53 protein-coding genes (2 of these 53 running past the window's edge) are annotated in these 57,671 nt (G+C 40.6%); 50 read left to right on the top strand and 3 right to left on the bottom strand.

What is annotated here, in order from left to right; translation table 11 throughout:
• The 34 genes from pnp to KSU66_RS00605 form a co-directional block, all read left to right on the top strand.
• Positions 1-529 carry the end of a polyribonucleotide nucleotidyltransferase gene (gene pnp, locus KSU66_RS00770; protein ID WP_269049500.1) on the top strand. The gene continues 1,595 nt to the left of window position 1, outside the view, so only the last 529 of its 2,124 coding nucleotides appear in the window; the start codon falls outside the window, past its left edge; it ends in the stop codon at positions 527-529.
• Between the two features lie 67 nt (positions 530-596).
• Positions 597-1,847 (top strand): M16 family metallopeptidase, encoded by a 1,251-nt coding sequence (locus KSU66_RS00765; RefSeq protein ID WP_269049499.1) that lies wholly within the window; start codon positions 597-599, stop codon positions 1,845-1,847.
• 57 nt (positions 1,848-1,904) lie between these two features.
• Positions 1,905-2,177: a YlmC/YmxH family sporulation protein gene (locus tag KSU66_RS00760; protein ID WP_269049498.1), complete on the top strand. Its 273-nt coding sequence runs from the start codon at positions 1,905-1,907 to the stop codon at positions 2,175-2,177.
• Positions 2,170-2,943, top strand: coding sequence for a dipicolinate synthase (locus KSU66_RS00755; protein ID WP_269049497.1), 774 nt, complete (start codon positions 2,170-2,172; stop codon positions 2,941-2,943). The genes KSU66_RS00760 and KSU66_RS00755 overlap by 8 nt, the downstream gene beginning before the upstream one ends.
• 12 nt (positions 2,944-2,955) lie before the next feature.
• Positions 2,956-3,546 carry a dipicolinate synthase subunit B gene (locus KSU66_RS00750; protein WP_269049496.1) on the top strand — a complete coding sequence of 197 codons (591 nt, stop codon included), beginning with the start codon at positions 2,956-2,958 and terminating at the stop codon, positions 3,544-3,546.
• Positions 3,547-3,624: 78 nt separating this feature from the next.
• Positions 3,625-4,662: an aspartate-semialdehyde dehydrogenase gene (locus tag KSU66_RS00745; protein WP_269049495.1), complete on the top strand. Its 1,038-nt coding sequence runs from the start codon at positions 3,625-3,627 to the stop codon at positions 4,660-4,662.
• Between the two features lie 20 nt (positions 4,663-4,682).
• Positions 4,683-5,573 (top strand): 4-hydroxy-tetrahydrodipicolinate synthase, encoded by an 891-nt coding sequence (gene dapA / locus KSU66_RS00740; RefSeq protein ID WP_269049494.1) that lies wholly within the window; start codon positions 4,683-4,685, stop codon positions 5,571-5,573.
• A 343-nt stretch (positions 5,574-5,916) separates the two neighbouring features.
• The gene (locus KSU66_RS00735) at positions 5,917-7,584 is read left to right on the top strand and encodes a ribonuclease J (protein WP_269049493.1); all 1,668 of its coding nucleotides are present in this window, start codon (positions 5,917-5,919) and stop codon (positions 7,582-7,584) included.
• A gap of 172 nt (positions 7,585-7,756) precedes the next feature.
• Positions 7,757-10,087 (top strand): DNA translocase FtsK, encoded by a 2,331-nt coding sequence (locus KSU66_RS00730; protein WP_269049492.1) that lies wholly within the window; start codon positions 7,757-7,759, stop codon positions 10,085-10,087.
• Between the two features lie 158 nt (positions 10,088-10,245).
• Entirely contained in the window at positions 10,246-10,971 is a 726-nt protein-coding gene (locus KSU66_RS00725; protein WP_269049491.1) for a GntR family transcriptional regulator, read from the top strand.
• Between the two features lie 53 nt (positions 10,972-11,024).
• On the top strand, positions 11,025-12,104 hold the full coding sequence (locus KSU66_RS00720; protein ID WP_269049752.1) for a BMP family lipoprotein: 1,080 nt from the start codon (positions 11,025-11,027) through the stop codon (positions 12,102-12,104).
• Between the two features lie 153 nt (positions 12,105-12,257).
• Entirely contained in the window at positions 12,258-13,829 is a 1,572-nt protein-coding gene (locus KSU66_RS00715) for an ABC transporter ATP-binding protein (RefSeq protein WP_269049490.1), read from the top strand.
• Positions 13,819-14,865 carry an ABC transporter permease gene (locus KSU66_RS00710; protein WP_269049489.1) on the top strand — a complete coding sequence of 349 codons (1,047 nt, stop codon included), beginning with the start codon at positions 13,819-13,821 and terminating at the stop codon, positions 14,863-14,865. The genes KSU66_RS00715 and KSU66_RS00710 overlap by 11 nt, the downstream gene beginning before the upstream one ends.
• A gap of 1 nt (position 14,866) precedes the next feature.
• Entirely contained in the window at positions 14,867-15,826 is a 960-nt protein-coding gene (locus KSU66_RS00705; protein WP_269049488.1) for an ABC transporter permease, read from the top strand.
• Positions 15,827-16,110: 284 nt separating this feature from the next.
• Positions 16,111-17,394 carry an EF-P 5-aminopentanol modification-associated protein YfmF gene (gene yfmF / locus KSU66_RS00700; RefSeq protein WP_269049487.1) on the top strand — a complete coding sequence of 428 codons (1,284 nt, stop codon included), beginning with the start codon at positions 16,111-16,113 and terminating at the stop codon, positions 17,392-17,394.
• Complete coding sequence (yfmH, locus tag KSU66_RS00695; RefSeq protein ID WP_269049486.1) at positions 17,387-18,688, top strand: EF-P 5-aminopentanol modification-associated protein YfmH; 1,302 nt, start codon at positions 17,387-17,389, stop codon at positions 18,686-18,688. Before yfmF ends, yfmH begins: the two co-directional genes overlap by 8 nt.
• Positions 18,678-19,415 carry an elongation factor P 5-aminopentanone reductase gene (gene ymfI / locus KSU66_RS00690; RefSeq protein WP_269049485.1) on the top strand — a complete coding sequence of 246 codons (738 nt, stop codon included), beginning with the start codon at positions 18,678-18,680 and terminating at the stop codon, positions 19,413-19,415. The genes yfmH and ymfI overlap by 11 nt, the downstream gene beginning before the upstream one ends.
• Positions 19,416-19,546: 131 nt before the next feature.
• Entirely contained in the window at positions 19,547-20,368 is an 822-nt protein-coding gene (locus tag KSU66_RS00685) for a DUF3388 domain-containing protein (RefSeq protein ID WP_269049484.1), read from the top strand.
• A gap of 16 nt (positions 20,369-20,384) precedes the next feature.
• Positions 20,385-21,254: a helix-turn-helix domain-containing protein gene (locus tag KSU66_RS00680; protein WP_269049483.1), complete on the top strand. Its 870-nt coding sequence runs from the start codon at positions 20,385-20,387 to the stop codon at positions 21,252-21,254.
• A 142-nt stretch (positions 21,255-21,396) separates the two neighbouring features.
• Positions 21,397-21,975 (top strand): CDP-diacylglycerol--glycerol-3-phosphate 3-phosphatidyltransferase, encoded by a 579-nt coding sequence (gene pgsA, locus KSU66_RS00675; RefSeq protein WP_269049482.1) that lies wholly within the window; start codon positions 21,397-21,399, stop codon positions 21,973-21,975.
• Between the two features lie 14 nt (positions 21,976-21,989).
• Positions 21,990-23,228, top strand: a complete 1,239-nt coding sequence (locus tag KSU66_RS00670) for a competence/damage-inducible protein A (protein WP_269049481.1) — start codon at positions 21,990-21,992, stop codon at positions 23,226-23,228.
• A 189-nt stretch (positions 23,229-23,417) separates the two neighbouring features.
• Positions 23,418-24,485, top strand: coding sequence for a recombinase RecA (gene recA / locus KSU66_RS00665; RefSeq protein WP_269049480.1), 1,068 nt, complete (start codon positions 23,418-23,420; stop codon positions 24,483-24,485).
• Between the two features lie 223 nt (positions 24,486-24,708).
• Complete coding sequence (rny, locus tag KSU66_RS00660; protein WP_269049479.1) at positions 24,709-26,268, top strand: ribonuclease Y; 1,560 nt, start codon at positions 24,709-24,711, stop codon at positions 26,266-26,268.
• 387 nt (positions 26,269-26,655) lie between these two features.
• A complete protein-coding gene (locus KSU66_RS00655) occupies positions 26,656-27,453 on the top strand; it encodes a TIGR00282 family metallophosphoesterase (RefSeq protein ID WP_269049478.1) in 798 nt (265 codons plus the stop codon).
• Positions 27,454-27,539: 86 nt separating this feature from the next.
• Complete coding sequence (locus KSU66_RS00650; protein ID WP_269049477.1) at positions 27,540-27,830, top strand: stage V sporulation protein S; 291 nt, start codon at positions 27,540-27,542, stop codon at positions 27,828-27,830.
• Positions 27,831-28,090: 260 nt separating this feature from the next.
• Complete coding sequence (gene miaB, locus KSU66_RS00645; protein WP_269049476.1) at positions 28,091-29,641, top strand: tRNA (N6-isopentenyl adenosine(37)-C2)-methylthiotransferase MiaB; 1,551 nt, start codon at positions 28,091-28,093, stop codon at positions 29,639-29,641.
• Positions 29,641-30,072, top strand: coding sequence for a RicAFT regulatory complex protein RicA family protein (locus KSU66_RS00640; protein ID WP_269049475.1), 432 nt, complete (start codon positions 29,641-29,643; stop codon positions 30,070-30,072). The genes miaB and KSU66_RS00640 overlap by 1 nt, the downstream gene beginning before the upstream one ends.
• A gap of 98 nt (positions 30,073-30,170) precedes the next feature.
• Positions 30,171-30,746, top strand: coding sequence for an outer spore coat protein CotE (cotE, locus tag KSU66_RS00635; protein ID WP_269049751.1), 576 nt, complete (start codon positions 30,171-30,173; stop codon positions 30,744-30,746).
• 218 nt (positions 30,747-30,964) lie between these two features.
• Positions 30,965-33,523: a DNA mismatch repair protein MutS gene (mutS, locus tag KSU66_RS00630; protein ID WP_269049474.1), complete on the top strand. Its 2,559-nt coding sequence runs from the start codon at positions 30,965-30,967 to the stop codon at positions 33,521-33,523.
• 5 nt (positions 33,524-33,528) lie between these two features.
• On the top strand, positions 33,529-35,328 hold the full coding sequence (gene mutL, locus KSU66_RS00625; RefSeq protein WP_269049473.1) for a DNA mismatch repair endonuclease MutL: 1,800 nt from the start codon (positions 33,529-33,531) through the stop codon (positions 35,326-35,328).
• Between the two features lie 86 nt (positions 35,329-35,414).
• Complete coding sequence (locus KSU66_RS00620) at positions 35,415-36,329, top strand: alpha/beta fold hydrolase (RefSeq protein ID WP_269049472.1); 915 nt, start codon at positions 35,415-35,417, stop codon at positions 36,327-36,329.
• Positions 36,326-37,270: a tRNA (adenosine(37)-N6)-dimethylallyltransferase MiaA gene (miaA, locus tag KSU66_RS00615; protein WP_269049471.1), complete on the top strand. Its 945-nt coding sequence runs from the start codon at positions 36,326-36,328 to the stop codon at positions 37,268-37,270. Before KSU66_RS00620 ends, miaA begins: the two co-directional genes overlap by 4 nt.
• Positions 37,271-37,317: 47 nt before the next feature.
• Entirely contained in the window at positions 37,318-37,542 is a 225-nt protein-coding gene (gene hfq, locus KSU66_RS00610) for an RNA chaperone Hfq (protein WP_269049470.1), read from the top strand.
• A gap of 320 nt (positions 37,543-37,862) precedes the next feature.
• Positions 37,863-39,128: a methionine gamma-lyase family protein gene (locus KSU66_RS00605; RefSeq protein ID WP_269049469.1), complete on the top strand. Its 1,266-nt coding sequence runs from the start codon at positions 37,863-37,865 to the stop codon at positions 39,126-39,128.
• 54 nt (positions 39,129-39,182) lie between these two features.
• On the opposite strand, the gene lexA is transcribed toward KSU66_RS00605, so the two are convergent.
• Positions 39,183-39,803, bottom strand: a complete 621-nt coding sequence (gene lexA, locus KSU66_RS00600; RefSeq protein WP_269049468.1) for a transcriptional repressor LexA — start codon at positions 39,801-39,803, stop codon at positions 39,183-39,185.
• 201 nt (positions 39,804-40,004) lie between these two features.
• On the opposite strand from lexA, the gene yneA reads away from it, so the two are divergent.
• From yneA to KSU66_RS00570, 6 genes are all read left to right on the top strand, one after another.
• Positions 40,005-40,319 carry a cell division suppressor protein YneA gene (yneA, locus tag KSU66_RS00595; RefSeq protein WP_269049467.1) on the top strand — a complete coding sequence of 105 codons (315 nt, stop codon included), beginning with the start codon at positions 40,005-40,007 and terminating at the stop codon, positions 40,317-40,319.
• Entirely contained in the window at positions 40,316-40,978 is a 663-nt protein-coding gene (locus tag KSU66_RS00590; protein ID WP_269049466.1) for a YneB family resolvase-like protein, read from the top strand. The genes yneA and KSU66_RS00590 overlap by 4 nt, the downstream gene beginning before the upstream one ends.
• A 304-nt stretch (positions 40,979-41,282) precedes the next feature.
• Positions 41,283-41,516 carry a DUF896 domain-containing protein gene (locus KSU66_RS00585; RefSeq protein WP_269049465.1) on the top strand — a complete coding sequence of 78 codons (234 nt, stop codon included), beginning with the start codon at positions 41,283-41,285 and terminating at the stop codon, positions 41,514-41,516.
• Positions 41,517-41,626: 110 nt separating this feature from the next.
• Positions 41,627-43,630, top strand: a complete 2,004-nt coding sequence (gene tkt, locus KSU66_RS00580; RefSeq protein WP_269049464.1) for a transketolase — start codon at positions 41,627-41,629, stop codon at positions 43,628-43,630.
• A gap of 232 nt (positions 43,631-43,862) precedes the next feature.
• Complete coding sequence (gene sirA, locus KSU66_RS00575) at positions 43,863-44,312, top strand: sporulation inhibitor of replication protein SirA (RefSeq protein ID WP_269049463.1); 450 nt, start codon at positions 43,863-43,865, stop codon at positions 44,310-44,312.
• Positions 44,313-44,396: 84 nt separating this feature from the next.
• The gene (locus tag KSU66_RS00570; protein WP_443028917.1) at positions 44,397-44,648 is read left to right on the top strand and encodes a YneF family protein; all 252 of its coding nucleotides are present in this window, start codon (positions 44,397-44,399) and stop codon (positions 44,646-44,648) included.
• 417 nt (positions 44,649-45,065) lie between these two features.
• Here KSU66_RS00570 and KSU66_RS00565 read toward each other — a convergent pair whose 3' ends face one another.
• Both KSU66_RS00565 and KSU66_RS00560 read right to left on the bottom strand, forming a co-directional pair.
• The gene (locus KSU66_RS00565) at positions 45,066-46,001 is read right to left on the bottom strand and encodes an alpha/beta hydrolase (RefSeq protein WP_269049462.1); all 936 of its coding nucleotides are present in this window, start codon (positions 45,999-46,001) and stop codon (positions 45,066-45,068) included.
• Between the two features lie 16 nt (positions 46,002-46,017).
• A complete protein-coding gene (locus KSU66_RS00560) occupies positions 46,018-46,920 on the bottom strand; it encodes a hydroxymethylglutaryl-CoA lyase (RefSeq protein ID WP_269049461.1) in 903 nt (300 codons plus the stop codon).
• A 98-nt stretch (positions 46,921-47,018) separates the two neighbouring features.
• On the opposite strand from KSU66_RS00560, the gene KSU66_RS00555 reads away from it, so the two are divergent.
• The 10 genes from KSU66_RS00555 to KSU66_RS00510 all read left to right on the top strand — a co-directional run.
• Entirely contained in the window at positions 47,019-48,203 is a 1,185-nt protein-coding gene (locus tag KSU66_RS00555) for an acetyl-CoA C-acetyltransferase (RefSeq protein ID WP_269049460.1), read from the top strand.
• Positions 48,204-48,223: 20 nt separating this feature from the next.
• Positions 48,224-48,478, top strand: a complete 255-nt coding sequence (locus tag KSU66_RS00550; RefSeq protein ID WP_269049459.1) for a YqkE family protein — start codon at positions 48,224-48,226, stop codon at positions 48,476-48,478.
• Between the two features lie 122 nt (positions 48,479-48,600).
• The gene (locus tag KSU66_RS00545; protein ID WP_269049458.1) at positions 48,601-49,590 is read left to right on the top strand and encodes a M23 family metallopeptidase; all 990 of its coding nucleotides are present in this window, start codon (positions 48,601-48,603) and stop codon (positions 49,588-49,590) included.
• Between the two features lie 261 nt (positions 49,591-49,851).
• Positions 49,852-50,841 (top strand): ABC transporter ATP-binding protein, encoded by a 990-nt coding sequence (locus KSU66_RS00540; protein WP_269049457.1) that lies wholly within the window; start codon positions 49,852-49,854, stop codon positions 50,839-50,841.
• Between the two features lie 2 nt (positions 50,842-50,843).
• A complete protein-coding gene (locus KSU66_RS00535) occupies positions 50,844-51,875 on the top strand; it encodes an ABC transporter ATP-binding protein (RefSeq protein WP_443028923.1) in 1,032 nt (343 codons plus the stop codon).
• Positions 51,876-51,965: 90 nt separating this feature from the next.
• Positions 51,966-53,774, top strand: a complete 1,809-nt coding sequence (locus tag KSU66_RS00530; protein WP_329958750.1) for an ABC transporter substrate-binding protein — start codon at positions 51,966-51,968, stop codon at positions 53,772-53,774.
• 76 nt (positions 53,775-53,850) lie between these two features.
• Positions 53,851-54,816, top strand: coding sequence for an ABC transporter permease (locus KSU66_RS00525; RefSeq protein ID WP_269049455.1), 966 nt, complete (start codon positions 53,851-53,853; stop codon positions 54,814-54,816).
• A gap of 11 nt (positions 54,817-54,827) precedes the next feature.
• Entirely contained in the window at positions 54,828-55,751 is a 924-nt protein-coding gene (gene opp4C / locus KSU66_RS00520) for an oligopeptide ABC transporter permease (RefSeq protein ID WP_269049454.1), read from the top strand.
• A gap of 310 nt (positions 55,752-56,061) precedes the next feature.
• Positions 56,062-56,823, top strand: coding sequence for a hypothetical protein (locus KSU66_RS00515; RefSeq protein ID WP_269049453.1), 762 nt, complete (start codon positions 56,062-56,064; stop codon positions 56,821-56,823).
• Positions 56,820-57,671 carry the 5' portion of a glycosyltransferase family 2 protein gene (locus KSU66_RS00510; RefSeq protein ID WP_269049452.1) on the top strand. 378 nt of this gene lie beyond the right edge of the window, so the window shows 852 of its 1,230 coding nt (coding positions 1-852); the start codon lies at positions 56,820-56,822; its stop codon lies beyond the right edge, outside the window. Before KSU66_RS00515 ends, KSU66_RS00510 begins: the two co-directional genes overlap by 4 nt.

Below are 57,671 nucleotides of genomic sequence, written 5' to 3'. Positions count from 1 at the left end.
CCTGCATATTCTTGAACATATGAATTCGGTGATTTCAGCACCACGTGAAGAGCTTTCTGAGTATGCACCGAAAATCATTAAGGTCCAAATTAATCCAGATAAGATTCGCGATGTAATTGGGCCCGGCGGTAAAGTTATTAATAAAATTATTGAAGAGACAGAAGTTAAAATCGATACAGAACAAGATGGTACGATTTATATTTCATCTCCAAATAGCGCAATGAACGACAAGGCTAGACAAATGATAGAAAACATCGTTCGTGAAGCAAAAGTTGGCGAATACTACATGGCAAAAGTAAAACGAATTGAAAAATTCGGTGCTTTCCTTGAGCTATTCCCAGGTAAAGATGGTCTTCTTCATATTTCGCATATCGCAGAAGGACGTACAGCTTCAGTTGAAGATGTATTAAAACTTGGTGACGAGTTATTCATTAAAGTCATCGAAATTGACAACCAAGGCCGTGTAAACTTATCTCGAAAAGCAGTTCTAGAAGAAGAGAAAAAAGCGCTCGAAAAAGAGAATAAATAATACAGCTTCATCGTATAATCAAGGGCCTCATATTGGGGCCTTTTTTTAATTAAGGGGGAATCGTTGAATGGTTACTAAACACGTTTGCGCAAACGGCGTGAAAATCGTTCATGAAAAAATGCCGCATGTTCGTTCTGTTGCACTAGGTATTTGGATTGACGCGGGTTCTGGAGATGAAATCGAATCCGAGGCTGGAATCGCGCATTTCATTGAACATATGTTATTTAAAGGTACAGCAAAAAGAACTGCAAAGTCGATTGCGGAAGAATTCGATCGAATTGGTGGGGACATAAATGCATTCACGTCAAAAGATACGACGTGTTTTTTTGCGACGGTTTTAAGTGAGCATGCGGAGAAAGCATTAACTATATTAGAGGATATGGTGTTCCATTCAAAGTTGGATGCAGTTGAAATGGACAAAGAGAAATCAGTAGTTCTTGAGGAAATCTCCACGGTGGAAGATACGCCTGATGATGATGTACATGAGCGGCTTTGGGCAACGATGTATCCTAATCATCCAATCGGCAAGCCAATCCTAGGTAATAAAGAAACAATCGCTTCATTTACGAAAGAAACGATTGTAAACTTTATGGATCGGTTATATAAACCTGAGCGGATTGTCATCTCTGTGGCAGGTAATTTTGATGATGGGTTAATTGATTTTATTAGCAACTTGTTTGGCTTAGTTAAATCAAATGGTCATTTAGAACAAAGGCGTGAGACAGTAAAACCGGAATTTCATTCAAATCATTCCCTCAGAGAAAAAGATGTTGAGCAAAGCCATATGTGTATTGGGTTTCCAAGCCTTTCCGAAAAAGACGAGGATTTGTATGATCTGGTCATTTTAGATAGTATTTTAGGTGCCTCAATGTCTTCACGACTCTTCCAAGAAGTCCGTGAAGAACACGGTCTTGCTTATTCGATTTACTCATATTATTCAGCGTATGCGAGTTCAGGATCTTTTATAATATACGGTGGCACTGCACCACAGAAAACAAATGAATTATATCGCGTTATTGACAAGATTATTGATTCATTGGTTAGTGAAGGTGTCACGGATAGAGAAGTAGAAAATGCGAAGGAACAAGTAATTGGTGGTTTTCTGTTGGGGTTAGAAAGTACAGAGGCTCGAATGTTCCGCAACGGAAAAAATGAACTGATACAAATCGCCCATAAAACTCCCGAGGAAATTGTATCCCGTATTCGCGTAGTTAAAAAAGAGAACGTTAATAAAATGGCAATAAAGATTTTAACTCAAAAACGCGCGATTTCAATCATTGCACCTGAAGAAGCTGTAAAAAGTATTGACTTCATTTAACAATCTTTCGGGAATCTATTCATATACTGAATAGAGATAACGGAAAGGAGAATGATCATGCTACTTTCAGAGCTTGCGCAAAAAGAGTTAATCCAAGTTGATGACGGCATTCGCTACGGCTTACTGGCGGATACGGATCTCATTTTTAATGGGAAGACAGGGGATATAATTGGGCTCGAAATAAAGAGACGCAGTGGCCGCTTTTCGTTTAAAGGACGACCGGAAGAGTCTGATGAATTTATTCCGTGGGAAGAAATAGTTCTAATCGGGGAGCACCGCATTCTTTTTAAGAAGACCGGGTCTATTAACGAGGTATTCCTTGATGACTAAAGAAAAATGGTTGTTCATTGGTAGTGATCAACGATTATCCGAATGTAACAGGCTAATGACTAATCGTGGATACGAAAGTCGATCTGTAAAAACAAATGCCTATACGAAGGAACTTAAGTCCACACTTATTGATTTCAAACCGCAAAATATTGTTTTACCTATATTGGAGATGGACGGGTCGATTCCGCTGGAGCTGTTAGGGATCGGGTCGTCTTTTTATACGGGAGTTGTTTCAGAGGAGTGGCTTCGACCGTATAAACAGGGTGGAATTAAAGTGGAGTCATACCTTCAAGAAGAATTATTTATTTGGGAAAATGCACGGATAACTGCTGAGGCTTTTATACTTGCGTACTACTCTGAACTAGGGTGCACGATTGCTGGTAAACGTTTTCACGTGGCCGGATATGGGCGGGTCGGGAAGATGGTTGCGGACGTCCTGGCTTCGCTTGGGGGCGTTGTAACGGTTATGGCTCGCTCAGTTGCACAACTAAGTGAAGCTAAATTGCGTGGTTTTAAAGTCGACCAATTATCGGATAGCGTCAATTTGGTGAATAGTTGTCTTGTAAATACAATTCCAAAGAAGTGGTTTTCTGCCCAAAAAGATACGCCTCTTTTCATCTTTGATCTAGCGTCAGCGCCCGGCTGCCTAAGGGATGCATCGACATTGGAATACTATAGATTACTCCCTGGACTTCCAGGGAAGTATTTTCCTGTCGATGCGGCAATATCTTTAGCGGATGCGCTCGAAAGGATACACCAAAGATGAAAGGGGAAATAAATGTTACAAGGAAAACGAATAGGGCTGGGAATAACAGCTTCCCACTGCACGTATGAAGAAATAATTCCAGTTATTGACTCTTTGATGGACGCGGGGGCAATCGTTGTGCCGGTTATTACTCATTCCGTTTTAACCGCTGCTACAAGATTTGGCACGGGTGAGGAATGGATTGCAAAGATTGAGAAGGCAACAGGTGAAAAGGTGATATCGACAATTGTAGGTGCAGAACCTTTCGGACCAGCAACGCCTGTAGATTGTATGATTATCGCGCCAATGACAGGGAGTTCGATTAGCCGATTTGCCAATGCGGCCACTGATTCTCCTGTTTTAATGGGGGCAAAAGCAACATTGCGTAATGGCAGTCCGGTGCTTCTAGGTATTTCGACAAACGATGCCCTTGGCTTAAACGGTGTTAATATTATGAAGTTACTCAATATGAAAGATATATTCTTTATACCGTTCGGTCAGGATGATCCGATTAAGAAACCGAACTCACTTATTGCCGATTTCTCGTTGATGGTTGAAGCTACGGCTGCAGCGCTTGAAAAGAAGCAACTTCAACCATTATTAGTCATTCTTGATAAAAAGTGAAGGTTCCGACACATTGGCCTTTGTTTTATGTTATAATCTTCCCAATACACTGCATAGATGCTGAAGGGGAGATTTGTTATGAGTAAGGTTAATGTGGCAATTGTTGGCGCAACAGGAGCTGTTGGAACAAAAATTTTGGAGAAACTACTTGAACGTAATTTTCCTTCAAGCTCAATTAAACTATTAGCTTCAAAAAGGTCTGTTGGAAATGAAATCGTGGCTGGCGGTCAACAATTTATTGTGGAAGAAACAGTCCCAGAGTCATTTGATGGTGTGGATATTGCATTCTTTAGTGCGGGTGGAAACATCTCGAAAATGTTTGCAGAAGAAGCAGTAAAAAGAGGTGCAGTTGTGATTGACAATACGAGTGCATTTCGTATGTCAGAAACAATTCCACTCGTTGTTCCAGAAGTGAATCTCGATGCGCTCCGTGAACATAAAGGAATTATCGCAAACCCTAACTGTTCTACCATTCAAATGGTGGCGGCGCTTGAACCGATTCGTGAAAAGTTTGGATTGAATCGCATTATCGTCTCAACGTACCAAGCGGTATCTGGTGCTGGAGTAGAAGCGATTGATGAACTTGAAAGTCAAAGCAAGCAATTTGAAAATCGCGAATCGATAGACGCCAAAATACTTCCGTCTGCGGGTGGAGAGCGTCATTATCCTATTGCATATAATGTGATACCTCAAATCGATTCATTCGATTCTTCTGGGTATACACTTGAAGAACTTAAAATGATAAATGAAACAAAAAAAATATTCGGATTGAAAGATCTGAAGGTCTCGGCAACATGTATTCGAATACCTGTCGTGTCAGGCCACTCGGAGTCGATTTATATTGAAATCGACAAAGAAGGCGTCACGGTTGAAGAGCTACGCGAGACGCTTGTGGGTGTACCTGGAATTGTTATTCAGGATGATATTACAACACAATCTTATCCAATGCCTTTATTTGCGGAAGGAAAAGATGAAGTGTTTGTTGGCCGTCTGCGTAAAGACCCAGATCACCCAGCTGGATTCCATTTGTGGGTTGTATCGGATAACCTATTAAAAGGTGCGGCCTTAAACTCTGTTCAAATTGCTGAAAGTTTGGTTGAATTGAAAACTTTTTAAAATTATGAAGGAGCGGTAATATGCAAATTGGACGAATATCCACAGCGATGGTCACTCCTTTTTCGGCAAGCGGTGCCGTCGATTACGATAAAACAGCGCTACTAATCGAACACCTCATTGCAAATGGGTCAGATTCAGTAGTCATTTGCGGAACAACTGGCGAATCACCGACACTAACAACAGTAGAAAAAGAGGAACTTCTTACCTTTACAATTAAAACAGTAAATAAGCGTATTCCTGTAATCGCAGGAACAGGTTCTAACTCAACTGCTGAATCGATTGAAAATACGAAAATGGCTGAGCGTGTTGGTGCTGATGGCATAATGCTTGTCACACCGTATTATAATAAACCGGATCAAAAAGGTTTGTATGCACATTTTTCAACAATTGCTCTGGAAACAACTCTTCCAGTGCTGATGTATAATATTCCGGGTCGATCAGTCATTAATATGCTTCCAGAAACGACAATCGCATTATCGAAAGTCAAAAACATTCGTGCAATAAAAGAGGCGAGTGGAAATCTGGAGCAAATGGCTACCATTATAGCAGGCACGGACGACAGTTTTGCGGTTTACAGTGGGGATGATGGGTTAACATTACCGCTACTAGCGATTGGTGGGAATGGTGTTGTATCTGTTGCTGCGCATGTCGTTGGAAATGAAATGCAAAAAATGATTGCAGCATTCGGTGAAGGGCGCACTAAAGAGGCTGCTGCAATGCACCGAGCGTTTATTCCTTTATTCAGTGCATTGTTTGTATCACCGAATCCTGTACCTGTAAAGTACGCATTACGAAAACTCAACATAGATACTGGCGGCGTTAGACTGCCACTAGTTGGGTATGGTGACCAAAATATTGACTTTGATAAAGTATGGGAAAGCTTCTTGAAAAATGAACTTATTTTTGCCTGAAGAAAGCCGGTACAGTGTACCGGCTTTTTTTGTATTAATAAATAGCTGAACTTAGACCCTAACTATAAAGTGAGCTATTGAATAGGGATCTTTTAGGGTGTAATAGAAACGACCAACTCGGCTGGATATCTTGATTCTTCATCACAGAAAAGTTACATACACTGTCTTTCCTAGGAATTAGTCCGCAATTCGGGGATAACTTCCGGAAGCGGTATTGGAAGTAAATTTAATATTAATTTATACAGTTAAAAAACTTGCGTTTTTTTATTTGTACAGGAACGAATTGTCCCGTATAATGATAAGTAGTCGTTATGGACGGGAATTAGAAATAGGAGGAACAAAATTGACCAAAATAAAAAATGATTTAATAAGAATTATCCCACTAGGTGGGGTAGGAGAAATTGGAAAGGCGATGTATGTCGTTGAAATTGACGAAGAAATGTTTATCGTCGATTCTGGACTTATGTTTCCAGAAAGTGAAATGCTAGGAATCGATATCGTTATTCCAGACCTTACATATGTTGAGGAAAACAAACAACGTGTGAAAGGTATTTTCTTAACTCACGGTCATGAAGATGCGATTGGTTCGCTTGCTTACTTGTTACAAAAAGTACAAGCCCCAGTTTACGGATCTAAACTGACGTTGGCGTTAGCGAAAGAGCATTTGAAAGAAATGCCAGCACCATCATCAGTGCGATTCTTCGAAGTATCCAACAAAAGTCGTATGAACTTTGATAGTACACATGTGACGTTTTTCAATACGACACATAGTATTCCAGATTCGCTCGGCATCGTCTTTAATACTAGTGAAGGTGCAATCGTTCACACAGGTGAATTTAAATTTGATCAGTCTGCAAAAGGAAATTATCGTCCGGATATTGGTAAAATGGCGGGACTTGGTGAAAACGGTGTCTTCATCCTTATGTCGGATTCGTCTGAAGCAGAGCGTCCGGGTTATACAACATCGGAGTCTGTTATTGAAAAACATTTATCTAAAACATTCCACGGTGCTGAAGGTCGTATACTAGTTGCCCTCTATGCATCTAACTTCATTCGAATTCAACAAGTTTTAGATACTGCATTCGAAACGGGTAAAAAGGTTGCAGTAGTCGGAAAGAGCCTTGAAAGTTATTTCCAAGTCGGTATGAACCTTGGTTACTTAACAGTTGAGGACGATGTTGTCGTTCCAGTAGGTGACCTTGAAAAGTATGATGATGACCAAGTTGTCGTTATCGTAACGGGCAATAAAGGCGAGCCACTTAACGCACTAGAAAAAATTGTTAGAAAGCACCATAAAGATATTCAAATTAAAGAATCAGATACTGTGCTTATTACGTTTACACCATCACCTGGTATGGAAGTGTCGATGTATGAAACGATGAACGATCTTGCGAAAAAAGGTGCGAAGGTTCTTACATCAAGCACAAACGTTCACGTCTCAGGTCATGGTAGCCAAGAAGATTTAAAATTAATGCTAAACTTAATGCAACCTAAATACTTTATCCCGATTCAAGGTGAATATCGTATGTTGATGGCTCACTCGAAACTTGCACAAGAGACAGGTCTACAGAAGACTGATATCTTTATTGCAGACAAAGGTGACATTGTTGAATTTAAGAACGGCAAAATGAGAATGAGTGGCCGTGTTCAGGCGGGCAATGTATTAATTGATGGAATAGGTGTTGGTGACGTTGGAAATATTGTTCTTAGGGACCGTAAACTCCTTTCACAAGATGGTATTTTCACAGTTGTCGTTACATTGAATCGCAAACAGAAGGTAATCGCTGCTGGACCGGAAGTTGTATCCCGCGGATTTGTTTATGTTCGTGAATCTGAGGAATTACTCGATGAGGCTACGAAGTTGGTTACAAAAATAGTTGAAAAACATATGTCTAAAAAGTCGTTCGAATGGACAGGCATTAAGCAAGACATTCGCGACACGCTTAGTTCTTTCTTATTCCAACAGACGAAGAGAAGACCTATGATTATTCCTATTATTATGGAATACTAATTTTTAAAACAGGTACTAATAAGTACCGCTCCGAGGGGTTTCCTTGCCGTCTGAACGGCGGAAACCCTTTTGTTCTGTTACGACGTCGGGGCCATATGTTATTGGAAAACCTGTTTAGCGTGATTACGGCAAAGCGCTCGCCGAAATTCCTTTAAAGGTAGGAGGGGAAAAAGTGGCTAGGAAGAGAAGAAACACCAAAAAGAAAAATGTAAGAAAAAAGAAACAAAGTGGACTACATCCTTTATTTTATGAAGTTATTGGGCTGGCAATGATCGGGTTGGCTATTATTATTATGTTTGAATTTGGACCCGCAGGAAGAGTATTGTCTTCTGGTGCAAGATTTTTACTCGGCAACTGGCATAGTGCCATTCCACTACTATTAATTGTACAGGCACTTGTTTTTATGATAATGCGAAAAATGGGTGGATGGAAAAATCGAATAATGGGCGGATGCTTGTTTATTCTTGCGAGCCTCGTTCTTTTTAGTCATGTTTATCTGTTTAAAGAACTCAGTGAAAGCCGAGTCCTTATGTCTGATTCGGCGTTAAGAGAAACTTGGAAAGTACTAATTATAAATGACGGGATATCTTCTAGAAGTGGTGCGCTTGGCGGGGGAATGATAGGCGCATTTATCTTTGCGATGTTCTATTCATTGTTCGATTCTGCAGGTGCCATGGTTGCTGGAATCTTACTATTGATGATTGGACTTGTATTGTTAACTGGGAAAGCGTTAGTTCCTTATATTGCAGAAGGTTTCCCTAAGTTTTACGAATCCAGTAAGAATTGGATGTCCGAAGTGTTTACACGGGATAAAGAAAAACCAGATCCGGTAAAAAAGACACGTGCAAAGAAAAAAGTAACCGCGGAGATAAAACCGGAGAAAAAAGATTTACCAACTCCTGTTGCTGTAGTAGAGGAAATTCCATCCCAACCGATTATATCGGCATTTACAGAGAAAATTGATAAAGTGGTACCCGAAGAACCTATAGTCGATGCAGAAGCACCGGTCTTGGAAGTAGATAAAACCGACGAAGTTGTCAAATTCGGAGGCGTGACTGGCGAAGAAGAAAATGAGTCGTATATATTACCCTCATCTACACTTCTTAAAGAAACGCCTTATAACGATCAATCGGGCGAGTATGATTCTATACAAGCAAATGCGCAAAAGCTAGAAGATACGTTTTTAAGCTTTGGCGTGAAGGCACGTGTAACGCAGGTACATCTTGGACCAGCTGTCACGAAATATGAAGTACTTCCAGCAACCGGTGTCAAGGTTAGCCGGATAGTCAGTTTAACAGATGATATCGCACTCGCCCTGGCGGCAAGTGGTATCCGAATTGAAGCACCGATTCCAGGAAAATCAGCTGTGGGGATTGAAGTGCCAAACACGGACGTTTCGATAGTCAGTTTGCGCGAAGTAATTGAAGCGAAAGAAAATAACGAACCGAACTCTAAATTGATGATTTCACTTGGACGAGATGTGACAGGACAAGCAATATTAACTGAACTAAATAAAATGCCACATATGCTTATTGCAGGTTCAACGGGTAGTGGTAAAAGTGTTTGTATTAATGGAATTATCATTAGTATACTTATGCGTGCTAAACCGAATGAAGTGAAGATGATGATGATCGATCCGAAAATGGTTGAGCTTAACGTATACAATGGTGTGCCGCATCTTCTAGCTCCTGTCGTAACTGATCCAAGAAAAGCAGCGCAAGCATTACAGAAAGTCGTGTCTGAGATGGAACGTCGCTATGAACTATTTTCGCACACCGGGACACGTAATCTAGAAGGGTATAACGCTCATATAGATGACTGGAATATTGAAAATGAAGAGAAACATCCACATATGCCATATATCGTCGTCATTGTCGATGAACTTGCCGATTTAATGATGGTAGCCTCAAGTGATGTTGAAGATTCAATTACACGTTTAGCGCAAATGGCAAGGGCCGCTGGAATTCACTTAATTATTGCGACTCAGCGACCTAGTGTTGATGTTATTACGGGTGTTATTAAAGCGAATATTCCTTCTCGAATTGCATTTGCGGTGTCATCGGCAATCGATTCAAGAACGATTCTTGACAGCGGCGGCGCCGAGAAGTTATTAGGAAGGGGCGACATGTTATTCCTTCCAGCGGGCGTCTCTAAACCAGTTCGAATTCAAGGTGCGTTTGTTTCTGACCGAGAAGTTGAAGAAGTCGTTGATTTTGTGATTGAACAGCAAAAGGCGCAATACCAGGAAGAAATGATACCAACAGAAGTTAAAGATATACCTCCTCACGAAGAAACTGATGAGCTTTATGACGATGCAGTTCAACTTGTTACTGAAATGCAAACTGCATCCGTATCTTTGTTACAGCGTAGATTCAGGGTCGGATATTCTCGAGCTGCACGAATTGTTGATCAGATGGAAATGCGGGGAGTCGTTGGACCGCCTGATGGTAGTAGGCCGCGCCAAGTACTAATTGACAAAGGTGAAACAGATATGCCAATCTAAAAGTTAGAGCATAATTATGGAATTTCGAGAAACGCTTCAATTATTAATTTAATCTTTCCAAAGTAAGTTTATTTTATGGTACGAAAGTGTTATAATTAAGTAAACTGGTAGCGATATTAATTTTAAAAGGTCTAATCTCCTAAGGTGGTGATGTAATAATGTCAATGGAAGATCAAGCAGATTTATACTTGCATGTGATAGCACAGCTTAAACAGGACATTGAAATAGGTGTGTTTACTGAAACAAAGGGTCTGCCATCGGAATTCGAACTTGCACAAACGCTTGGTGTGGACCGATCAATACTTCGGAAAGCTTTACACTTTCTGGAAGCAGAAAAAGTAATTGTACATAAACATGGTGTCGGAACTTTTGTTAATCCTAAACCATTATTTACATCGGGTATCGAGCAGTTATCGAGTGTGTCGACAATGATCCGCGAGGCGGGCATGGAACCAGGTACAATTTTCATGGATGTTTCGGATGAAGATTCGTCTGACGAAAGCATCGCGCTATTTGATAGCGATGAAGAGGATCGCCTAGTTACTATTAAGCGCGTTAGAACGGCTGATGGAGAACCTGTTGTTTATTGTGTCGATACCGTGCTCGCAAAAAACCTACCTATTGGAACCCAGGATCTTTTGAATATATCGATATTTGAGGCGATAGAACTGTCGGGAGAAATCCGAATTGAGCAGGCTGTTGCGCATATCGAACCTGTTGGTTATGATGAAATTGCATCGTCAATATTGCGATGTGGCATTGACGTGCCATTGCTCGTTCTTTTGCAAAAGCATTATAGCGAAGATGGGGAAATGGTTCTTTATTCAAAAAACTATTTCCGTGCGGACAAGTTTAGCTTTCACGTCGTTCGAAAAAGGGTATAAGACGTTAACACGTCATACTAATAAGAACATATAGAAGAGGAGAGATTCCAATGATTAAGAAACGCAAATTTGGATTAGCGTTGTCAATCATGCTAGCAGGTAGCGTACTACTTGGCGCATGTGGAACAGCTAAAGACAAAGATAAAGATAAAGACGAAGGTAAAGCCCCTGCAGGTGACGCATCTGAATTTTCAGTTGCAATGGTAACAGACTTTGGTGGAATTGACGATAAGTCTTTTAACCAATCTGCATGGAAAGGTATTCAAGATTTCGGAGCAGCGAATAACCTAGAAAAAGGCGACGGTGGGTTTGATTACTTGCAATCCAATGATGATACGGATTATACGCCAAACTTAAACAAGCTAGTTCAACGTAACTTTGATTTAATCTTCGGCGTTGGATATATTATTGAAGGTGCACTTGATGAAATCGCTGGCCAACGTCCAGATACAAATTTCGCTATTATTGACGGTGTAGTGGATCAGCCAAATGCTGTTAGTCTTTTGTTTAAGGACCAAGAAGCTGGCTATTTAGCGGGCATCGCCGCCGGACTAATGACAGAATCAAATAAAATTGGTTTTGTAGGTGGTATGGATATTCCGGTAATTGAACGCTTTCAAGCTGGTTTTGAAGCAGGTGTAGCAGCTGTTAATCCAGATGTAAAAGTAGATGTACAATATACAGGTGTGTTCGATAAAGCAGAACTTGGTAAAGCGACTGCAAACCTTATGTACTCATCAGGCGTAGATATTATATTCCACGCAGCTGGAGCAACAGGAAATGGTGTATTTGCAGAAGCGAAAGAACTTAAATCAGCGGATCCAGATGCTAACGTTTGGGTAATCGGTGTTGACTCCGACCAGTATGAAGAAGGTAAAGTTGGAGATGACAACATTACGTTAACATCAGCTTTGAAGCGCGTAGATAAAACTGTTGAAGAGATTTCCAACCTTGCAATGGAAGGTAAGTTCCCAGGCGGAGAAACAATCCTTTATGGTATTGCCGAAGATCGTGTTGAACTTGCAGATTCACGCGGTGCAATTCCAGAAGATATCATGGTAACAATTGAAGAATATATGAAGAAAGTTGCTGACGGAGAAATTGTAGTTCCAGAAGCTCCAACTAAAAAATAGTACTATAAATTTAACTTGTAAAGACCGGTTTATTCCGGTCTTTATTATTGTCAACTAAACTAATAGAGGAAAGGCTTTCAAATTAGAAAGTCTTTCTTGTATTAATTTATTTACCTACATACATAGATAACAAGTAGTGAAGGAGTGAGCTCAGTGGATTATGTAATTGAAATGCTGAACATACGAAAAGAATTCGGTAACTTTGTTGCCAACGATAATATAACCCTTCAGTTAAAAAAAGGGGAAATCCATGCACTGTTAGGAGAAAACGGAGCAGGAAAATCAACCTTGATGAACGTGCTTTTTGGGCTGTACCAACCAGAAGGTGGCGAAATTCGTGTTCGCGGACAAAAAGTGGACATTACCGATCCAAACGTTGCGAATGGTCTTGGAATAGGAATGGTGCATCAACACTTTATGCTTGTGGAAAACTTTACGGTTACTGAGAATATAATTTTAGGGAACGAAACGAAAAAAAATGGAATGATTAACATCCGTGACGCTGCAAAAAAGGTTGCGGAAATATCTGAATTATACGGATTAAATGTTGATCCGTATGAGAAAATCGAAGACATTTCAGTTGGGATGCAGCAGCGCGTTGAGATTTTGAAAACGCTTTATCGTGGTGCTGAAATACTGATATTCGATGAACCTACGGCCTCATTAACACCACAAGAAATTGATGAATTGATGGCGATATTGAAGAAGCTAATTCAAGAGGGAAAATCGATTATCATCATCACGCATAAACTTCAGGAAATAATGGATGTCTCTGATCGCGTGACGATTATTCGAAAAGGTGAAGGCATAGGAACAGTTATTACGGCTGAATCGAATCCAGAAGAATTGGCGACCTTAATGGTTGGTAGACAGGTGACATTTAAAACGGAAAAAGGACCCTCGAATCCCACGGAGCAAGTATTAAACGTGGAAAATCTATTTGTTGAAGATTATCGCGGAGTTGGAAAAGTTAAAGGGTTGAATCTTTCCGTTAGACGTGGCGAAATTGTTGGGATTGCTGGTATCGACGGAAATGGTCAATCTGAACTTATTGAAGCAATAACCGGGCTACGGAAAGTAAAAAGTGGGAAAATCACAATTAACTCCAAAGATGTAACGGGTAAAAAACCACGTGAAATTACGGAGACTGGAATTGGTCATATCCCACAGGATCGCCATAAACACGGTCTTGTACTTGATTTTACTGTCGGTTACAATGCAGTGTTACAAACATACTATCAAAAACCGATTTCCAAAAAAGGAATTATGGATTATAAACTAGTATCTAAAAAGGCGAAAGAGCTTATTGAGATGTATGATGTTCGGACACAAGGTGAACATGCATTTGCACGGTCTTTATCAGGTGGGAATCAACAGAAATTAATTATTGGACGTGAAATTGATCGTGATCCGGATTTACTTATCGCTGCACTTCCGACGCGTGGTTTGGATGTTGGCGCAATAGAGTTCATTCATAAAAGACTCATCGAACAACGAGACCGCGGAAAAGCTGTTCTATTAATCTCGTTTGAACTTGATGAAATAATGAACGTATCAGATCAGATTGCTGTTATATATGATGGGATAATTATAGATACTGTGAAAGCGACGGAAACGACCGAGCAAGAACTAGGTCTTCTCATGGCAGGTCATTCAAAAACAGAAATGACAATAATCGGAGACGAAGTCGTATTGAAAGAAGGTGACAGTAGCGATGTCAAATAGAGTTATCAATTTATTAATACCGACGATATCAATATTTCTTGGTTTACTAGTCGGAGCAATTGTAATGTGGATGAGCGGCTATAATCCGATTAATGGGTATATTGCTTTATGGAATGGTATTTTCGGAAGCTCATATTCAATAGGTGAGACGATTCGTCAAATAAGTCCATATTTGCTTGCGGGGCTTGCGGTCGCGTTTGCCTTCCGTACGGGGTTATTTAATATAGGTGTTGAGGGACAGCTGATTGTGGGTTGGTTTGCGGCTGCCTATGTAGGAATGGCATTCGACTTACCGAAAATGATCCACTTGCCACTTGCATTGCTTGCAGCAGCTGTTGCAGGAGCACTGTGGGGACTTGTTCCAGGAATATTGAAGGCGACATTACGTGTTCACGAAGTTATTGTAACAATTATGATGAACTATATTGCGCTTCATGTTGTCAATGCACTTATTAAATCTATTTCAGGGGGCAGCTTTAAGTTAGATAAGATTAATGAATCAGCTTCCCTACGTTCTGAATTTCTTTCGAATTTAACCGACTTTTCGACATTGCATTACGGGATATTAGTCGCGCTAGCAATGGTTGGTGTCATGTGGTTTATTCTTGAAAAAACAAAAACTGGATACGAATTGAAATCGGTTGGTCTCAACGATGAAGCTTCGCGTTATGCAGGAATGAATGTAAATAAAAACATTGTTCTTTCCATGGTTGTTTCAGGTGCTTTTGCAGGATTAGGCGGAGCGATGGAGGCACTCGGTACATTTGGAAACATTTCGAATATGCCCGGCTTTACCGGAATCGGATTTGATGGTATTGCGGTTGCATTGTTAGGTGCAAATACACCGCTAGGGGTCATTTTTGGAGCAACATTATTCGGTTCACTTAAGTACGGGGCGAATAACATGCCAAATGCGGCGGATATTCCAGTGGAGATTGTTTCAATTGTCATCGCGTTAGTCATTTTCTTTGTCGCATCCGGATATATCATTCGTGTACTATTAACTCGACTGAGCAAGAAAAAGGGGGCGAATTGATATGAGTTTTCTTGATTTGTTGTACTTTATCGTTCCGGCAACAATCGCATATGCGGCGCCACTTATACTAACGGCCATTGGCGGTGTGTTTTCCGAACGTTCGGGTGTAGTAAATATTGGGCTTGAGGGCCTTATGGTCATGGGGGCTTTCATAGGTATTTTATTTACGCTCTTGTATTCAGATGTGTTTGGTGGATGGACACCGTGGCTTGCACTAATAGTTGCCATGTTTGTTTCGGCAATATTCTCGATATTACATGCAGTTGCATCGATTACATTTCGTGCAGACCAGATCGTTTCTGGTGTAGCCATTAATATGCTCGGAATTGCGATTGCTCTATTTTCCGTGAAACTAATTTTTGGAAAAGGGCAAACGGATCTTATTCAACGAAAAATTCCGCGAATAGATATTCCGTATTTGCAAGACATACCAATAGTAGGGCCAATGTTTTTTAAATCGGTATATGGCTCGTCTATTTTGGCAATATCTATAGCTATACTGGCGTGGTTTGTTATTTATAAAACGCCATTTGGTCTTCGCCTTCGTTCTGTTGGAGAGCATCCAATGGCGGCAGATACAATGGGCATTAACGTTACGCGTATGCGGTACGTCGCAGTGATTATTTCTGGTGGACTTGCGGGAATTGGCGGTGCTATCTATGCAATTACAACGACGAATGACTTTGGACACGCCACCATAAATGGTCAAGGATTTATGGCATTAGCAGCGATGATCTTTGGAAAATGGCATCCAATTGGCGCTATGGCTGCAGCACTGTTTTTCGGTTTTGCACAGGCATTGGCAATTGGGGCACCGAAGATTCCATACATTCAAGACATCCCAACTGTCTATCTTCATATATTGCCGTACGTTTTAACGATACTTGCACTGGCAGGATTTATCGGACGTGCGAATGCGCCAAAAGCTATTGGACAACCTTATATTAAAGGAGAACGTTAAAGAAGATTCGGTGAATTCCGAGCCTTTGGGTGACGGCGGAACCGGCATCCTAAGTTCTTGACGTCCTGTCGCAACTAGGACCTACATCCTGTAGGTCCTAGTTGCGCTTATAAGGTCCTCCTTGAATTAATAATTCTTGACGTTATATGAAAAGAAAAGCTGCCTTTAGGTCTGGAAAATTGGATCTAGGCAGTTTTTTCTTTCTCAGTAATTTGCAACTGGTGGAACATGGAATGTATAGTGAAGTGAGGAAGCCACATATTAACTAAAACAGAGGTGTTAGGATGTTTACTAAAATTCAGTTAGAACAAGGTGTTACGTTATATACACGTAAGTCAGATCAATTTAAAACCGTTAATTTTGCGGTGAAATGGAAAAGTGATTTAGATGCAAAAACGGCAGCTGCACGTGCAGTTTTAGCAAATGTCTTAGAAGATTCAAACGGAAAGTATCGTACACAAAGTGAATTACGCAATAAATTGGATGATATGTACGGAACTGTTCTTTACACAAACATTGCGAAGCGCGGTGATTCACACATTTTCTCTTTAAACGTTGAATGTGTGAATGATGAATACCTTTCTGATGTTGGTGTTCTGGACGAGGCAATCGACTTGATCCAAACGGTTATATTTGACCCGAATATGGATGAAGGAAAATTTGACCCAGACATTATCGCCCGTGAAAAAAGATCGGTTATAGAACGAATTCGTTCACAATATGATAACAAAACAAGTTATGCACAAATGCGTATGCTTAATATTTTACGTCCAAATAGTCCAGCATCAATAAGTTCGGACGGTACAGAAGATGCAGTTGCAGCGCTCACGCCTGAAACGGTTTTATCGACGTACGAATCAATGATGACTGAAGATGAGATTGACATTTATGTGGTTGGGGATATCGATGAAGCAGAAATTGCTGAAAAATTAAAAGCAGTTCTGAACTTTAGTGCACGAACTGGCCGTAAGCAAGTGGCATTTAAAACGGATGAGACGGTAAAAGAGGATAAACTAAAGGATGTCAGTGAAAAGCAGGATATGAAACAGGGTAAACTACATCTGGGTTTTAGTACGCCAATTACGTTTAAACATCCTGATTATTCTAAAATGCAAGTAGCAAATGGAGTATTTGGTGGTTTTTCCCATAGTAAACTATTTGTGAATGTGCGGGAAAAAGAAAGCATGGCTTATTACGCGTCAAGTTCTTATGCATCTCACTATGGTCTTGTTTATGTCATGGCGGGAATTGATGCGGAACTAAAAGAAAAAGCAGTAAATCTCATTAACGAACAACTCTCAGTCCTTCAAAATGGAGACATTACAGACCTTGAAATGGATCAAACAAAAGCGCTGTTAAAAAACAGCCTCAAAGGCGCATTTGACTCAGCTAGAGGACAAATTGAAGTGTATGACCAATTTAAAGAAATGGACGAAAACTTTACTGCGGAATCACTCATTTCAAAATGGGATACTGTGACGAAGGACGACGTGAAAGAAATGGCAGCCACTATTAACTTAGAAATTGTATATTTGCTGTCGGGGAAGGAAGCTGTTACAGATGAATAAAGTACATTTTGAAACATTACAAGAAACGCTTTACAATGAAAAACTAGAAAACGGGCTAGAAGTTTTTATATTGCCAAAACGTGGATTCTCTAAAACATATGTAACATTCACAACGAACTACGGTTCAATTGATCGGACATTTATTCCAAATGGAAAAAGTGAGGAAGTAACTGTTCCAGACGGCATCGCTCATTTTTTGGAGCATAAAATGTTTGAAAAAGAAGAAGGGGACGTCTTCCAAAAATTTAGCGTTTTAGGAGGATCTGCGAATGCATTTACTTCCTCTACAAGAACGGCATATCTATTTTCTGCGACTGATAAGCTATATGAAAATACAGAAGTGCTTCTTGATTTTGTGCAAGAACCTTATTTTACAGAAGAAACTGTAGAAAAAGAAAAAGGAATTATTGCACAAGAGATTACGATGTATGATGATCAGCCTGATTGGCGTTTGTATTTCGGTGCGATTCAAAACATGTTCCATGAACATCCTGTAAAAATCGATATCGCAGGAACAGTAGAGTCAATTGATGATATAACTGCGGAGCATCTATATGAGTGCTATAACACGTTTTATCATCCGTCAAATATGGTGTTGTTTATCGTAGGTGCAGTGGATCCAGAAGAAATGATGGACTTTATTAAGAAAAACCAAAACGAAAAAACATTTAAAGAGCCTGAGGAAGTTGTACGGAAGTTCCCTGAAGAGCCTACAACTGCCGCAATACCAGCAGAAACACTTACGATGGACGTCACAAAGCCGAAATTGTCGTTTGGTATGAAATGTACGAAAACTGACGTTCAAGGTGAGGAAATGCTCAAACAAGAACTTGCGTCAGATTTAGTTATGGATATATTATTTGGCAGGTCTTCTAAATTTTACACGGATGCTTACAAAGAAGGGATAATTGATGAATCTTATTCATACGCTTTCTCGCTCGAAAAAGGATTCGGATTTGCCCTAATCATATCCGATACAGAAGATCCAAAAGTTCTAGAAGCTGCAATTAGAAAAACAGTTCAAGGCCAGGCCGACTCGTGGTCCATAACTGACAAAGAGCTGGATAGTCTTAGGAAACGGAAAATCGGGCAATTCATGCGTTCTTTAAACTCAATTGAATTTATTGCGAATCAGTTTACAAGGTATTCATTTAACGAGATGAATCTATTTGATATCGTTCCAACGCTAGAGAAAATGACACTAGCGGATTTAAAAGAGGCGTTTTCTGCTTTTAGTGATGATAAAGGCCATACAACATTCACAGTGGTTCCGGCAGAAAAAAGTGGAGAATAACATTCGTTACGCAGTAGTGCTCGGCGCATCAGGCGAGATTGGGCAAGCAATTTGTCGCAGTCTCGCCGCTGATGGCTGGTCTCTTTATATCCATTTCAACTCAGATGAAGCTGAAGCGAATGAACTCCGTTCGGAACTATGTCTAGGATATCCCCTCCTTGAATTCAAAACAATTCAAGGAGACTTTTCAATTGAGAGCGGCGCACAAGATCTTGCAAAACAAATTCAAAAAGTATCTGCAATCGTTGTTGCAAATGGGCAATCTATGTACAAATTGTTGACGGAAACCACATTAGATGACATGGATGCGCTATGGAAAGTACATATGCAAAATCCTGCGCAGTTTATAGGACTCCTTTCCTCAAAATTGCGAAACGTCGATAAATCATACGTAGTTTTTATCGGTTCAATATGGGGCAACACTGGTGCGGCGGGAGAAGTGATGTATTCCGCTGTAAAAGGTGCACAACATGCATTTGTTAAGGCATATGCAAAAGAGGGTGCTTATGCAGGCATTCGCGTGAATGCCATAGCACCTGGTTGGATAGAAACAGGCATGAACGATGAGATTCCAGAAGATGAACGACAAATGGTGATTGATGAAATTCCGCTTATGACGGTCGGGACACCGAAAAACGTTGCGGATGCAGTTGAATTTCTATTAAGTGGCAAAGCGGATTATATGACAGGTGAAATACTAAAAGTAAATGGTGGGTGGCATATTTAATCGGGAATGAACGAAAATCGATTAAAAACGCCATCTTTTCGCTTTATTACTTTTCTTAACGGTTTGAATCCGCTATTATGAAACTATATAGGTTTTTTGACGTCCTTTAGTAAAGGGAAGGGGTGTGTCGAATGGGAAAATGGTACCTCGAATATGAAATACAAGTGAACCGTCCAGGGCTACTTGGAGATATCGCCTCATTACTCGGTATGTTGCGAGTCAATATTACGACCATTAACAGCGTTGACGGTGGACTTGAAGAGTCTGCTGGCGGTGGACATCGAGGACTTCTGCTTACAACAGATGACGATGCACAAATTAAACGTTTTGAACAGATTGCCTCAACAATGGAAATGATAAAGATAAAGAAAATTCGTGAACCAAAACTAAGCGATATACTTGCAGTGCGACATGGCCGCTATATATTACGAGACACTGAAGATCGGAAAACATTCCGATTTCTTCGCAATGAACTTGGGGTTCTAGTTGACTTTATGGCTGAAATATTTAAAGAAGAAGGCCATAAATTGATTGGAGTAAGGGGAATGCCCCGTGTTGGAAAGACGGAGTCTGTAGTAGCCGCGAGCGTCTGTGCAAATAAAAAATGGATTTTCCTATCCTCAACTATGATTAAGCAAACAGTTCGTAACACACTTGCAGGAGACGAGTTCTCAAAAGATAACATATTTATACTTGATGGAATTGTATCGCGTAAAGCACCAGACGAGAGGCATTTACAACTGGTTCGTGAGATGATGCGAATCCCAGCGGTAAAGGTTGTCGAACATCCCGATATTTTTGTTCAACATTCTGAGTACAATATTGAAGACTTCGACTATATTATTGAGTTACGAACAGAACATGATCAAGAAATTACATACGAAATGATGGAGAAAAACCACATGATGCCTGAACGTGGGTCAATGGGCGGATTCGACATCTTTAATCTTTGATAGGCAGGTGTTTTTGGTGACCGGATTAGGTGATCGACTCAAAGAGGCGAGAACAGATAAAGGCTACACATTAGACGATTTACAGGCAATAACTAAGATACAAAAGCGATATCTAGCGGGTATTGAGAATGAAGAATTTGGTTCGATGCCAGGGTCATTCTATGTTCGTGCATTTATTAAGCAATATGCTGAGGCTGTTGAATTAGATGCTGAAGAAATGTTGTCACTCTATCGAGAAAGCTCAGGATCGATTGAGCCTACTGAAGATACACAACGAGCTCCTGTTGCGCCTAATTTATCTAGAAGAGGCAGTTCAAGGGGAAATAGTCAACTTACTGAAGTTATGCCGAAAATAATTGCTGCATTGTTTATTATTGTCATTTTTGGAGCTATGTGGTTTTTATATCAACATAATGCGTCAAAGGTAAGTGATTTAAAAGTCGATGGGAATGATCCAATAACAGTACAGGATCAACAAACCCCGGAAGGCGATAAAGACGTGGAGAAAGCTGAAGAAAAAGCAGAAGCAGAGGAAGAACCAGAAGAAGAGCCTGCAACGACAGAGCAGGCGCTAGAGCATGTTAGCATTGTGGGAGAGGATTCTACATATTCATTATCGTCCTCTGATAAGTTTCAGCTTGAGATTAAAACAAGCGGTGACTCATGGATTGGTGTTTTGGATAGTGAGCGTACAGAACGAACAGAAGGTGCCCGTGTCATGAAAGCGGGGGAGACAACGGAAGTTTTGGATGTCAGCGATACTGGACAAGTTAGAATTCGCGTGGGACGTCCAGCGGCAACGGAGATTTATGTGAATGGTGAACTCCTTGAATATGCATCAGATAGCATTCCACAAAATATTGTTATTGAATACGAGAAAGAATAATAGTCATCTAATTAGATGACTATTTTCTTTGTAACATCCTAAATATAAGTTCAAGGAAGACCCTGTAGGCAAAACTAAAGTTCTGTTGTCACCTATAGGATAGAATAGCGCAAAGTATACTTTTAGAGGAAAGGTGTTTTTTATGAATTTACCTAATAAAATAACTGTTTCACGGATGTTACTTATTCCCATCTTCATGATTTTCATGCTTGTTGATTTTGGTTTTGGAAGTGTCACTTTATTAAATACAGAGATAGCAACTGGCCAGTTAATTGGAGGACTAATATTTATTTTCGCTTCAATGACTGATTGGCTAGACGGATACATTGCAAGAAAATATAACCTTGTAACAAATCTGGGGAAATTTCTTGATCCATTGGCAGATAAGTTACTAGTTTCTGCTGCGTTAATTATCCTTGTGGAATACGGAACAGCGGCATCGTGGATTGTTATTGTCATTATTAGCCGTGAATTTGCAGTTACTGGCTTGCGCTTAATTCTAGCGGGCGGCGGGGAAGTTGTCGCTGCGAATCAGCTAGGTAAAATTAAAACAGTCGCACAAATTGCGGCAGTTATATCATTGTTGTTTAATAATATTTATTTCGAATCAATCGGCGTACCAATGGGGACGATTTTACTTTATATCGCACTAGTGTTCACTGTGTTATCAGGTGCGGACTACTTTTATAAAAACAGAAAACCATTGCTTGAATCAATGTAAGGGGAGATGTAATTATGAAAGTTGAAATTATTGCAGTTGGGTCCGAATTATTACTCGGCCAAATTACCAATACGAATGCGACGTTCATCTCTTCACGACTAGCCGAAATTGGTGTCGATGTACATTATCACACTGTGGTTGGTGATAATCCAAATCGACTTCAGGATGTGATTAAAATCGCTGAAAGTCGTGCGGATGTCTTAATTTTTTCCGGTGGACTTGGACCAACTAAAGACGATATGACGAAAGAAACTATCGCCAGCCATATAGGATCATCGCTAGTCAACGATGATGAAGCGCTTCAATACATTGAAAACTATTTCAAACGTACTAACCGTGAAATGACGGAGAACAATAAGAAGCAAGCACTTGTTCTCAAAGGGGCAATTGTATTAGACAATCGGACAGGCATGGCGCCAGGAATGGCTGTGAAGAATGAAGAAATACATTACATACTTCTTCCAGGGCCACCGCATGAAATGCAACCAATGCTGGTTGATGAGGCAATACCTTATCTACTCGGCGTAATAGGTAAGCAGGAAGTCATCACATCACGCGTTCTTAAATTTTATGGCATCGGCGAAGCTGAACTTGAACATCTAATTCAACCTATATTGGAAAAACAGTCAAATCCAACAGTTGCGCCACTTGCAACAGCAGAAGCGGTTACATTGCGAATTACTGCAAAATCAGGCTCGGTTGGAGAAGCAAACAAATTAATTGATCCAGTTGAAGAGGAAATTCGTGGCATTGTCGGGGATTACATTTATGGCATGGATGACGATACATTGTCTTCGAAAGCGATGGAGTTATTAAAGAAAAAAGGTTTCACGCTATCGGCAGCTGAAAGTATAACGGCGGGTCTCTTTATGGCTGAACTTGCAAACCAACCAGGTGTTAGTTCATCTCTTGTTGGTGGTGTTGTTGTTTATAATAACGATGTAAAAGTTACGCAGCTTGGGGTAGAGGAAAATTTGCTTGGGGAGTACGGGGTAGTTAGTAAGGAATGTGCGGCTTCACTTGCTGTCAACGTGCAGCGAAAATTCACTTCAAGTGTTGGTGTTGGAATTACAGGCGCAGCGGGACCTACTCCGCATGACGGTGAACCTGTTGGTATTGTTTGGATAGGGATTGTTTTGCCAGACGAAACTCCAGTTACATATAAACTGGATTTGTCAGGGACAAGAAATGCCAACCGACTTCGCGCCGCACGATTTGCACTTTATTATCTAATTAAAGAGCTGAAAAGGTAAAGCCTTCAAAATTTGATTTAGAACAGTATTCTCAATTAAAAATCAAAGGTGCCCCTGATTCTCAGCGCATAATTTAGTTATCACAACACACTCGAATGAATGTTCGCTTTTTTGTTGTGTATTTAGAAATAAAGAGGTATAATATAGACAGAAAGAAAAACAGGAAAATAGTTTAGGGAGGAAATATATTTGACGCAACGTAAAGCCGCTTTAGATATGGCATTAAAACAAATTGAAAAGCAATTCGGTAAAGGGTCCGTTATGAAACTTGGAGAAAAGACGGATCGACATATATCAACAACATCAAGTGGATCGCTTGCACTTGATATCGCACTAGGAGTGGGTGGATACCCACGAGGACGCGTTGTTGAAATTTACGGACCAGAGAGTTCTGGTAAGACGACAGTTTCGCTTCATGCAATCGCAGCGGCACAGGCAGCTGGCGGTACAGCTGCATTTATCGATGCGGAGCACGCGCTTGACCCAGAGTACGCGAAAAGACTTGGTGTCGACATTGACGAACTTCTACTATCACAACCTGATACAGGTGAGCAAGCTCTTGAAATTTGTGAAGCACTTGTTCGAAGTGGTGCAGTTGATATTGTCGTTATTGACTCTGTTGCAGCACTCGTTCCAAAAGCTGAAATTGAAGGCGAAATGGGTGCATCTCACGTTGGACTACAAGCACGTCTTATGTCCCAAGCACTTCGTAAGTTATCTGGAGCTATTAACAAGTCCAAAACAAACGCAATCTTTATTAACCAAATTCGTGAAAAAGTTGGCGTAATGTTCGGTAGCCCTGAAGTTACTCCGGGGGGACGTGCATTAAAATTCTATGCATCTGTTCGAATTGATGTACGTCGTGGCGAAGCGATTAAACAAGGTAATGATATCGTAGGAAATAAAACCCGAATTCGTGTTGTTAAAAATAAAGTTGCACCACCATTCCGTCTTGCAGAAGTTGATATTATGTATGGACTAGGAATTTCTCAAGAGGGTGAGATTGTTGATCTTGGTACGGATGCTGGGGTTGTTCTGCGTAGCGGATCTTGGTATTCATATGAAGGCGAACGACTTGGCCAAGGCCGTGAAAATGCAAAGCAATTCTTGATGGAGAATCCAGCCATTAAAGCAGAGATTGACCAAAAAATCCGCGCATCGTATGGTCTAGGTGATCAGGTTGAAATACCAGAGGAACTAGATGAAGAGGAAGAAGCGGAACGACTTGCACTTTTACTCGATGAAGAAGAGAAATAATTAGTAAATTGGTTCATCCTCTAGTGAGGATGGATCTTTTTTTATTAATTAGCCGATTATTACAAGCGCATAGCACTTGTGTTCCTTGACATGTCATTTTTTCATAGATACAATTAGAATTGTATAATTGCATTTCAATAAATAAATTGATTTAGACAGTATGTTGAACGTTAATATATGTGTCGACTGAAAATGAAAAGAATAGCAGGAGGAGGTGACCAGGATGTTAGTGGAAAAAATCCTCTTCGCTTTGCTCGGTTTCGGTGTCGGTGTCGTTGTTATCTATTTTGTTAATAGGAAAGTGAACGAATCAAAAGTGACGGGTGCCAAGTACTCGGCTGAAACGATTGTCGAAGAGGCTGAACGTGAAGCAGAGGCATTGAAGCGAGAGGCACTTTTAGAAGCGAAGGATGAAACTCACAAACTGAGAATTGAAGCGGAAGCTGAAATCCGCGAGAGACGGTCGGAACTGCAAAAGCAGGAAAACCGTCATTTACAGCGGGAAGAGAATCTTGACCGCAAAGATAATGGTCTAAACAAAAGAGAATCTAGTCTGGAGCGCAAGGAAGAAGCGCTTACCGGAAGACAACAGCATGTTGAACAGATGGAACGCAAAGCTGAAGAGCTTGTTACGGCTCAAGAGTCGGAACTTGAAAAAATATCTGCACTTACTCGGGAAGAAGCAAAACAGCTTATTCTCAAGGAAGTTGAAAAAGAACTAGCAACGGATATTGCTGTTATGACGAAAGAGTCAGAGTTATTAGCGAAAGAAGGGGCTGACAAAAAAGCCCGTGAAATACTTTCAACAGCGGTACAGCGTTTTGCGGCGGATCACGTTGCCGAAACGACAGTATCTGTAGTAAACTTACCGAATGATGAAATGAAGGGCCGCATAATTGGCCGTGAAGGACGTAACATCCGGGCACTTGAAACGCTGACGGGCATCGATTTAATTATTGATGATACACCAGAAGCAGTCGTATTATCAGGATTCGATCCGGTGCGGCGAGAAACTGCACGTCTAGCACTTGAGAAACTTGTTGCTGATGGGCGAATTCACCCAGCACGAATTGAGGAAATGGTAGATAAGTCTAGACGCGAAGTGGACGAGCTTATTCGTGAAACAGGTGAGCAAACGTCATTCGATATGGGCATACACAATCTTCATCCCGATCTCATTAAGATTCTTGGTAGATTACGTTTCCGTACGAGTTATGGACAGAACGTATTAAAACACTCAACAGAAGTTGCGTACTTAACTGGGCTCTTAGCAGCCGAACTTGGTGAAGATCAGACGCTTGCAAGACGCGCAGGACTACTTCACGATATTGGGAAAGCAATTGACCATGAAGTTGAAGGAAGTCACGTTGAAATCGGTGTCGAACTAGCAACAAAATATAAAGAACACCCTGTTGTTATTAACAGTATTGCTTCCCATCACGGAGATACTGAAGCTACTTCTGTTATTGCGGTACTTGTTGCGGCAGCGGATGCATTATCAGCGGCTAGACCAGGTGCTAGAAGTGAAACACTTGAAAACTACATTCGTAGATTGCAAAAGCTTGAAGAGATTTCAGAATCTTATGAGGGTGTTGAGAAGTCGTTCGCGATTCAAGCAGGTCGAGAAGTACGAATTATCGTACGTCCCGATCAAATTGATGATATTACAGCGCATCGTCTAGCTCGCGACATTCGAAAAAGAATCGAAGAAGAACTTGATTATCCAGGTCACATTAAAGTCACAGTCATCCGTGAAACACGAGCGGTCGACTACGCAAAATGATAAAAGACCTCCGTACCTTCGGTCCGGGGGTCTTTTTCCGTTTAAAAGAAGTAGAAAGTCAACAAACTAAAAAACAGAAATTCAATATATATGAGTTGAAGTGAAGATCCTAAATATACCGGGTACTTGGACAACCCGTTGATTTCCGTTCCGAGCGGACAGTGCGGAAAGTTACAGTGCAATCTTTCCCTGACGCTTTCCGTGGGGCGGGCGCTGAGCCTCCTCAGTCGCTTCGCTCCCTGCGGGGTCTCACCTAGGAGAGAGTGAACTACCTCTCTCCCTGCTAATCCCACAGGAGTCGCCGCTCTCCACTCCAATCAACTGAATGTCACATTCTTTTGTTCAACCTATATAGCATTGAGTTTACAACAGAAAGAGGTCTTTTTTATGAAAATAGTATTTATTGGAGATATCGTTGGTTCACCGGGGCGAGAGATGGTATCTCGTTACTTACCACGTCTAAAACGAAAATATTCACCTGATGTTGTGATCGCGAATGGAGAGAATGCAGCCGCGGGGAGAGGGATTACTAAGGCGATATTTGACGACCTGCTACGTGCAGGAATTGATGTAATGACAATGGGAAACCATACATGGGATCAAAAAGAAATCTATGATTTTATTGATGACACCGATTATTTAATTCGCCCAGCTAACTTTTCAGATGAAGCACCAGGTCGTGGAATGACAACCATTTCCAAAAATGGCGTCACATTATCTGTAATTAATTTACACGGGAGAACATTTTTGCCTCCACACGGTGATCCGTTCGCAAAAGCAGATGAACTAATTGAAGAAGCTCGCGAAATATCGCCACTCGTCTTTGTCGATTTTCACGCAGAAGCAACAAGTGAAAAATTAGCTATGGGCTGGCATCTAGATGGGAAGGCATCTGTGGTTGTTGGGACGCACACGCACGTCCAGACGGCCGATGAACGGATACTGCCTAGAGGAACTGCTTATTTAACAGACGCGGGCATGACGGGGCCTTACGACGAAATATTGGGCATGAAAAAAGAAGATGTTATTTATCGTTTTCAAACAAATATGCCTGTCCGCTTTGAAGTACCGAAGAATGGCCGCACACAGCTAGGCGGTTTGTATATTGAACTTGATGACGAAACTGGAAAAGCGCTTCACGTTGAACGAATATTGATTAATGATGATAATCCATTCGAAGGCTGACGTGAGTCTAAACGAATCCTCTAGTTCATAGGATGGGCTATGGACGTATCCGTTCCATAGACATCGAAAAACAAGGAGGAATAATGGTGAATCCATTGAAGGTCTCATCTCGCTCGAATCCAAATTCTGTCGCAGGCGCACTCGTCGCAGTTATTAGAGAGCAAGGATACGCAGAAATGCAAGCGGTAGGGGCAGGAGCATTAAACCAAGCGGTTAAGGCGATAGCGATCGCACGGGGGTTTGTCGCACCAAGTGGGGCAGATCTCACATGTGCACCTGCTTTCACCGATATCACCATTAATGGTGAGGGACGGACGGCATTGAAATTGCTCGTCGAAAAACGAATGCGTAGCGCTGCTGGAATCGAAATTAAATAAGTAGGAAAACTATGGGGCCATCCCTGTAGTTTTTTCTTTTTGAAGAATATGTTACTTACGATATTTACGCCTTTGCTAGGTGGGAAGGCTATGCGCGCAGAGATGCAAATAAGCCTGATTTATGATGTTGCAAGAGTGTGACAAATAACCAACAAAACGATAATTATATGCCTCTTCTTGTACAGCGACCTACTAGTTCAGTATAATGGAACAATGTATGACATAGTTCCCGAAAGACGGTAGGAGGGGGTTCCTAATTTATGAGTGAAGAACAGCGTGTAAACGGTGGTCGCATAAAGCCGGATTTAGAGAATAATGTAGGCGAAACAGAAAAAGATTATAGCCAATACTTCGAAACGGTCTATACAGAACCATCCTTGAAAAAGGCAAGAAAACGTGGAGGAGAAGAAATCGCATACTTCGATGACTTCGAAATCGACGAACGATTCCAGGGGATGGGTGTAGGTAGGAAGTTTTTTATTAAAACTTATGGTTGTCAAATGAATGAGCATGATACTGAGGTAATAGCCGGCATTTTTACAGTGCTCGGGTACGAAGTTGCTGACACAGTTGAGGATGCGAATATCATTTTGCTAAACACATGTGCAATTCGTGAAAACGCGGAAAACAAGGTGTTTGGTGAGCTTGGTCATTTAAAACCACTAAAACAGCGTAATCCCGATGTATTAATCGGCGTGTGCGGTTGTATGTCGCAAGAAGAATCTGTCGTCAATAAAATATTGAAAACATATGATCAAGTCGATATGATTTTTGGGACACATAATATTCATAGATTGCCCAATATTATTCATGAGGCTTATATGTCGAAAGAGATGGTTATCGAGGTATGGTCCAAAGAAGGTGACATTATTGAAAACCTTCCGAAAGTTCGACACGGGGATATTAAAGCGTGGGTGAACATTATGTACGGTTGCGATAAGTTTTGTACATATTGCATCGTGCCATATACGCGGGGGAAAGAAAGAAGTCGAAGACCCGAGGATATCATTCTCGAAATCAGACAGCTGGCGGCTCAAGGCTATAAGGAAATAACGTTGCTAGGACAAAACGTTAATGCCTATGGTAAGGATTTTGAAGATCTTGACTACCGATTTGGTGATTTAATGGACGATTTGCGTAAAATCGATATTCCAAGAGTGCGTTTCACAACTAGTCATCCACGAGATTTCGATGATCATTTAATTGAAGTGCTGGCCAAAGGCGGTAATCTTGTTGAACATATCCATCTTCCTGTACAATCGGGTTCAACGTCTATGCTGAAGATTATGGGCAGAATTTATTCGAGAGAAGAGTTTCTCGAACTTGTTCGTAAAATAAAAGTTGCGATACCAGATGTTTCATTGACGACGGACATTATCGTTGGATTCCCGAATGAAACAGATGAGCAATTTGAAGAGACGATAACCTTATATGAAGAAGTTGGTTTTGAAACTGCATTTACTTATATTTATTCGCCACGTGACGGAACACCCGCTGAAAAGATGGCAGATAATATACCGATGGATGTAAAGAAAGCACGACTTCAAAGATTGAACAAGCTTGTTAATGAATACTCCGCAAAAGCGTTGAAGCGATTTGAGGGACAAATCGTAGAAGTGCTAGTTGAGGGTGAAAGTAAGCGAAATGAGGAAGTCCTCTCTGGATATACAAGACAAAGTAAGCTTGTTAATTTCCGAGGTCCCAAATCAATAACAGGTCAACTCGTGTATGTAAAAATAAAAGAAGCCAAAACATGGTCACTCGACGGCGAATTTATCGGCGTTGTAGAAAAGAAAGAGGTAATGATTTAATGGATAAGAAGTATACAAAAGACGAAATTATTGCGAAGTCGAAGGAAATTGCACTTATGATTGCAAACACTGAAGAGGTTGATTTCTTCAAGCGTGCAGAAGCACAAATTAACGAAAACCAAAAAATTCGAGAAAATATTGCGAGTTTGAAATCACTTCAAAAGCAAGCGGTCAATTTCCAACAATACGGCAAGGAAAAAGCACTTTCTATCATTGAAGGTAAAATCGATAAAATTCAAGCTGATATTGACTCGGTTCCAATTGTTCAAGAGTTCAAGCAGTCGCAAGGTGAAGTAAATGATCTCTTGCAATTAGTCTCAACAACAATCGCAAACGGTGTTACAAATGATATCATTACTTCGACTGATGGAGATTTACTCCGCGGCGAAACAGGTTCATACGTAAAAAACACAACTTATACTAAGCATTAATAAAAGATAGATCGGCGGGATTAATTTCCTGCCGATTTTTTCACCCTCTGGGCTTCATGTGCATAAGATGAATTGAAGCGAACGGAGGAGGAAGAAAACTGAAGGACTTAAGACAAATTGTAACGAAGGCGATTGTTGCTAAGGGTAAAAAACGGACAGATACAAAAGAAACATTGTGCCCGCCGAACAAACCGACTAGTATACTAGGCTGTTGGGTGATTAATCACACGCATCAAGCAAAAAAGGTTGGTAAATATGTTGAAGTGTCTGGTAAGTTTGATATAAACGTTTGGTACTCTCATAATAATCATTCAAAAACGTCGGTGTTTACAGAAACTGTTTCTTATAAAGACCGAATAAGATTACACTATCGGGATGAACCAACGTCAAGGCATGAGGAAATTATCGTCAACGTCATACAGCATCCAAATTGTACGGAAGCAATTATTTCAAAGTGCGGCGACAACTTTATTGTTTGCGTAGAGCGTGAATTAGTTGCGGAAGTTGTGGGTGAAACAAAAATATGTGTTGTTGTCCATCCTCATACATTTGAGGAGGAGTGGCCAATCAATGATGAGTCGTCGAGTCACCACCACGGTCATAAGAAGGACCATTGCGATGAGAAAGACGATTCTCATGGTCATAAAAAAGGTAAAGATTCCTCATCATATTAAACAGCCGGAAAATTCCTCCGGCTTTTTTTAGTTTTCTGGAATGGTATTTAGTGCCTGGTTTGACTCCACTAATGAACATATATATAACAATCTTCCCGAACACTTAACTTGAATGGACGACCCTAATTCGAATGGATTATCCAGCAAAATGACAGATGGTATATGAAAAAGTGTTATAATGAATACAAAACATAAATTTATTGTGAGGGTACATACATATGAAAGAATATACACCGGTAATTCAACAATACTTAAGATTAAAAGCAGAACAAGAAGACGCCTTTCTATTCTTTAGACTTGGCGATTTTTATGAATTATTTTTTAAAGATGCAGTAGCAGCCTCTCAAATCTTGGAAATTACTTTAACAAGCCGCGATGCGAGCAAAGGCGACCGAATCCCGATGTGCGGCGTGCCTTATCACTCGGCTGAAGGTTATATAGAAACGCTGGTACGAAAAGGCCATAAAGTGGCGATTTGTGAACAGACGGAAAGTGCAAGTGAAGCAAAAGGGCTTGTTCGACGTGAAATCGTTCGGGTTGTGACGCCTGGTACGATGACTGAAGGAAAAAGCTTCGATACTAATACCAATCATTTTATCGGCTCGGCTGATATTATCGACGATAAAAACTATGCGCTTGCCTATCTAGACTTATCCACAGGTGAAGGAAAGGTTCAATATGTTGAAGGAGATGAACGTACGTTAATCTCTGAAATCGAAGCACTGGGTATGAAAGAAGTAGTTGTCGGGGAAGGGCTTCACATCGCTCTTAGCGATAGTATGGCAAAACGCAATATTACACTATCCATTGAACACAGTGAAGAAGCGCTGCCATTGCCCGTAAATGTTCCGGAAGAAGTGGTGGAGGCATGTAACAGACTCATTTCGTATGTTAAACGAACGCAAAAGAGATCACTTGATCACCTGCGTCCGTTTGAATTTCTTCGAAAGCAATCCAAACTATCAATCGATGCAAACTCGATGCGAAACCTAGAACTAGTTCAATCAATTCGTAACGGAACAAAGGAAGGAACGCTTTACTGGTTACTTGATGAAACTGTTACAGCAATGGGTGCACGTAAACTGAAAATGTGGATCCACCAACCGCTTGCGGAACAAGTGGCCATTGAAAATCGACTTGATGCGGTAACTGAACTTCTTGAAGAATATTTCTTAAGCGACGAACTAAAGACAAACTTACGTGAAGTCTATGACTTGGAACGACTTGCTGGTCGGATTTCAATGGGCTCGGCAAGTGGACGAGATCTCGCTCAGCTAAGAAATTCACTCCGACAAGTGCCGCAAATAAAAACGGCTCTTGCTAATTCGGGAAAACCGTTACTTGAACAATTTGCGAATCGTATTAATGTATGTGAAGAGACTCGTACGCTTCTTGACGCAGCAATCGCAGAGAATCCACCGATTACACTAAAAGAAGGCGGCGTCATCAAAGATGGATTTGACGTGAAATTAGATCAGTACCGAGATGCAACAAGAAATGGTAAGGATTGGTTAGCTCAACTGGAATTAGATGAACGTGAAAGAACTGGCATAAGAACGTTGAAAATAGGGTATAACCGGGTATTCGGTTATTTTATAGAAATCACAAAGTCTAATATACATCTGGCAGATCTCGAACGATATGAACGGAAACAAACACTTGCGAATGCGGAACGTTATATAACGCCAGAACTAAAAGAAAAAGAAGATTTAATTTTAAACGCTGATGCTGAAGGACTTGAACTTGAATACCTGTTATTCGGGACAATCCGTGATGAGATGAAAAAACATATAACAGAAATCCAGGAGCTTGCATCCGTACTCAGCGAACTTGATGTTCTTTTATCATTTGCTAATGTTGCAGAAAAATGGAATTATGTAAAACCTACATTTCATAAAGGTAAAGCGCTCGAAGTGAAAAATGGGCGGCACCCCGTCGTTGAGAAAATGATGGACCAAGCTCTTTACGTTCCGAACAATTGTCTGTTGACGGAAGACGCGAATATGCTGCTTATTACTGGACCGAATATGTCCGGTAAAAGTACGTACATGCGACAAGTTGCATTAACCGTCGTGATGGCCCAAATTGGTTGTTATGTGCCGTGTGATAGCGCAGCTCTACCAGTAACCGATCAAATATTTACAAGAATAGGTGCAGCAGATGATCTTGCATCCGGTCAAAGTACATTCATGATGGAAATGATGGAATCCCAACAAGCGATTGCGAACGCAACTGAAAATAGCCTATTGTTATTCGACGAAATTGGAAGAGGGACGTCTACTTATGACGGCATGTCCCTAGCGCAAGCCATGATGGAATACATTCATGATGAGATTGGCGCGAATACATTGTTTTCAACGCATTACCATGAACTAACAACACTGGATCAGGAACTTGCAAGACTTGAAAACGTTCATGTTGCAGCGATGGAACAGGACGGAAAGGTTGTCTTCCTTCACAAAGTGATGAAGGGAGCCGCAGACAAGAGTTACGGGATTTATGTTGCGGATCTTGCAGGGCTTCCTGCTCCACTTCTTGACCGCGCAAAAGAATTACTCGAGCGCTTTGAAAGCGAGAAAAAACTTGTGACATTGACAACTGAACCAGAGCAACTCGCCTTCTTTAACTTACCTAACGAAGGGCAAGTCAATATTTCAGATGAAGAAAAAGAAGTACTCTCCGATTTGCATGAGAAAGATGTGCTTAATATGACGCCGCTCGATGCTATGAATTACATTTTTGAACTGAAAGAAAAGCTCCGCTCTGAGAAAGGGTGACCAACTTGGATATTATTAAAGTGATGGACGATACATTGTCTAATAAAATAGCGGCAGGTGAAGTTGTTGAACGGCCTGCTTCGATTGTGAAGGAACTCGTTGAAAACTCGATTGATGCAGAGAGTACGGTGATTGAAATCGCACTTGAGGAAGCTGGCCTTATGCTGATTCGTGTCACAGACAATGGAAAAGGAATGTCGCAACACGATGCGGTTCGGGCATTTGAACGTCACGCAACGAGTAAGATTTCCAATGAGCATGATTTATTTCGTATTCGTACACTCGGTTTTCGCGGAGAAGCACTTGCGAGTATCGCTTCCGTGGCCAAAATTAAACTTTGGACATCGGACGGTGAAAGTACGGGAACAGAGGTCTTTATTGACGGTGGACAACTTGTGAAACATGAAGATGCCGCATTTCGAAAAGGAACAGATATCACCGTTTCTCAACTCTTTTTTAATACACCGGCTCGGTTAAAATATATGAAGACCATTCAAACAGAACTTGGGCACACAATAGGTCTTGTCAATCGACTAGCGCTCAGTCATCCGAAGATTGCATTCAAACTCACCCATTATAATCAAACCCTATTACAAACATCAGGAACGGGTGACCAACTTCGCGTGTTAGCGGATATATACGGCATGACTACAGCGCGAAAAATGGTTCCATTTCAAGGAGCGAATGCGGATTATGCAGTTCATGGGTTTGTTACGTTACCTGAAATGACACGCGCATCCAGAAATTATATGACGATTATTGTGAACGGCAGATGGATTCAGAGCTATGCGATTAATAGAGCAGTACTGGATGCATTCCATACATTCTTACCAATTGGTAGATTTCCTATCGCTGTTATTAATGTTGAAGGGGATCCATTCTTAACGGATGTAAACGTACACCCCTCAAAACAACAAATTCGGATGAGTAAAGAAGGAGAACTTCTAAATCTCATTAAGGAATCGATACAAAGCACGATACGAAAAAATGTAATTGTTCCCGGGGCCACGGTAAAGAGCCCTGTTAAACCTGAAAAGTCAGAACAGGTGAGTCTCTGGAAAAGTACGCGTCCGGAACAACCGCCTAGTAGGCGCGTAGAGGCGCCTCCGGAACCTGCCATGCCGTTGTATGAAAAACGAGCAGAACGGGTTGAGGATGACCAGTGGACGCTTAAAGAGCCCTTCTCGACCGAGGAGGAACCAGAAAGCACGCCGGCACCTACATTTCCAACGTTATTTCCAGTAGGACAAGTTCACGGAACCTATATTGTCGCGCAAAATGAAGATGGTTTTTTCATGATTGATCAACACGCTGCGCAAGAACGTATTAAATATGAATTTTTTAGAGATAAATTAAAAGAAACTAAAAACGAGGAACGGCAACTTCTTTTGATCCCCCATACGTTTCATTACTCTGCTGATGAAAAGGCCAGGATTGAAGAAAGTATGAACCTTCTTGAAGAAGTAGGGATTTATTTAGAAGAGTTTGGACCGACTTCCTACATTGTACGGGAATTTCCGACTTGGTTCCCGGAAGGTGAGGAAACGGAAGTGATTGAAAATCTTATAGAACAGGTACTGGAATCGAAGAAAATTGATATTGGGAAACTTCGTGAAGAAGCGGCAATTATGATGAGCTGTAAACGTTCTATAAAGGCTAATCATCATCTGACTATGTCGGACATGGAGAGATTGCTAAATGATTTATCCGAAATGGAGAATCCATTTACATGTCCACACGGCAGGCCAGTCCTCATTCACTTTACGTCATATGAAATTGAGAAAATGTTTAAAAGGGTCATGTAAATACATTTTAGACTACGATTATATGTAATCGGGTAGTCTGAGGTTTACTTAGACAGAGAACAAGGGGAAAGTGGAGGTGTAACGTAGTGGCAGAACTATCGCTTGAAATGTCAGATGGCTTCAATTTATATGCGTTTATAAAACATCCCGAAGGTAAACCTGTCGGGCATATTCATTTACTTCACGGTATGGCGGAGCATATAGGACGCTATGATTCAACAATACAATTCTTCATAGAAAAAGGGTATGTCGTTTCGGGACATGATCACCGAGGACATGGAAAAACGGTGCAATTGAATGGCTTGAAAGGACATTTAGCTGATTCGAATGGATTTGATCGAGTCGTTGAAGATGCCTATGAAGTCATTACTCATATGAAAACATACGATTCTACGTTAAATCACATTCTTTTGGGGCATAGTTTTGGTTCGTTTATAGCTAGGCGCTTTATCCAATTGCATGGCGATGTTGTTGACCTTGTTGCGTTATCGGGTACAGGAGCCGACCCTGGAATTGCCCGTTATGCTGGCCAAGCAGTTGCATACGCAATGGGTAAGAAAGATGGATTCAATCAGCCTAATGAAACCCTCGATTCGCTTGTATTTGGTTCATTCAATAAAAAGGTTGATCGTCCTGTAACGAAGTTTGATTGGCTTTCGAAAAGTAGTGAGCTTGTCTCAACATATGTGAAAGATGAAAACTGTGGGTTTATCCCAACGACTCAATTTTACTTAGACTTATTTAGCGGTCTTAGCTTAATTCATAACAAAAACGAAGTTGCCAAAATCCGGAAAACATTGCCTATGCTACTTTTTTCAGGAACTGATGATCCGGTTGGGAATTACGGAAAAGGGGTATGGAAAGTAGCACGTCAATACGATGATGCAGGAATTGAAGATGTGACAGTGTTACTCCTTGAAGGTGGCCGACATGAACTGTTGAATGATCCAACACGGAACGAAACGGTTCAAGCTGTACTTAATTGGATTGAAAAACGATGACGAATAATTTAGATGTGATTGCAATCGTGGGACCAACAGCTTCAGGGAAGACTGCGCTTAGTTTAGCCCTTGCTAAATTGGTCGACGGAGAAGTGATAAATGGTGATGCGCTACAAGTGTATAAAGGACTTGATATTGGTACGGCTAAAATTACCCAAGAGGAAATGGAAGGCATACCACATCATATGTTTGATCTAAAAGAGCCAACCGAAACATTTTCGGTCGCTGAATACCAAACGGAAGTCCGGAAATGGATAAAAGAAATTCAAAGCCGTGGAAAAATGCCAATTATTGTAGGCGGGACTGGGTTATATGTCCAATCGGTTTTGTATGATTTTCGCTTTACAGAACAAGCATCCGACATCGATGTACGCAATCGACTCGAGCGAGAACTTGAAGAGAAAGGTTCAGACCATCTCTATGAGCAACTTGTTGCTAAAGATCCGATTGATGCGGAAAAAATCCATCCAAACAACCATAGACGAATCATTCGTGCGTTAGAAATTATTGAAGTGACGGGGATGACTAAAGGTGACCATGAACAGGATGTCGGAAGGGATGCACTTTTCAATCATCTTTTGATTGGTGTGGATATGGACCGGGGGCTGTTATACGAACGGATTGATAAACGGGTCGATATTATGATGGCGCAAGGATTTCTAGAAGAAGCGAAAACTTTGTGGGATCAGGGCGTTCGAAATATGCAGTCGGTGCAAGCCATTGGCTACAGAGAACTTCATCAATATATTGAAGGTAAAATATCGTTGGACAACGCTGTAGAGCTTATTAAAAAAAATACGCGTAATTATGCAAAAAGGCAATTGACGTATTTTAGAAACAAGTTATCCGTCACGTGGTTTGATGCTGGAGCAGGAACTGAAGAAATAATTGAAGAAGTTTCGAAGGAATTGAAGGATTCGGACAACTTAGGGCGAAAGTAGTTAATGGGAACATAGAAAAGTTATGACAACAGGAGGAGTTAATTGTTATGAAACAAGGAAAAATGCAAGACGTCTTTTTAAATTCATTACGCAAGAATAATATCCCGGTTACAGTATTTTTAATGAATGGTTTCCAACTGAAAGGCCTTATTAAATCGTATGATAATTACACGGTCCTTCTTGAAACCGAAGGCAAGCAGCAACTCATTTATAAACATGCTATTTCAACATATGTGCCAGCAAAATCAGTTAGCTTAGAATTCGAACAGTGAGAAAAAACCGGAACGGGCAAATGAGAAGCCATGTTCCGGTTTTATATTTACTATATTGATTTCAATAATCCAAAACATGACTCTCTAAATAGTTAAAGTAACGACCCTAACCTTACGAGGAACTCTAATAAACCGTTGATTTCCGTTGCAATCGGAAAGATACATCCCAAGCCATCGAACTTCCCCCATTTCAATATCTTTAATTATATAACTAGAAAATCGAGTAGTTTCAACTATAGGAATTATAGGAACATTGACGTAGCGCGGCAAACTGATAAAATTAGGTAATATCAATAGATAAGAAAGAGGCATCGATTACAATGAGCTCAAATGATGAACAACAAGTAGAAAATCGAACAGCGGAAATCGAACAAAAACTATCTCCTTACTTCGCAGGCATAGAAAAAATTGCTTATGCGAATCAAAAGAAAGTACTCGCAGCTTTTCAAAAAAATCGAGTGAGCGATTTTCACTTAACAGGCTCAACCGGATACGGATATGACGATGAAGGTCGGGACGTACTTGAAAGCGTTTATGCAGAGGCGTTCGGTGCTGAAGCGTGTCTAGTTCGGAACCAAATCATATCGGGAACACATGCAATATCAATTAGCTTGTTCGGGATTCTTAGACCAGGCGATGAATTGCTATACATAACAGGGAAACCTTACGATACGCTCGACGCCATCGTGACGGGTAACGGGAAAGATACGGGTTCTCTTTATGACTACGGAATTACATACAAACACATTGATTTAGATGAAGATGGTTCGGTCAATTTCGAAGAAGTGTTAAAGAACATTCATAGCAAAACAAAAATGATTGGCATTCAACGATCCAAAGGGTATTCGGATCGTCCCTCATTTACAGTCGATGAGATTGGGGAAATGGTTCGAAAAATTAAAGCGATAAATCCAGAACTAATTGTATTCGTAGACAACTGTTATGGTGAATTTGTTGAAGCGCAGGAGCCAACTGATGTTGGGGTCGATTTAATGGCAGGATCCCTAATAAAAAATCCAGGCGGGGGCCTTGTTCGAACAGGGGGTTACATCGCAGGACGCGCAGATCTCGTTGAACAATGTGCTTATCGTACAACGTCGCCGGGTATCGGAGCTGAAGCAGGCGCATCGCTTGATACACTCCGTGAAATGTACCAAGGTTTCTTTCTTGCACCGCATGTGGTGAGCCAGGCAGTAAAAGGCGCCCTTTTCACTGCTGCGCTACTGGATAGTTACGGCCTAGAAACGACACCACATTATTCAACGAAGAGAACCGATCTAATTCAATCAGTCTCGTTTGAAAACGCAGAGCAAATGATTGCCTTCTGTCAATCAATTCAAGAAAATTCCCCGATTGATGCGCATTTTGCTCCAGAACCATCCTATATGCCGGGCTATACAGATAAGGTGATTATGGCAGCAGGAACATTTATTCAGGGTTCTAGCATTGAGTTGACTGCAGATGGTCCAATTCGACCTCCATACACTGCCTATGTACAAGGCGGGCTCACCTATGAACATGTTAAAATAGCCGTCCTGTCCTCACTCGGTAAGCTGATTTCAAAACGTCTGATTCATACGAAATGAAAAAAGGAGTTGTACTCATCAAAAGATGAGTACAACTCCTTTTACTTTATTATTTTATTGGATATTGCGGTAGACTCCGACAACTTTACCAAGAATCGAGACACTGTCAACGATAATGGGATCTAGTAAAGAGTTTTCAGGTTGCAACCTGAAATAGTTTTTTTCTTTAAAGAAGCGTTTAACAGTTGCTTCGTCTTCATCCGTCATTGCAACGACAATATCCCCGTTTTGTGCAGTGTTTTGTTGTTTCACAACGACATAGTCGCCATTCAAAATACCTGCTTCAATCATACTGTCTCCGACAATTTCAAGCATGAAAATATTGTCTTCCGCTGTACCGAAAGTTTCTGGAAGCGGGAAGTATTCTTCAATATTCTCAATCGCTGTGATCGGAAGGCCAGCGGTCACTTTTCCAACTAGTGGAACAGTAAGAACCCCTGGTTTAAATGCTTCTAGACCCTCGGGATCTAATATCTCAATGGCACGTGGTTTTGTAGGATCTCTTCTAATATACCCTTTGCTTTCTAATCTAGCTAAATGGCCGTGAACCGTAGAACTCGATGCAAGACCGACTGCTGTACCGATTTCTCTAACGGAGGGTGGGTAACCCTTTTGACTTACTTCAGATTTGATAAAATCCATGATGGATTCCTGTCTTTTTGATATTTTTGTCATCCCATTCACCTCTTTAAAATAGTATTTTTCGTACAGAGTGAAAGATTCCACTCGAACACGAATTCCCTTATTACGAATAGTATATCAGCGGTTAGAACAAAATACAAACGTTAGTTCGAGAAAAATCTTGACAAGTATAAAATTATATTTTATGATGAGAACATAGATTCCGAACAAACATTCGATGAGGGGCGATTAATCATGAAACTTATAAAAAATAATAGTTATTTAATTTTGGTCATTGTCTTCTGCCTGATGTTCACAATTTTAAATGTTAATAAGGCAGCAAACGAAGTCGCTTACGAAAAAGTGATTGTGACTGAGGGCGATACACTTTGGGGCTACTCACTCTTATACGCAAATAATGTGCCAACCGACAAATGGATAAAAGAAGTGATAAATTTAAACAAGCTAACATCCACAACAATTGAAGTAGGAAAGGAATTGCAGATTCCACGTCGACAAGGTTTAAATGAAAACGATGTTGCAACGAATCTTGCAGGTGACAGTGAATGAAACTACAAAACAAAAAATGTGTCATTTATAGTAGAGTGAGTACAGATAAGGAAGCGCAGGAAATGTCCTTAACAAGGCAAGAGGAAGAACTAGAACAACTGGCTGAAAAACTAGGATTTTCAATTGCGGGCACATTTAGCGATCAACATAGTGGGTTCGATATTGAACGCGATGGGCTGCTCGACCTTTTAGATTTCGTTCGTGACGAGAAAATCGATGTCGTCCTCGTTCAAGATGAAACAAGAATAGGTCGGGGAAATGCACGTATGGCAGTTTTACACCTTCTTGCAAAAACGGAAACAGAAATTTATACACATAGTGATAACGGACAAATTGCTTTAAATGAGATGGACACGATGCTTTTAGAAATACTTGCTGTGGTGGAAGAATATCAACGCAAACTTCACAATGCGAAAATACGTCGCGGCATGAAGCGTGCGGTAAGGGAAGGCTATCGTCCTGAAGATAATTTGAAAAACAGAGGGAATGCGGAAGGGCGGGAAAGAATCGAGGTCCCTGTAAGTGAAATCGTCTCACTACGCAACAAAGGACTGACCTTTGAAGAAATCACAGGTATTTTGAAAGGGTTAGGACATGATGTAAGTAAGGCGACTATCCATCGCCGTTTTAAAGAATATAAAGTTCAGCAGGAAGGCTAAATCATTGCGCTTCCTGCTTTTTTTGTATACATTTTAGCTAAGTATATGTGTTGGGATTATGAAGGCTACATTTACTTCAACGGTGCAGAAGGGATAGATTGAGTGATTAATTCCCGGATATTGGGATGCCTTGCCCGAAATTTTACTTCCGTTGGAATTGTAGATGTAAGTAAATAACAAGTTTTAAATACACTTGGGAATTGTTGGATAAGGCGGAAAGTAAGCCGTTTCAACGATTTCCTTATTTATTACGCACCTTTTTCAAACATATATATTCAAAGTAAATTTAGTGGAGGAATAATTTATGTTACCTAAGGATAAAATCGACCGCATAAATGAATTATCAAGAAAGTCGAAAACTGAAGGACTTTCAATTGATGAGGCGAAAGAGCAGACCATGTTACGAAAGGAATACCTCGCCACATTCCGATCATCCATGCGTGAAACAATCGAAAATGTACAAGTTATTGACCCAGAGGGTACAGATGTAACACCAGAAAAAGTAAAAAATGCCCGTAATCGCAAGCATCTCAAATAAGGCTGAAATTTAATAATTCGTGAAAGTAATTGTATTTAGTAGCAAGGTTGTCTAAACTATAAGATGTATAGGTAGAAATTGATACGATTTAGAAAGGAAGATTAAATATAATGACTCAACAAATTGACCAATTAGCAATTAATACTATCCGAACACTTTCAATTGATGCAATCGAAAAAGCAAATTCAGGCCATCCGGGATTACCAATGGGAGCTGCACCAATGGCTTACACACTATGGACAAAACAGATGCACCACAATCCATCGAACCCACAATGGTTCAACCGAGACCGTTTTGTACTTTCGGCTGGACATGGCTCAATGCTTTTATATAGTTTACTTCACCTAGGTGGATACGACCTTCCAATGGAAGAAATTAAAAACTTTAGACAATGGGGATCGCAAACACCAGGTCACCCTGAATACCGTGATACAGCAGGAGTAGAAGCAACTACAGGTCCACTTGGCCAAGGAATTGGAATGGCTGTTGGAATGGCGATGGCTGAAAAGCACCTTGCTGCGAAATACAACAAACCAGGCTTTGATGTAATCGATCACTATACATATGCACTTTGTGGTGATGGAGATTTAATGGAAGGTGTGGCGGCGGAAGCAATTTCAATGGCAGGCCATCTCCAATTAGACAAATTGATTGTTCTTTATGATAGCAATGATATTTCACTTGATGGCGATCTAGATATGTCATTTTCTGAAAATATTAAGAAGCGCTTTGAATCTTACGGTTGGAACTACATTCGAGTTGAAGATGGTAACGACGTAGGCATGTTAAATAAAGCAATTGAAGATGCAAAAGGCAATGTTGGCGGACCTACTATGATTGAAGTTAAAACAGTTATTGGCTATGGTTCACCAAACAGATCTGGAAAATCAGACGCACACGGTGCACCGCTAGGCGAAGAAGAAATGAAGCTGACAAAAGACTATTACAAATGGACTTTCGAAGAAGATTTCCATGTTCCAGATGGTGTGTATGAGACGTTTAAAGAAGCAGCGGACACAATGGGTGTTCAAAAAGAACAAGAGTGGAACGAGCTTTTCGAAAGTTATAGTGCTGAACATGCGGAACTTGCAACTGAGCTAAAAGATGCAATTGCGCGTAACCTACCAGAGAACTTTGAAGAATCGCTTCCTACTTACGAAGAGGGCGAATCCCTTGCAACACGAGTAGCATCGGGTAATGCAATCAACGCAATTGCAGAAGTTGTACCTTCACTATTCGGAGGAAGTGCGGATCTTGCAGGATCTAACAACACAACAATTAAAGGGTCTGAAGCATTCTTACCATCCGATTACGCTGGCCGTAATATCTGGTTTGGAGTAAGAGAATTTGCAATGGGTACTGCACTAAACGGAATGGCTCTACACGGCGGCTTACATGTCTTTGGCGCAACGTTTTTCGTGTTCAGTGACTACGTTCGTCCAGCAATTAGACTTTCCGCTATTATGCAAGTTCCGGTCACATACGTGTTCACACACGACAGTGTCGCTGTAGGGGAAGATGGTCCAACACACGAACCAGTTGAGCAACTTTCTTCACTACGTGCAATGCCAGGACTTTCTGTTATTCGTCCAGCAGATGCAAACGAAGCATCTGCAGCTTGGAAAATGGCGGTATCATCTGACCGAACACCGACGGCACTTATTTTATCTCGTCAAAACTTGCCAGTTCTAGCTACTACGGCTGAACTAGCAATGGAAGGTGTTTCTAAGGGAGCATATGTTGTATCTCCGTCAACGAAAGCTACGGCAGATGCACTGATTTTAGCGTCAGGATCAGAAGTTAGCCTTGCTGTCGCAGCACAGAAAAATCTTCTAGCAGAAGGTATTGATGTATCTGTTGTTTCTATGCCTTCGTGGGATCTATTCGAAAAACAAGACGATGCTTACAAGCAAAGTGTCTTGCCAAAAGACGTGAAAAAACGTCTAGGAATCGAAATGGGTGTATCACTAGGCTGGCATAAATATGTTGGCGATGAAGGGGATATTCTTGCGATTGACACATTCGGTGCAAGTGCGCCGGGGAATATAATTTTAGAGAAATACGGCTTCACTGAAGAAAATGTTGTTGCAAAAGTAAAAGCGTTACTAAACTAATATAAAGTAAAAGCTGTTTCAAAACCGAAAGAAAATCGGTTTCTGGACAGCTTTTTTTTGATTATCGGAAATTATAGGTTTAAGGATAAAGAGTGAAGTGCCACTAATACTACTCTAACTTGTGAATAGACAGTAATGACAAAACCCGACAAAACTAGTAGTGTTCCTTTTCATGATGTGACAGACTTTTCTAAACGTAGCCTGTACACTTCTATATAAGGGGGTGGCGACTATGCGTTCGTACGGTATATATAAGGTGAAAAAAGAATACGAGCAATTTGTAATTGGCCGTGAACAACTTTTATACGAATTGTTAAAAAGAAATGATGGACAAAGTGAGGATTTAAAAGAAGTCCATTACTTATGTGACGTTCTTGAACGCCAGGCAATTGATGATGCAATTATTTCAAAACTGGGAAAAGTATTCGAGACAATTGAAAGAGAAAATGGCGAGTACAAATTAACACATCCCGTTAAAGGTTCTATTCTTATCTCAATATCGCCCTATTCATTATCCGTTTATTGTGATGGATCACGAATGTTGGACTTAGACTTATTCGTTGCGCTATCTGAAGCTGGCGACCGATTTTTCGCGGTAATGGATGGGCACGGGGAGTGGGGTTGGTTGAAACCAATCAAATTTCCGGATCGGCGCATGGAGACAGAAGCAATTTTTCGATAAAATGCTAGTATAAAGCCGCCCAGTCCTGTATAATCCTTCATGGAACCGTAAAATCGGACAACTGAAGTGAAGGAGGTATAGCGGATGATTTGGTGGATAATAGGAATCGTTGTCGCGCTATTAGCAGGTGTGGCCCTTGGATTTTTCATTGCACGTCGATATATGATGAAATACTTAGAAGAGAACCCGCCGATTAATGAAGAAATGTTGCGCATGATGATGATGCAGATGGGTCAAAAACCTTCACAAAAGCGTATTAATCAGATGATGAATCAGATGAATAAAGTTAGTGAAAAGGAAAAGAAACCTAAAAAGGTAAAAAAAGAAAAGAAATAAGTAGAAAAACACCCATTGAGTAAATCTCAACGGGTGTTTTTTGTTCTATAATATTTGTTGGGGTATTAGTCCAGTACGACAAAGAGTTAAAAAAGAATATCGTGCATCGGACCAAAGAAAGTGTGAACTAAGTCGCTATAACCACGTGCGAGAAAGAGTTTGATTAATCATTAAAATAGAAAGAACTTGGTGTTCATTTAGCCGATGATTTATTATTTAGATCTACGGGTTTAGTTGATTGTAGTGGAAGTCGGCGACTCCGGTGGGATTTAGCGTGACAGGTGAGACCCTGGACGTAGCAAAGCGAAGGAAGCGGCTCGCCTCACGCCCCACGGAAAGCGCCGACTGGAATGGAAATCAATATACTTTGTATAAAAGAAGGTGACATGCTAATTTCACATCACCCGAACAATTGACTTAAAGCCTGCTTTTACTATAAATATATTTATCCAAAAACTTTACGACTGTTTCCTCATATTCCTTTGAATTTTCATTATAAGACTTAGCATGAGCTCCTACATCAAATACCTTCAACATTTTGTCCCCTAGTTTTGCTTCGTACATTTCCAAAGTCATATAGGGAAGTATGAAATCATCCTCCAAACTGTGGATAAAAAGCATTGGTTTATCCACGTTTTTAATGACTTCTCTTGGAGAAACAAGGTTTAGCGTATAGCCATCTCGAACTTTCAAAAACAAGTTTGCTATTCGAAGGACCTTTGTACTTCGTAGAGGTGTCACCGTTCGCATGACGTGAAGAACTTGTTCCGTAAAGTCAGAAAAAGGACAATCGACAATATAAAAATCGGCTTCATCCTCATATGTCCCAGCGTAAAGGATTGTGCTTGCCGCGCCCATCGATTCTCCGTGAATACCGAGTAGCGCATTGTCCCCAATGACTTCCCGAATATAGTGAACGATTGCCTGTAAATCAGTTTTCTCATAAAAGCCGAAACTCGTTGTTTTACCACCGGAACCACCGTGCCGTCTGTGATCATATATGACGGAGTTATAGCCGAGTCGTTCAAAAAGTCGTGCATATTTAATCGAATTTATTTTATTCTCCGTAACCCCGTGACAAATAATAACCGTGCGTTCCGTATCAAGGGGCTTTAAATAGATTGCACTTAGTAAATAACCATTAGGTGAATGAATCCATAGTTCCTCTTTTCGAACAAATTCATACCATGTTTTATCGAACCGTTTAGCAACGGTTTCACGCTTTATAATGACTTCGGGATCTTTCACTTTCAAATACATTAGCCTGTTCGTTGCGACTACGCCAAAAATGGTCAGGATAGCAGTAACCAAGCTTGATAAAATCCCAACAATATATATAACGCGCTTTTTCACAGGTATTTCGCCCCCCTTAAAGCTGGCTGTTTTTAAACAATCTATACATTCCTGTTTCAATCGGTCCCGATACATGCGGAGCGATTAAGTCTACTGCTTCGCAAACTTTTTTCACGTCAATACCTGTTTCAATGCCTAATGTATCTAGCATATTCACAACATCTTCAGTCGCTACGTTGCCCGTTGCCCCTGGTGCGAATGGACAACCGCCCAAACCACCGGCAGAAGAGTCAAAACGAGAGATGCCAGCTTGAAGTGCCGCATAAATATTGGCAATCGCCATTTTACGTGTATCGTGAAAATGTGCAGTTAGTAATGTATTTGGTAATTCTTTTTTCAATAAATTAAACAGCATATAACTTTGTTTTGGATTCGCCTTGCCGATTGTATCCGCAACACTTAGTTCGTCAGCCCCCATATCGACAAACTTCTTACATAAGTCCACGACTTTTTTTGGTTCTATTTTCCCTTCGTATGGACAGTAAAATGCGGTAGAAATACACGCGCGAATAAAAATACCTTCCTCTTTTAATCGAGAAAAGACCGGCAAGAGCGCTTCAATACTTTCATCAGTTGTTCGGTTAATGTTTTTCTTGTTAAATGAATCACTCACACCAACAAATACTGCTACACTGCGTGCCCCTGCTGCAAGTGCAAGTTCCGCTCCTTTTGCGTTTGGCGCTAGCACAAATTGACGTCCCATTGGCTCGGTATTTTTAACAATAGCTTCTGCATCCGCCATTTGTGGAACCCACTTTGGAGATACGAAAGAAGTTAACTCCATCTCCTTAATTCCTGCCCGTTGGAGCGCATTAATAAACACTTGTTTATCATCTGTATGTACGTGTTTACTTTCATTTTGAAGGCCGTCACGTGGACCTACCTCGATTATCGTTACATTGTCTGCTAAAATGAACATAACATCCCTCCTAACTTTTATTATAGTGAAGGGATGCTCGTACAAGCAAATTAAATTCAAGAACTTGTTCGATGGGATAACTAAGGGGGAATTATTTTATGTCAAACGAAGTGGTTATTGTTAGTGCGGTAAGGTCAGCGATTGGATCGTTTCTAGGTTCATTGAAAGATGTACCGGCAGTCGATCTTGGGGCAATCGTTATTAAAGAGGCGTTAGAACGCGCAGGTGTTGCACCTGAGCATGTGGATGAAGTAATTATGGGGAACGTATTACAAGCTGGACTCGGTCAAAATACAGCAAGACAGGCAGCAATCAAAGCTGGATTGCCAGAAACTGTTTCTGCCATGGCTATTAACAAAGTATGTGGCTCAGGGTTGAAAGCAGTACATCTTGCGCGTCAGGCAATTGTCGCAGGGGATGCTGACATAATCGTTGCAGGCGGCATGGAAAATATGAGCCAAGCACCCTACTTGTTAAAAGAAGGTCGTGAAGGCTTTAAAATGGGCGACAAAAAAATCGTTGATAGCATGATTTCTGATGGGCTATGGTGTGCATTTAACGATTATCATATGGGCACAACAGCGGAGAACTTGTGTGACCGCTATGACATAACACGTGAAGAACAAGATGAATTTGCTGCAAATTCTCAGAAAAAAGCAGCAGCAGCAATTGAAACTGGTAAATTTAAAGAAGAAATTGTTGCAATAGAAATACCGCAAAGAAAAGGAGACCCAGTTATTTTCGATACGGACGAATACGTACGTGCTAGTTCTACTGCGGAAAAGCTGGGCAAACTACGTCCTGCATTTAAACGTGACGGCAGTGTCACTGCAGGAAACTCCTCGGGTATTAATGACGGTGCGGCGGCATTTGTGATCATGTCGAAAGAAAAAGCAGATGAGCTTGGCTTAACGCCACTTGCTACAATTGTTGCAAATGCGGGAGCCGGAGTAGACCCGGCAGTAATGGGAATCGGTCCAGTTCAAGCCGTCAAAAATGTCCTTAAACGTGCAAGTATGGACCTTGGGGAAATTGATCTAGTGGAAGCGAATGAAGCATTTGCCGCACAGTCTATTGCAGTAGATAAAGAACTTGAATTTGACAACGAAAAATTAAATGTCAACGGTGGCGCGATTGCACTTGGACATCCAATTGGAGCAAGTGGTGCACGGATCCTTGTCACACTACTTCATGAGATGAAACGCCGTGACGCTAAAACTGGACTTGCGACTCTTTGTATCGGCGGAGGCCAAGGCGTTGCAACAATCGTTAAACGTCCTTAATAGAAGGAAGGTGAATTACATTGTCAAATCGTAAAAAAAGAAATACAGTTCAACAAACTGCGAGAAAAGAGAACGCAGCACCGACTTTGTCCGATTCGTTAGACGATGATGTCCTTGCGAAACTTAAGGCAGCTAAAACTACGCTGACAAAAGTTGCAGAAGAAAATGAAGAAAAGCGTCAAAAACAACTTAAGTTAGAACGTGAAGAACGTGAAAAGAATAAAAGTTTCGAAGAGCTTTTGAACGAGCACGAAGGCTTTAATTCAAAAAGATAATAATGTTATACCGTAAGTAGATAGCCGTCTAGCCCATTCTATGGGAAGGACGGTTATTTTTTTATTCATGAAAAAATTTGAATTGGGGAAGCTAAATGAATAGGCAAAAGGAGGTTGTTTAATTGCAAGTATGGCTTCGATTGCTGTTTTCAACAATCATAATTTTAGTTCTCTCGTCTGCTTCCGCTTCCGCTGAAAAGGAACCAACCCGGGAAGAACAGTTGGAGGAAAGAATGGACTATTATGTGAAATATGCAAGTCCGACCTTACCTTGGTATTATCTCGCGGCTGTAGACCAGTTTGAACGAAATATCCAACAAGTTCGAATGGACATACCCAAAAAAGAAGGGCCAATTGCGATTCATTTTACAGAAGAGTTTTGGTCTGGTGCACTTAACCCCAATACAGAAGATCACTCATTAGTATCGCTCGCATTTTTTAATGGGAATGGTCGTGACGGCAACCTAGATGGGCATGCCAATCCGGAAGATCCCGATGATGCGCTACACACGATGGCCATGTATATCAGTTCTTATGGTTATAGTGAAAAAAGTTTTAAACGCGCACTCATGGACTTTTATGAGCGAAAAGAAACGGTAAATCAAATTATCACAATCGCTAAGATTTATGGTCATTTCAAAACTTTGAATTTGGATGAGCGGGTCTTCCCTCTACCGGTCCAAAATAACTACAGTTATCGAAGCACATGGGGCGTTAGTAGAGGGTGGGGCGGACGCCGCATACACGAAGGAACCGACTTATTTGCTTCGTATGGTGTGCCGGTTAGGGCAACAACATACGGGCAAGTTGAAATTATGGGCTGGAATGACTTTGGTGGTTGGCGCGTAGGAATCCGCGATGTTCATAATACGTACCATTATTTTGCCCATTTATCGGGATTTAATAAGGAGGTTAAAGAGGGGGACATTGTTGAACCGGGTACTGTCGTTGGGTATGTCGGGAGTTCCGGTTACGGTAAAGAGGGTACGTCTGGACGCTTTGCTCCGCATCTTCACTACGGTATGTACAAATATAACGGGCGAACGGAATGGGCTTTTGATCCGTTTCCTTATTTAAGACTTTGGGAACGTAATGATAAGTATGCCAAATAAAGTTAAAAACCACGTATTTCAAGTACGTGGTTTTTTAAATTAGCAAAACATGTCGAGTCATAAAAGCTTATGTAGAATGAAATCAAATAAAATGACGGATTATTACTAATTACGCTTCCTTCTATAATTTAAGTGTTAATATGCAATTGACAAGTCGGACTATTGGGAATACAATGTAGTCAATTGAGTTAGTTATCATTAATTAATCTAGTGAATATGAACAAGTTTTGTATTGGATAGTATATTGAATGGGGTGTATATGTGAGCAATCAGCCAGTACTAGATATCGGGAACTTGAGAACATACTTTTACTTAAACGAGAATCAAGTTGCAAAAGCGGTTGATGGTGTCTCGTTTACAGTCTATCCAGGTGAAACGGTTGCGCTTGTCGGTGAATCTGGCAGCGGAAAGAGTATCACAGCACTCTCCATCATGCAGCTCATTAATAAACCTGGACGCATTGTAAACGGAAGAATCCTAATGAAAGGACAGGAATTACTCAAGTTAAAATCAAAACAAATGTCCACTATCCGAGGAAACAAAATTGCGATGATTTTTCAGGAACCGATGACAGCATTGAATCCGGTTTATACAATAGGGAACCAAATTACAGAAATCATGCGAAAGCATAAAAAACTTAAAAAACGTGATGCGGAACTACGAGCAATTGAATTATTGAAGATTGTAGGTATTCCGCGACCAGAAGAAATTATGAAAGAATATCCACATCAACTATCGGGTGGCATGAGACAACGTGTGATGATTGCGATGGCGATATCATGCAATCCGGAACTCTTAATTGCTGACGAGCCAACAACTGCGTTAGACGTAACGATACAAGCACAAATACTCGATTTACTTGCAGAGATGCAAAAGACATTTCAAATGGCAATTTTACTAATTACACATGATCTTGGCGTCGTCTATGAATATACAGACCGCGTAATGGTTATGTACGGGGGTCAAATTGTTGAACAAGCCCCTACCAAACAACTTTTGAGACTCACAAAACACCCATACACACAAGGATTGCTAGCAAGTTTACCAAATATAGACGAAGATGTGGATCGACTCGGAACGATTAAGGGAACGGTACCACCAGCCTATAACTTTCCGAAAGGTTGCCGTTTTGCAACTCGTTGTCCATATGTAATGGATAAGTGTAAGGAGTCGAATCCTGAACTGAAAAAGATTGGACCGGATCATTTTGTTCGTTGCTTCCTGTACGAGGAGGGGTGGAACTATAAATGACAATGATTGAACGGAACTTGGAAAGTTCGAATATGGAGAAAAAGATTGAGAAGGATTTACTGGTAGAAGTTCAAAGTTTAAAGAAATATTTCCCTATAAAAGGCGGGATATTGGGACGCGCAGTTGGACAGCTAAAAGCAGTAGATGATGTTTCTTTTTCGATTTACAAAGGTGAAACACTCGGTATTGTCGGTGAATCGGGATCTGGAAAGTCTACATTGGGACGTGTCATGTTACGTCTACTTGAACCAACTGAAGGTCATGTAATCTTTGATGGTGTTGACATCTCGTATTTGAGTCAACGGAAAATTCGACCGCAACGGGGGGATATGCAAATTGTATTTCAAGACCCTTTTGCTTCATTAAATTCAAAGATGAGTGTAGGACAACTCATAGAAGAACCATTACTCGTACAAGGGAAGTTATCGAAAGCGGAGCGAAATAAACTTGTCATTGCAATGATTGGAAAAGTGGGATTACGTTCAGACGATCGACAAAAGTATCCACATGAATTTTCCGGCGGACAGCGACAGCGAATAAGTATAGCTCGGGCACTCATCGTTAACCCGAAATTCGTCATATGCGACGAACCCGTTTCCGCACTCGATGTTTCCATACAAGCCCAAATATTAAATCTAATGAAGGATCTTCAAGAAGAATTAAATTTGACGTATCTATTTATTGCACACGATTTAAGCGTCGTTAAGCATATTAGTGACCGAGTGGCGGTTATGTATTTAGGGCGGTTTGTTGAACTTGCTCCAAAAAAGGAGCTTTACAGTAATCCACTTCATCCATATACACGTGCCCTTTTGTCTTCTATTCCTGTTATAGATCTAAATGAAGATTCCAATGATAAACAAGAAAAAGTGAAATTGGAAGGTGATTTGCCCAGTCCTGCAAACCCGCCCTCTGGCTGTACCTTTAGGACAAGATGTCCACAAGCGCATGATCGGTGTGTAGTCGACAGACCTGAATTGATAGAGTTAGAAAAAGACCATTTTGTAGCCTGTCATTTGTATACGGAAGGATAATGCAATTACCTTTTTAGGGGGTGGTGTGTTCAGTTCTTAGTATAAGAAAAAGTCGGGACGTTATTATTCACTAATAAAGGGGGAAATGTTTTGTTGAAAAGATATAAGAACAGTATATTTTTATTGGTTTTATTACTGATGTTTGGCCTAGTTTTAGCAGCTTGTACTGCTGAAGACGCTGATGGAAGTAAGGAAGATGATACTTCAGGAGAAAAAGCTAAAGATGAAGAAGTAGCAGATGATAGTCCTAAAAAAGGCGGTACAGTTACTGGTGCAATGCACACAGCGCCTGCAGGGATGTTTAACCCAATCTTTTACGAAGAAGCTTACGAGTCTAACATTCTAGACTTTACACATGAAGGCCTGACTGCTCAAGATGAAGACTTAGGTTTCATTCCAAGATTGGCGAAAGAATGGAAGATTAATGATGACCAAACTGAAATTACATTTTTTCTTGAAGAAGGCGTAAAGTGGCATGATGGTGAACCGTTCACTGCTCATGATGTTGTGTATACCTATCAAGCAATTTCTGATCCGGATTATGTAAATGCCGGCGGAATACGAACTACCTTCGCAGAGCCACTATTAGGCTATGAAGACTACGTAAGTGGTGAGTCCAAAGAGTTTCTTGGTGTAGTTGCGGATAGTGATTATGAAGTTACATTCAAATTTGAAGAGCCTAGCGTGATTCCACTGTATTATACGAGTTTCACAATAATACCTAAGCATATATTCGAAGATATTCCTGTAGCTGAAATTCCAGAAGCCCCAGAATCACTTGATGCTGGAAAAGTTATTGGAACAGGTCCATTTAAGTTTGCAGATATGATTGAACGTGAACAATATATCCTTGAAAAACACGCGGACTATTGGCAAGGCGAACCAAACTTAGATAAACTTGTTTGGAAAATTGTTGATGGGTCTGTTATGACCGGGCTACTTGAAAAAGGTGAAATTGACTTTATTGCATTACCAGGCGGGATTGACCCGGCGGATTTCGATATGGTGAACGAATATGAAAATGTTACAGTGATTGAGCAACCGGATTTTGGATACCAACTTCTAGGATTCAAACATAATCATCGTACAGGTGAAGATGTTGAAGCAGGAGACATTAAACCTGAAAATTGGGTGCCGAACGAAAAAATAGCTAATCCAAAAGTAAGGCAAGCCATTTCCTGGGCAGTAAACAGAGAAGGTTTAATCGGGGAAGGTCATGGTCAAGGATTACTACATGGACATGGCCAGCTTATTAACTCACCAATAGCTGTTCAATTCCCAGCATATGATGCGGAAGCTGGAATACAGTATACGTACGATCCAGAGAAAGCCGAGGAAATGCTAGATGAGCTTGGCTATGTAGATAAAACGGGTGATGGATTCCGTGAAGATCCAGACGGCAATGAATGGGTCCTTAACATGCATTATCCAACTGGAAATCCATTGCGTGAGAAATCTGCACCTATAATTGTTTCTGATCTTGAAAAGGTTGGCATTAAAGTGAATTTAGGACAACCAACAGAAATGTCGGTTTATGTTCCTGGTCTGCAAGACGATAATAATGATTGGGATTTATATTTAATTGGATGGAGCCTGGGTAGTGCTGACGCAGATCCGTTAGGCTTATGGGGCATAAAAGATGCCTATAACTTCTCGCGTTGGAACAATCCGGAATCTGACAAGTTACTCTACGATGCGGTAACAGCTCCTGATGCATTTGAGGATGACTACCGTAATACTAAGTATCAAGAATGGCAAAAACTTTATTCGGAGGATCTACCAGCATTGATCCTTTATGCGCAGAATAGTATCTGGGCGTACAATGATAGAATCGAAAATGTTGAAATTCTTCCGTTTACGATGTATAGAGATGCCCATACTTGGTGGGTTAACGACTAATAATACAGTAGAAGGATAATAGGTGAGAGTATGCGAAATCAGTTGCATACTCTCCTCCTTCATTGGGGGGCATATAATGTACCAATACATTATCAGAAGAATATTGATATTTATCCCAATGTTACTTGCCTTGTCCATGATCATATTCGGTTTAGCTAAAGCGGCCCCTGGGGATCCATTTACAGGAAAGATATTGGACCCAAAGGTGAATCCAGAGGTATACGAGCAACAACGTGAAGCGCTCGGCTTTAACGACCCAGTTCCAGTTCAATACATTAATTGGGCCAAAAGGGTTGTGGTAGGAGATTTTGGCGAATCGATTACGTTTAATGGTCGTTCGGTTAAAAGTTTAATTAAGGAACGTGTTTTGAATACTGTCTATTTAGGGGTGTTTGCACTTGGAATCACGTTAATTGTCGCCATCCCAATCGGTATTTACTCGGCGCGTAAACCTTATTCAATATTGGACTATGGGGCTACAATTTTTGGTTTTATGGGACTTGCTGTACCGAACTTTTTCTTTGGACTTGTTGTTATCTATCTATTATCTATACAACTTGGCTGGTTTCCGGCGCAAGGTACTTTGTCTTCTACCGGTCTTACGGGATTTGCTGAGTTTAAAGATCGTATGCATCATATGATTCTTCCTGGGCTCACATTGGGTCTTGCTAGTACGGCTTCCTATATGCGTTATATGCGGTCGGAAGTGCTGGATGTACTTGGAAGTGATTATATTCGTACTGCAAAGGCCAAAGGGATGAGCGAACGAAATGTTTTGTATAAACATACGTTGCGGAATGCTTTAATACCAATTATTACGCTAATGGGTTTTGAATTTGGCGCAATATTGAGCGGCGCGATTATTACAGAACAAGTTTTTAGTTACCCAGGTCTTGGAACATTATTTATTGGTTCCATTACAAATCGTGATTATCCAATCGTTATGGCTATCGCATTATTATTGGGTGTGACGATTCTCGTAGGAAATTTATTGGCGGATATTTTTTATAGCATCGTGGATCCGAGAATACGTTATGATTGAGGTGGTATCGTATGGTTCAATCAGTAGGTCCAAGTGAACCAATTCAAAATGATTCGGTGGACGAGCAGAAAAGTCGAGCACATAGAAGTCCACTTCAATTATCTGTGCGTCGATTTTTAAAAAATAAGTTAGCAATTGTAGGCCTTGTTATTTTATTACTTGTTGTTTTTATGGCCGTTTTTGCACCACTATTAACACCACATGATCCGAAAGCCCATAATTTATTACTTGTTGAACAAAGCCCGTCAAGTGAACATATTTTAGGTACAGATGGTTCAGGGCGTGATAACTTTTCCAGGTTATTGTATGGAGCCAGAATATCTTTAGTCGTTGGTTTTAGTGCGATGCTTTTCACCTTAGCGATTGGGTTAGTCACTGGTGCACTCGCTGGTTATTATGGTGGAGTGGTAGATAATATTATTATGCGCTTTGCAGACTTAGTATTAGCCTTACCGTTTCTAGTTTTAGCATTAACGATCATTGCGCTGCTTGAGAAAGTCACAATTGGTATTTTTGTTACTGTAATTGCAATTACATCTTGGCCGACGCTAACCAGGATTGTACGAGGAACCTTTCTTTCGCTGCGTGAACAAGAGTTTGTTCTTGGGGCGAGGGCAATTGGCGCAAGTGATGTGAGAATTATCTTCAGACACTTTATCCCCAATGCAATTGGTCCGATTATCGTCAACGCTACATTAATGATGGCTACGATGATTATTATTGAATCGGCTTTAAGTTTTATAGGATTTGGAATTCCACAACCAACGCCAACTTGGGGGAATATGATTTCCGAAGCTCAAAGTATACGGATTCTGCGCTATCATCCTGAGGCATGGATTCCACCGGGGCTTGCCATATTAGTAACTGTACTTGCCATTAACTTTATTGGTGATGGTCTTAGAGATGCGTTTGACCCGAAAAGTGATAGTCGGTAAATGTACTGGATTATTGTACTCCCTGTCTTTATCGGTATAGGAATGAAATTTAGATTCATTAGTTCAAACTATAAGACCCGACTACGTTCGTAATTGAACGTAATCGGGTCTTATTTATGTTTTTTTATCTGTTATCTTCATATAATATTGAGATTTGATAAGGATGCAGTACGAAATCAATTGTATTCCTATAGATAACTAAGGCCAATAGTATTGTTATGCAAAAAATGCTATAGTTTGAGAATGAAAATATAGGGAAATTTAATTAAGTGCAATTTAAAAATATAATTTATTTGAAAAGGAGCCCACTATGAATAAAAATTTCACCATGAGTATATTGATCTTAGCGATATTGGTTAATGGGTGGGCAATCGTGTTTTTACAATTGCCTTTTTACCAAGAAATCATCTTCATTGGAAGTGTTTCTGTACTTCTTATGACGATGATTCATGAACGTTTCGTATTTTTATATGCGATTAGTCTGGTCCTATCTTATGGAGTCTTTTTAACGGTATATGCATTTATAAATAACCAGTCTACGGAAATTCAATTATTGTATATGTACGATCATTTATTATTTACAAGTTTCATCATGTTATTTTGGATTCTCTTAAATAATCTTAAAAATATTGGCTATGAACATAATGAGCTAATTCGACAAGTTCAGTTGTTGCAAAAGTATAACGGTGAGACAGGCATTCTTACAGTACATGAATTTATGGAGCAATCGCTTTGGTTGTTTAAATCGAGTGAGCGTTCTAAAGAAGAGGTATGGTTTGTAAAAATTACAATTAAACATCAAAATAAACGGACAAAACAAAACTTACAGGAAACATTAGAAGATTTAGCTATGAAGACAATTCGTCAGAAAATTGATTTGGTGACAAGTGCGGATTCTGTTATTTATATATTGTTAAAAGGAACGAATGAATCTGGCGTACTACGTGTATATGATCGTTATGTAGAAAATGTCCGAAGTGAATTGAATTTAATTGAACCACCATTCAATCATTCTGTGACTAAGCTATCAGATCATGATCAGTTGATAGATTTAATGGGTGACTTACGATGACCTGGTTACTAATGATTACTATGTCTTTTTTCTGGCTATTACTTATTTTTTATTCAACTGTAACAATAGCAGGAATTTGGTATCGTGCTAGTAATAAAGAACCGAAAGGGCTTCAGTTTTATCCGAGTGTTGCGTTATTGATACCTGCCCATAACGAGGGAATTGTAATTGAAAATACACTTCGCGCAATGGCGAGGTTGAAGTATAAAGGGAAATTAGACATATATGTGCTTGATGATAACTCTCAGGATGATACAGCAGAAATCGCTCAGGAGTTTTCAGCACTCTTTTCCCGTATTCATTACATTCCGGTACCGCCTGGGAAGCCGTCTGGAAAGTCGCGTGTCTTAAATTACGGTTTAAGTATGTCAATATCAGAGTATTTCGTCGTCTATGATGCGGATAATGAGCCAGAGTCAGATGCTTTAGAAAAACTGGTTGAAGTAGCAGAAGCTACGGAAAAATCTGCTGGTGCAGTAGGCTATGTAAAGACAAAAAATGCCAGCAAAAATAGTTTAACGCGAATGATTTCTCTTGAATTTCAAGTTTTTCAGTTACTGATGCAATGCGGACGGTGGGCACTATTTAAAATCGGTTCACTTGCTGGAACAAATATGTTACTCAGGCGATCAGTGTTAGAGGAATTAGGCGGATACGACGTCAATGCATTGGCAGAAGATGCGGAGCTAACGGTACGCTTAACCGCTGCTGGATACTGGTTGCCAGTTGTTCCTAGCTCTAGGACATGGGAGCAAGAACCGGAAAAAGTGGGAACTTTCATCAAACAACGAACCCGCTGGTTAACTGGGAATATTTATTTGCTGGAGAAATCACTTCACGAATTGACA

This window comes from Sporosarcina sp. G11-34, from assembly GCF_026931025.1.
This window is presented reverse-complemented; position numbering and strand designations above follow the sequence as displayed.

Coding starts and splice junctions, on each gene's coding strand:
- KSU66_RS00765 (WP_269049499.1), top strand. CDS start 597: ATGGTTACTAAACACGTTTGCGCAAACGGCGTGAAAATCGTTCATGAA.
- KSU66_RS00760 (WP_269049498.1), top strand. CDS start 1,905: ATGCTACTTTCAGAGCTTGCGCAAAAAGAGTTAATCCAAGTTGATGAC.
- KSU66_RS00755 (WP_269049497.1), top strand. CDS start 2,170: ATGACTAAAGAAAAATGGTTGTTCATTGGTAGTGATCAACGATTATCC.
- KSU66_RS00750 (WP_269049496.1), top strand. CDS start 2,956: ATGTTACAAGGAAAACGAATAGGGCTGGGAATAACAGCTTCCCACTGC.
- KSU66_RS00745 (WP_269049495.1), top strand. CDS start 3,625: ATGAGTAAGGTTAATGTGGCAATTGTTGGCGCAACAGGAGCTGTTGGA.
- dapA (WP_269049494.1), top strand. CDS start 4,683: ATGCAAATTGGACGAATATCCACAGCGATGGTCACTCCTTTTTCGGCA.
- KSU66_RS00725 (WP_269049491.1), top strand. CDS start 10,246: ATGTCAATGGAAGATCAAGCAGATTTATACTTGCATGTGATAGCACAG.
- KSU66_RS00710 (WP_269049489.1), top strand. CDS start 13,819: ATGTCAAATAGAGTTATCAATTTATTAATACCGACGATATCAATATTT.
- KSU66_RS00705 (WP_269049488.1), top strand. CDS start 14,867: ATGAGTTTTCTTGATTTGTTGTACTTTATCGTTCCGGCAACAATCGCA.
- yfmF (WP_269049487.1), top strand. CDS start 16,111: ATGTTTACTAAAATTCAGTTAGAACAAGGTGTTACGTTATATACACGT.
- yfmH (WP_269049486.1), top strand. CDS start 17,387: ATGAATAAAGTACATTTTGAAACATTACAAGAAACGCTTTACAATGAA.
- KSU66_RS00685 (WP_269049484.1), top strand. CDS start 19,547: ATGGGAAAATGGTACCTCGAATATGAAATACAAGTGAACCGTCCAGGG.
- pgsA (WP_269049482.1), top strand. CDS start 21,397: ATGAATTTACCTAATAAAATAACTGTTTCACGGATGTTACTTATTCCC.
- KSU66_RS00670 (WP_269049481.1), top strand. CDS start 21,990: ATGAAAGTTGAAATTATTGCAGTTGGGTCCGAATTATTACTCGGCCAA.
- rny (WP_269049479.1), top strand. CDS start 24,709: ATGTTAGTGGAAAAAATCCTCTTCGCTTTGCTCGGTTTCGGTGTCGGT.
- KSU66_RS00655 (WP_269049478.1), top strand. CDS start 26,656: ATGAAAATAGTATTTATTGGAGATATCGTTGGTTCACCGGGGCGAGAG.
- miaB (WP_269049476.1), top strand. CDS start 28,091: ATGAGTGAAGAACAGCGTGTAAACGGTGGTCGCATAAAGCCGGATTTA.
- KSU66_RS00640 (WP_269049475.1), top strand. CDS start 29,641: ATGGATAAGAAGTATACAAAAGACGAAATTATTGCGAAGTCGAAGGAA.
- mutS (WP_269049474.1), top strand. CDS start 30,965: ATGAAAGAATATACACCGGTAATTCAACAATACTTAAGATTAAAAGCA.
- miaA (WP_269049471.1), top strand. CDS start 36,326: ATGACGAATAATTTAGATGTGATTGCAATCGTGGGACCAACAGCTTCA.
- hfq (WP_269049470.1), top strand. CDS start 37,318: ATGAAACAAGGAAAAATGCAAGACGTCTTTTTAAATTCATTACGCAAG.
- KSU66_RS00605 (WP_269049469.1), top strand. CDS start 37,863: ATGAGCTCAAATGATGAACAACAAGTAGAAAATCGAACAGCGGAAATC.
- lexA (WP_269049468.1), bottom strand. CDS start 39,803: ATGACAAAAATATCAAAAAGACAGGAATCCATCATGGATTTTATCAAA.
- yneA (WP_269049467.1), top strand. CDS start 40,005: ATGAAACTTATAAAAAATAATAGTTATTTAATTTTGGTCATTGTCTTC.
- KSU66_RS00590 (WP_269049466.1), top strand. CDS start 40,316: ATGAAACTACAAAACAAAAAATGTGTCATTTATAGTAGAGTGAGTACA.
- KSU66_RS00585 (WP_269049465.1), top strand. CDS start 41,283: ATGTTACCTAAGGATAAAATCGACCGCATAAATGAATTATCAAGAAAG.
- tkt (WP_269049464.1), top strand. CDS start 41,627: ATGACTCAACAAATTGACCAATTAGCAATTAATACTATCCGAACACTT.
- sirA (WP_269049463.1), top strand. CDS start 43,863: ATGCGTTCGTACGGTATATATAAGGTGAAAAAAGAATACGAGCAATTT.
- KSU66_RS00570 (WP_443028917.1), top strand. CDS start 44,397: ATGATTTGGTGGATAATAGGAATCGTTGTCGCGCTATTAGCAGGTGTG.
- KSU66_RS00560 (WP_269049461.1), bottom strand. CDS start 46,920: ATGTTCATTTTAGCAGACAATGTAACGATAATCGAGGTAGGTCCACGT.
- KSU66_RS00555 (WP_269049460.1), top strand. CDS start 47,019: ATGTCAAACGAAGTGGTTATTGTTAGTGCGGTAAGGTCAGCGATTGGA.
- KSU66_RS00535 (WP_443028923.1), top strand. CDS start 50,844: ATGATTGAACGGAACTTGGAAAGTTCGAATATGGAGAAAAAGATTGAG.
- KSU66_RS00525 (WP_269049455.1), top strand. CDS start 53,851: ATGTACCAATACATTATCAGAAGAATATTGATATTTATCCCAATGTTA.
- opp4C (WP_269049454.1), top strand. CDS start 54,828: ATGGTTCAATCAGTAGGTCCAAGTGAACCAATTCAAAATGATTCGGTG.
- KSU66_RS00515 (WP_269049453.1), top strand. CDS start 56,062: ATGAATAAAAATTTCACCATGAGTATATTGATCTTAGCGATATTGGTT.